51 protein-coding genes and 3 pseudogenes (1 of these 54 running past the window's edge) are annotated in these 57,155 nt (G+C 71.9%); 38 read left to right on the top strand and 16 right to left on the bottom strand.

Annotation, left to right across the window (positions count from 1 at the left end):
* Positions 1-122: 122 nt before the first annotated feature.
* Positions 123-1,925, bottom strand: coding sequence for a glycoside hydrolase family 15 protein (locus tag QQM72_RS31770; protein ID WP_020128156.1), 1,803 nt, complete (start codon positions 1,923-1,925; stop codon positions 123-125).
* A gap of 470 nt (positions 1,926-2,395) precedes the next feature.
* Between QQM72_RS31770 and QQM72_RS31765 the strand changes: the two genes are divergently transcribed.
* From QQM72_RS31765 to QQM72_RS31715, 11 genes are all read left to right on the top strand, one after another.
* Positions 2,396-4,060, top strand: coding sequence for a CTP synthase (locus tag QQM72_RS31765; protein WP_020128157.1), 1,665 nt, complete (start codon positions 2,396-2,398; stop codon positions 4,058-4,060).
* Positions 4,061-4,152: 92 nt separating this feature from the next.
* Positions 4,153-4,779 (top strand): NUDIX hydrolase, encoded by a 627-nt coding sequence (locus QQM72_RS31760; protein ID WP_314224284.1) that lies wholly within the window; start codon positions 4,153-4,155, stop codon positions 4,777-4,779.
* A 294-nt stretch (positions 4,780-5,073) separates the two neighbouring features.
* Positions 5,074-7,272 carry a tetratricopeptide repeat protein gene (locus QQM72_RS31755; protein WP_314224283.1) on the top strand — a complete coding sequence of 733 codons (2,199 nt, stop codon included), beginning with the start codon at positions 5,074-5,076 and terminating at the stop codon, positions 7,270-7,272.
* Positions 7,273-7,408: 136 nt separating this feature from the next.
* Positions 7,409-8,533, top strand: a complete 1,125-nt coding sequence (gene ald, locus QQM72_RS31750) for an alanine dehydrogenase (RefSeq protein ID WP_314224282.1) — start codon at positions 7,409-7,411, stop codon at positions 8,531-8,533.
* 415 nt (positions 8,534-8,948) lie between these two features.
* Positions 8,949-10,085, top strand: a complete 1,137-nt coding sequence (locus QQM72_RS31745) for a ParA family protein (RefSeq protein ID WP_189927634.1) — start codon at positions 8,949-8,951, stop codon at positions 10,083-10,085.
* Positions 10,070-10,651 carry a hypothetical protein gene (locus QQM72_RS31740; RefSeq protein ID WP_314224281.1) on the top strand — a complete coding sequence of 194 codons (582 nt, stop codon included), beginning with the start codon at positions 10,070-10,072 and terminating at the stop codon, positions 10,649-10,651. The genes QQM72_RS31745 and QQM72_RS31740 overlap by 16 nt, the downstream gene beginning before the upstream one ends.
* An 18-nt stretch (positions 10,652-10,669) precedes the next feature.
* On the top strand, positions 10,670-11,884 hold the full coding sequence (locus QQM72_RS31735; protein ID WP_314224280.1) for a segregation and condensation protein A: 1,215 nt from the start codon (positions 10,670-10,672) through the stop codon (positions 11,882-11,884).
* Positions 11,885-11,937: 53 nt separating this feature from the next.
* Entirely contained in the window at positions 11,938-12,510 is a 573-nt protein-coding gene (gene scpB, locus QQM72_RS31730) for an SMC-Scp complex subunit ScpB (RefSeq protein WP_230196340.1), read from the top strand.
* Positions 12,507-13,700, top strand: a complete 1,194-nt coding sequence (locus QQM72_RS31725; RefSeq protein ID WP_399079364.1) for a pseudouridine synthase — start codon at positions 12,507-12,509, stop codon at positions 13,698-13,700. Before scpB ends, QQM72_RS31725 begins: the two co-directional genes overlap by 4 nt.
* An 82-nt stretch (positions 13,701-13,782) precedes the next feature.
* Positions 13,783-14,502, top strand: a complete 720-nt coding sequence (locus QQM72_RS31720; protein WP_314224298.1) for an NUDIX hydrolase — start codon at positions 13,783-13,785, stop codon at positions 14,500-14,502.
* A complete protein-coding gene (locus QQM72_RS31715) occupies positions 14,499-15,521 on the top strand; it encodes an ADP-ribosylglycohydrolase family protein (RefSeq protein ID WP_314224278.1) in 1,023 nt (340 codons plus the stop codon). Before QQM72_RS31720 ends, QQM72_RS31715 begins: the two co-directional genes overlap by 4 nt.
* Before the next feature lie 12 nt (positions 15,522-15,533).
* Here the strand turns inward: QQM72_RS31715 and QQM72_RS31710 are convergent, their stop codons facing one another.
* From QQM72_RS31710 to QQM72_RS31700, 3 genes are read right to left on the bottom strand one after another with little or no spacing between them, the layout of a single operon-like run.
* Positions 15,534-15,953, bottom strand: coding sequence for a Rieske (2Fe-2S) protein (locus QQM72_RS31710; RefSeq protein WP_314224277.1), 420 nt, complete (start codon positions 15,951-15,953; stop codon positions 15,534-15,536).
* Positions 15,950-16,528, bottom strand: a complete 579-nt coding sequence (locus QQM72_RS31705; protein ID WP_314224276.1) for a DUF6529 family protein — start codon at positions 16,526-16,528, stop codon at positions 15,950-15,952. Before QQM72_RS31705 ends, QQM72_RS31710 begins: the two co-directional genes overlap by 4 nt.
* 22 nt (positions 16,529-16,550) lie before the next feature.
* Positions 16,551-17,210 carry a hypothetical protein gene (locus QQM72_RS31700; protein WP_314224275.1) on the bottom strand — a complete coding sequence of 220 codons (660 nt, stop codon included), beginning with the start codon at positions 17,208-17,210 and terminating at the stop codon, positions 16,551-16,553.
* A 194-nt stretch (positions 17,211-17,404) separates the two neighbouring features.
* Between QQM72_RS31700 and aroH the strand changes: the two genes are divergently transcribed.
* The 5 genes from aroH to der all read left to right on the top strand — a co-directional run bounded on the left by aroH (position 17,405) and on the right by der (position 21,886).
* Positions 17,405-17,767 carry a chorismate mutase gene (aroH, locus tag QQM72_RS31695; protein ID WP_020128171.1) on the top strand — a complete coding sequence of 121 codons (363 nt, stop codon included), beginning with the start codon at positions 17,405-17,407 and terminating at the stop codon, positions 17,765-17,767.
* Positions 17,764-18,849, top strand: coding sequence for a prephenate dehydrogenase (locus tag QQM72_RS31690; RefSeq protein ID WP_314224274.1), 1,086 nt, complete (start codon positions 17,764-17,766; stop codon positions 18,847-18,849). The genes aroH and QQM72_RS31690 overlap by 4 nt, the downstream gene beginning before the upstream one ends.
* A 131-nt stretch (positions 18,850-18,980) precedes the next feature.
* Complete coding sequence (cmk, locus tag QQM72_RS31685; protein WP_314224273.1) at positions 18,981-19,667, top strand: (d)CMP kinase; 687 nt, start codon at positions 18,981-18,983, stop codon at positions 19,665-19,667.
* Positions 19,664-20,317 carry a lysophospholipid acyltransferase family protein gene (locus QQM72_RS31680; protein ID WP_314224272.1) on the top strand — a complete coding sequence of 218 codons (654 nt, stop codon included), beginning with the start codon at positions 19,664-19,666 and terminating at the stop codon, positions 20,315-20,317. The genes cmk and QQM72_RS31680 overlap by 4 nt, the downstream gene beginning before the upstream one ends.
* Before the next feature lie 87 nt (positions 20,318-20,404).
* Entirely contained in the window at positions 20,405-21,886 is a 1,482-nt protein-coding gene (der, locus tag QQM72_RS31675) for a ribosome biogenesis GTPase Der (RefSeq protein ID WP_314224271.1), read from the top strand.
* 61 nt (positions 21,887-21,947) lie between these two features.
* Here der and QQM72_RS31670 read toward each other — a convergent pair whose 3' ends face one another.
* Positions 21,948-22,349 carry a hypothetical protein gene (locus QQM72_RS31670; RefSeq protein WP_314224270.1) on the bottom strand — a complete coding sequence of 134 codons (402 nt, stop codon included), beginning with the start codon at positions 22,347-22,349 and terminating at the stop codon, positions 21,948-21,950.
* A gap of 125 nt (positions 22,350-22,474) precedes the next feature.
* Positions 22,475-23,257 (bottom strand): hypothetical protein, encoded by a 783-nt coding sequence (locus tag QQM72_RS31665; RefSeq protein WP_314224269.1) that lies wholly within the window; start codon positions 23,255-23,257, stop codon positions 22,475-22,477.
* Between the two features lie 538 nt (positions 23,258-23,795).
* On the opposite strand from QQM72_RS31665, the gene QQM72_RS31660 reads away from it, so the two are divergent.
* Together QQM72_RS31660 and QQM72_RS31655 are read left to right on the top strand one after the other, a co-directional pair.
* Entirely contained in the window at positions 23,796-24,458 is a 663-nt protein-coding gene (locus QQM72_RS31660; protein WP_314224268.1) for a LysM peptidoglycan-binding domain-containing protein, read from the top strand.
* Between the two features lie 83 nt (positions 24,459-24,541).
* Positions 24,542-25,582, top strand: a complete 1,041-nt coding sequence (locus tag QQM72_RS31655; RefSeq protein WP_314224267.1) for a helix-turn-helix transcriptional regulator — start codon at positions 24,542-24,544, stop codon at positions 25,580-25,582.
* On the opposite strand, the pseudogene ctaD reads toward QQM72_RS31655, so the two are convergent.
* Positions 25,581-27,152, bottom strand: a pseudogene (gene ctaD / locus QQM72_RS31650) (aa3-type cytochrome oxidase subunit I); the annotation flags it as partial. The gene QQM72_RS31655 and the pseudogene ctaD sit on opposite strands and share 2 nt — an antisense overlap.
* Positions 27,153-27,515: 363 nt before the next feature.
* Between ctaD and QQM72_RS31645 the strand changes: the two are divergent.
* Positions 27,516-27,731 (top strand): I78 family peptidase inhibitor, encoded by a 216-nt coding sequence (locus QQM72_RS31645; protein WP_314224265.1) that lies wholly within the window; start codon positions 27,516-27,518, stop codon positions 27,729-27,731.
* A gap of 115 nt (positions 27,732-27,846) precedes the next feature.
* On the opposite strand, the gene QQM72_RS31640 is transcribed toward QQM72_RS31645, so the two are convergent.
* Together QQM72_RS31640 and QQM72_RS31635 are read right to left on the bottom strand one after the other, a co-directional pair.
* Positions 27,847-28,881 (bottom strand): phosphatase PAP2 family protein, encoded by a 1,035-nt coding sequence (locus QQM72_RS31640; protein ID WP_314224264.1) that lies wholly within the window; start codon positions 28,879-28,881, stop codon positions 27,847-27,849.
* A gap of 205 nt (positions 28,882-29,086) precedes the next feature.
* On the bottom strand, positions 29,087-30,286 hold the full coding sequence (locus QQM72_RS31635) for a mannosyltransferase family protein (protein WP_314224263.1): 1,200 nt from the start codon (positions 30,284-30,286) through the stop codon (positions 29,087-29,089).
* Between the two features lie 316 nt (positions 30,287-30,602).
* Here QQM72_RS31635 and QQM72_RS31630 point away from each other — a divergent pair, with 316 nt between their 5' ends.
* Both QQM72_RS31630 and QQM72_RS31625 read left to right on the top strand, forming a co-directional pair.
* Positions 30,603-32,204 (top strand): MFS transporter, encoded by a 1,602-nt coding sequence (locus QQM72_RS31630; protein ID WP_314224262.1) that lies wholly within the window; start codon positions 30,603-30,605, stop codon positions 32,202-32,204.
* A gap of 186 nt (positions 32,205-32,390) precedes the next feature.
* Complete coding sequence (locus QQM72_RS31625; protein ID WP_314224261.1) at positions 32,391-33,581, top strand: acyl-CoA dehydrogenase family protein; 1,191 nt, start codon at positions 32,391-32,393, stop codon at positions 33,579-33,581.
* A gap of 42 nt (positions 33,582-33,623) precedes the next feature.
* Here the strand turns inward: QQM72_RS31625 and QQM72_RS31620 are convergent, their stop codons facing one another.
* A complete protein-coding gene (locus tag QQM72_RS31620) occupies positions 33,624-34,061 on the bottom strand; it encodes a cell division protein SepF (protein ID WP_314224260.1) in 438 nt (145 codons plus the stop codon).
* 312 nt (positions 34,062-34,373) lie between these two features.
* Here QQM72_RS31620 and QQM72_RS31615 point away from each other — a divergent pair, with 312 nt between their 5' ends.
* The 12 genes and pseudogenes from QQM72_RS31615 (at position 34,374) to QQM72_RS31560 (ending at position 50,736) form a co-directional block, all read left to right on the top strand.
* The gene (locus QQM72_RS31615) at positions 34,374-35,579 is read left to right on the top strand and encodes a DUF5685 family protein (protein ID WP_314224259.1); all 1,206 of its coding nucleotides are present in this window, start codon (positions 34,374-34,376) and stop codon (positions 35,577-35,579) included.
* 183 nt (positions 35,580-35,762) lie between these two features.
* On the top strand, positions 35,763-36,365 hold the full coding sequence (locus QQM72_RS31610) for an ATP/GTP-binding protein (protein WP_399079349.1): 603 nt from the start codon (positions 35,763-35,765) through the stop codon (positions 36,363-36,365).
* A 427-nt stretch (positions 36,366-36,792) separates the two neighbouring features.
* Complete coding sequence (locus QQM72_RS31605; RefSeq protein ID WP_314224257.1) at positions 36,793-38,577, top strand: FAD/NAD(P)-binding protein; 1,785 nt, start codon at positions 36,793-36,795, stop codon at positions 38,575-38,577.
* 43 nt (positions 38,578-38,620) lie between these two features.
* On the top strand, positions 38,621-39,694 hold the full coding sequence (locus QQM72_RS31600; protein WP_314224256.1) for an LLM class flavin-dependent oxidoreductase: 1,074 nt from the start codon (positions 38,621-38,623) through the stop codon (positions 39,692-39,694).
* Positions 39,691-41,052 (top strand): NtaA/DmoA family FMN-dependent monooxygenase, encoded by a 1,362-nt coding sequence (locus QQM72_RS31595; RefSeq protein WP_314224255.1) that lies wholly within the window; start codon positions 39,691-39,693, stop codon positions 41,050-41,052. Before QQM72_RS31600 ends, QQM72_RS31595 begins: the two co-directional genes overlap by 4 nt.
* Positions 41,049-41,930 (top strand): annotated as a pseudogene (locus tag QQM72_RS31590) (DUF1684 domain-containing protein). Before QQM72_RS31595 ends, QQM72_RS31590 begins: the two are co-directional and overlap by 4 nt.
* Positions 41,931-42,156: 226 nt before the next feature.
* Complete coding sequence (locus tag QQM72_RS31585; RefSeq protein WP_020128192.1) at positions 42,157-43,068, top strand: S1 family peptidase; 912 nt, start codon at positions 42,157-42,159, stop codon at positions 43,066-43,068.
* Positions 43,069-43,296: 228 nt separating this feature from the next.
* Positions 43,297-44,145 (top strand): slipin family protein, encoded by an 849-nt coding sequence (locus QQM72_RS31580; protein WP_314224254.1) that lies wholly within the window; start codon positions 43,297-43,299, stop codon positions 44,143-44,145.
* Between the two features lie 246 nt (positions 44,146-44,391).
* On the top strand, positions 44,392-45,474 hold the full coding sequence (locus QQM72_RS31575; RefSeq protein WP_314224253.1) for a S1 family peptidase: 1,083 nt from the start codon (positions 44,392-44,394) through the stop codon (positions 45,472-45,474).
* A gap of 171 nt (positions 45,475-45,645) precedes the next feature.
* Entirely contained in the window at positions 45,646-45,978 is a 333-nt protein-coding gene (locus QQM72_RS31570) for a hypothetical protein (RefSeq protein WP_314224252.1), read from the top strand.
* Positions 45,979-46,153: 175 nt separating this feature from the next.
* Positions 46,154-49,735, top strand: a complete 3,582-nt coding sequence (locus QQM72_RS31565) for a DNA polymerase III subunit alpha (protein WP_314224251.1) — start codon at positions 46,154-46,156, stop codon at positions 49,733-49,735.
* Positions 49,732-50,736 carry a DNA polymerase Y family protein gene (locus QQM72_RS31560; protein ID WP_314224250.1) on the top strand — a complete coding sequence of 335 codons (1,005 nt, stop codon included), beginning with the start codon at positions 49,732-49,734 and terminating at the stop codon, positions 50,734-50,736. The genes QQM72_RS31565 and QQM72_RS31560 overlap by 4 nt, the downstream gene beginning before the upstream one ends.
* Positions 50,737-50,758: 22 nt before the next feature.
* Here the strand turns inward: QQM72_RS31560 and QQM72_RS31555 are convergent, their stop codons facing one another.
* Positions 50,759-51,133, bottom strand: coding sequence for a cupin domain-containing protein (locus tag QQM72_RS31555; protein ID WP_020128199.1), 375 nt, complete (start codon positions 51,131-51,133; stop codon positions 50,759-50,761).
* A 137-nt stretch (positions 51,134-51,270) separates the two neighbouring features.
* Between QQM72_RS31555 and QQM72_RS31550 the strand changes: the two genes are divergently transcribed.
* Together QQM72_RS31550 and QQM72_RS31545 are read left to right on the top strand one after the other, a co-directional pair.
* Positions 51,271-51,714, top strand: coding sequence for a MarR family winged helix-turn-helix transcriptional regulator (locus tag QQM72_RS31550; RefSeq protein ID WP_314224249.1), 444 nt, complete (start codon positions 51,271-51,273; stop codon positions 51,712-51,714).
* A gap of 174 nt (positions 51,715-51,888) precedes the next feature.
* Complete coding sequence (locus tag QQM72_RS31545; RefSeq protein WP_314224247.1) at positions 51,889-52,758, top strand: esterase/lipase family protein; 870 nt, start codon at positions 51,889-51,891, stop codon at positions 52,756-52,758.
* 76 nt (positions 52,759-52,834) lie between these two features.
* Here the strand turns inward: QQM72_RS31545 and QQM72_RS31540 are convergent, their stop codons facing one another.
* On the bottom strand, positions 52,835-53,887 hold the full coding sequence (locus QQM72_RS31540) for a lytic polysaccharide monooxygenase auxiliary activity family 9 protein (RefSeq protein ID WP_314224246.1): 1,053 nt from the start codon (positions 53,885-53,887) through the stop codon (positions 52,835-52,837).
* Between the two features lie 152 nt (positions 53,888-54,039).
* Between QQM72_RS31540 and QQM72_RS31535 the strand changes: the two genes are divergently transcribed.
* Positions 54,040-54,501, top strand: coding sequence for a GNAT family N-acetyltransferase (locus tag QQM72_RS31535; protein WP_314224245.1), 462 nt, complete (start codon positions 54,040-54,042; stop codon positions 54,499-54,501).
* A 12-nt stretch (positions 54,502-54,513) separates the two neighbouring features.
* Here the strand turns inward: QQM72_RS31535 and QQM72_RS31530 are convergent, their stop codons facing one another.
* On the bottom strand, positions 54,514-54,648 hold the full coding sequence (locus QQM72_RS31530; RefSeq protein WP_107085289.1) for a hypothetical protein: 135 nt from the start codon (positions 54,646-54,648) through the stop codon (positions 54,514-54,516).
* A gap of 140 nt (positions 54,649-54,788) precedes the next feature.
* Between QQM72_RS31530 and QQM72_RS31525 the strand changes: the two genes are divergently transcribed.
* A complete protein-coding gene (locus tag QQM72_RS31525; protein WP_314224243.1) occupies positions 54,789-55,403 on the top strand; it encodes a class I SAM-dependent methyltransferase in 615 nt (204 codons plus the stop codon).
* Positions 55,404-55,469: 66 nt separating this feature from the next.
* Here the strand turns inward: QQM72_RS31525 and QQM72_RS31520 are convergent, their stop codons facing one another.
* Positions 55,470-55,973, bottom strand: a complete 504-nt coding sequence (locus QQM72_RS31520; protein ID WP_314224242.1) for a DUF402 domain-containing protein — start codon at positions 55,971-55,973, stop codon at positions 55,470-55,472.
* A pseudogene (locus tag QQM72_RS31515) lies at positions 55,954-56,169 on the bottom strand (GNAT family N-acetyltransferase); the annotation flags it as partial. The gene QQM72_RS31520 and the pseudogene QQM72_RS31515, both read right to left, overlap by 20 nt.
* A 109-nt stretch (positions 56,170-56,278) precedes the next feature.
* Here QQM72_RS31515 and QQM72_RS31510 point away from each other — a divergent pair.
* Positions 56,279-56,647 (top strand): GntR family transcriptional regulator, encoded by a 369-nt coding sequence (locus QQM72_RS31510; protein WP_020128208.1) that lies wholly within the window; start codon positions 56,279-56,281, stop codon positions 56,645-56,647.
* Between the two features lie 100 nt (positions 56,648-56,747).
* Here the strand turns inward: QQM72_RS31510 and QQM72_RS31505 are convergent, their stop codons facing one another.
* Positions 56,748-57,155 carry the 3' portion of a DUF72 domain-containing protein gene (locus QQM72_RS31505; protein ID WP_314224241.1) on the bottom strand. The gene runs 372 nt beyond the window's last position, so only the last 408 of its 780 coding nucleotides appear in the window; the start codon falls outside the window, past its right edge — the gene reads right to left on this strand; the stop codon is at positions 56,748-56,750.

The following is a 57,155-nucleotide window of genomic DNA, read 5'->3' as shown; positions in this document are numbered from 1 at the left end:
CCACGCTCGCCGCCAGACGCAGCAGGGCGGGGGCGCTCCGCTTGAGCGCGGACTTCAGGTGACGTAAGAGAATCGGGGCCTCCCCGCGGTCGGCGACGACCGCGGGGAGGCGCCGATTCTGTTCAGCCGCCGTACGCCCCCGACGCCGTCAGGCGCAGGGCCGTGTCGATCAGCGGGACGTGGCTGAAGGCCTGCGGGAAGTTGCCGACCTGGCGCTGCAGGCGCGGATCCCACTCCTCGGCGAGCAGACCGAGGTCGTTGCGCAGCGAGAGCAGCTTCTCGAACAGCTTGCGGGCCTCGTCCACCCGGCCGATCATCGCGAGGTCGTCCGCCATCCAGAACGAGCAGGCCAGGAAGGCGCCCTCGTCCCCGGGGAGGCCGTCGACGCCCTCGTCGCCGCCCGAGGTGGGGTAGCGCAGGATGAAGCCGTCCGGGGTGGACAGCTCGCGCTGGATGGCCTCGATGGTGCCGATCACGCGCTTGTCGTCCGGGGGCAGGAAGCCCATCTGCGGGATGAGCAGCAGCGACGCGTCCAGCTCCTTGGAGCCGTAGGACTGCGTGAAGGTGTTGCGTTCCTTGTCGTAGCCCTTCTCGCACACGTCCCGGTGGATGTCGTCGCGCAGCTCGCGCCACTTCTCCAGCGGTCCGTCCGCGTCGCCGGACTCGATCAGCTTGATCGTGCGGTCGACGGCGACCCAGGCCATGACCTTGGAGTGCACGAAGTGGCGGCGCGGACCGCGCACCTCCCAGATGCCCTCGTCGGGCTCGTCCCAGTGCTGCTCCAGGTAGCGGATCAGCTTGAGCTGGAGCAGGGAGGCGTAGTCGTTGCGGGCCAGGCCGGTCATGTGGCCGAGGTGCAGGGCCTCGGTGACCTCGCCGTAGACGTCCAGCTGGAGCTGGTGCGCGGCGCCGTTGCCGACCCGGACCGGGCCGGAGTTCTCGTAGCCGGGCAGCCAGTCCAGCTCGGCCTCACCCAGCTCGCGCTCGCCCGCGATGCCGTACATGATCTGGAGGTTCTCGGGGTCGCCGGCGACGGCCCGCAGCAGCCACTCGCGCCAGGCGCGGGCCTCCTCGCGGTAGCCGGTGCGCAGCAGCGAGGACAGCGTGATGGCCGCGTCCCGCAGCCAGGTGTAGCGGTAGTCCCAGTTGCGGACGCCGCCGATGTCCTCGGGCAGGGAGGTGGTGGGCGCGGCGACGATGCCGCCGGTCGGGCCGTAGGTCAGCGCCTTGAGCGTGATCAGCGAGCGGATCACCGCCTCGCGGTAGGGGCCGTGGTACGTACAGTGCTCGACCCACTCGCGCCAGAAGTCCTCGGTCGCCTGGAGCGACTGCTCGGGCTCGGGCAGCGCGGGCGGCTCCTTGTGCGAGGGCTCCCAAGAGATCGTGAACGCGATCCGGTCACCCGGCGCGACCGTGAAGTCCGCGTACGTGGTCAGCGACTTCCCGTAGGTCTCGCACTCGGTGTCGAACCACACGGAGTCCGGGCCCGCGACGGCCACCGTGCGGCCCTCGTGCTTGTGCACCCACGGCACGACCCGTCCGTAGGAGAACCGCATCCGCAGCGCGGAGCGCATCGGGACGCGGCCCGAGACGCCCTCGACGATCCGGATCAGCTGGGGCGCGCCGTCGCGAGGAGGCATGAAATCGGTCACCCGGACCGTGCCGCGCGGGGTGTCCCACTCGGACTCCAGGATGAGCGAGTCGCCCCGGTAGGTGCGCCGGGCCGCGCGGGGCGGCGGCGCGTCGGAGGCGTGCGCGGGGCCGAGGCGCCAGAACCCGTGTTCCTCGGTGCCGAGCAGACCTGCGAAGATCGCGTGCGAGTCGAAGCGGGGCAGGCACAGCCAGTCGACTGTGCCGTCCCGGCAGACCAGTGCGGCGGTCTGCATGTCTCCGATGAGTGCGTAATCTTCGATGCGCCCGGCCACGTGCAACTCCAGTCGAACGGCCACGTCACCCCCAAGGTGAAATGGGGGCTGTCGCTAGTGCGGTCAAGGGGTCGTTTGTAATGCGTCGTTGAGCGCTGAAGCAAAGCAGCCGCTCAGCCATATAGGCAAAACGCCGATTCCTGCTCAACGAACTGACGAGCTCTCGTTGTTCCGGTGGGGATACGGACTGGGGTGTGCCGTCTTGCCGACCGGGCTCGGCAGCGAGTGTCCGAGCAGGATACGACGCACGTAGATGATCTGCGTGCCGCTCCGGACAACGCGGGTGGGCCGAACGGGTGAGCAACGGGTGAGAAACCGGTGCGCGGGGGCGGCCCGTGTCGACCTGTGTGCGGAGCGTGGCCGGAAGCCATCTCCTTGAGGCGCTGATACCCTGGTAGCCCGTGGACCGGTGGTCTCGAAGCCCCCGAACCGCACCTCCGAATCGCGACCACGGGAGCCCCCTCTTGGCCATGACGCCCAAATCCACGACGACCAAGCACATCTTCGTCACCGGGGGTGTCGCCTCCTCGCTCGGCAAGGGCCTGACGGCCTCCAGCCTCGGCATGCTGCTGAAGGCGCGGGGTCTGCGCGTCGTGATGCAGAAGCTCGACCCGTACCTGAACGTCGACCCGGGCACGATGAACCCCTTCCAGCACGGTGAGGTGTTCGTCACCAACGACGGCGCCGAGACCGACCTCGACATCGGACACTACGAGCGCTTCCTCGATCGCGACTTGGACGGCTCCGCCAATGTCACTACAGGCCAGGTCTACTCGACGGTGATCGCCAAGGAGCGGCGTGGCGAGTACCTGGGCGACACCGTGCAGGTCATCCCGCACATCACCAACGAGATCAAGCACCGCATCCGCCGGATGGCCACGGACGAGGTCGACGTCGTGATCACCGAGGTCGGCGGCACGGTCGGCGACATCGAGTCGCTGCCGTTCCTGGAGACGGTCCGCCAGGTCCGTCACGAGGTGGGCCGGGACAACGTCTTCGTGGTGCACATCTCGCTCCTGCCGTACATCGGTCCCTCGGGTGAGCTGAAGACCAAGCCGACCCAGCACTCGGTCGCGGCGCTGAGGAACATCGGTATCCAGCCGGACGCGATCGTGCTGCGCTCCGACCGCGAGGTGCCGGCCGCCATCAAGCGCAAGATCTCGCTGATGTGCGACGTCGACGAGGACGCGGTGGTGGCCTGCCCCGACGCGCGCTCGATCTACGACATCCCGAAGACCGTGCACGGCGAGGGCCTGGACGCCTACGTCGTCCGCAAGCTGGACCTGCCGTTCCGTGATGTGGACTGGACGACCTGGGACGACCTGCTCGACCGCGTCCACAACCCCGACCACGAGATCACCCTCGCCCTGGTCGGCAAGTACATCGACCTGCCCGACGCCTACCTCTCGGTCACCGAGGCGCTGCGTGCCGGCGGCTTCGCCAACAAGGCCCGCGTGAAGATCAAGTGGGTCACGTCGGACGACTGCAAGACCCCGGCGGGAGCCAAGGCGCAGCTCGAGGACGTCGACGGCATCTGCATCCCGGGCGGCTTCGGCGACCGCGGTGTGCTCGGCAAGGTCGGCGCGATCCGCTACGCCCGGGAGAACCGGATCCCGCTGCTCGGCCTGTGCCTCGGCCTGCAGTGCATCGTGATCGAGGCCGCGCGCAACCTGGCCGACATCGGCGACGCCAACTCCACCGAGTTCGACCCCGCCACCGGCCACCCGGTCATCTCCACCATGGCCGAGCAGCTCGACATCGTGGCCGGCGAGGGCGACATGGGCGGAACGATGCGCCTCGGCATGTACCCGGCCAAGCTGGCCGAGGGCTCCATCGTCCGTGAGGTGTACGACGGCAAGGAGTACGTCGAGGAGCGCCACCGGCACCGCTACGAGGTGAACAACGCCTACCGGGCGGAGCTCGAGAAGAAGGCGGGCATCCTGTTCTCCGGCACCTCGCCGGACGGCAAGCTCGTCGAGTACGTCGAGTACCCGCGTGACGTCCACCCGTATCTGGTCGCCACCCAGGCCCACCCCGAGCTGCGCTCGCGGCCCACGCGTCCGCACCCGCTGTTCGCCGGCCTGGTGAAGGCCGCGGTCCAGCGGACCGTCGAGGCGGAGAAGGCTTCGAAGTAACACACCAGTTGTACGGTGGCCGGGGTGCAAACCTTCAAGGGTGGGCACTCCGGTTTTCGTTTGCGCACGTGGCACGTGGAAGGACGCACCGCATGACGATCAAGGACACCCCCGAGGCGTGGGAGATCCGGTCGAGCGAGACCCCCTTCGTCGGCAACAAGACCTCCGTCCGCACGGACGAGGTGGTCATGCCCGACGGTTCGGTGGTCCGCCGGGACTTCCAGGTCCACCCGGGTTCCGTGGCCGTCCTCGCTCTCGACGGGGAGGGTCGTGTCCTGCTCATCAAGCAGTACCGTCACCCCGTCGGGCAGAAGCTGTGGGAGATCCCGGCCGGTCTGCTCGACGTGCCCGGCGAGAACCCGCTGCACGCCGCCCAGCGCGAGCTGTACGAGGAGGCGCACGTCAAGGCCGAGGACTGGCGGGTGCTGACCGACGTCTACCCCACCGCGGGCGGCTGTGACGAGTCGGTGCGCATCTTCCTGGCCCGCGACCTGTCCGAGGCCGACGGGGAGCGCTTCGCCGTGGAGGACGAGGAGGCCGACATGGAGCACGCGCGGGTGCCGGTCGAGGAGCTGGTCCGCGGTGTGCTCGCGGGCGACGTGCACAGCAACTGCCTCGTCGTGGGCGTCCTCTCCCTGGTCGCCGCGCGTACCGGCGACGGGCTCGACGCGCTGCGCCCGGCCGAGGCGCCTTGGCCTGCGCGCCCGTTCGAGGCGTGACACCCTCCGCCGCCGTCCCGAGGCGGTCCCGCATGCGGCCGACCCGCAGCCGGCCGCCGCTCATGCAGCGGCCCCTCATGGAGCGGCACCGCGCGAGGCCGTCCCGCGTGAAGCTGTCCTCTGAGGCCCTCCTGCCGCCGTCCGGTGTGACGATCGGCTGATCCGATCGAGGGACGTCTCGGCGGTGCCCGCCGTACTCCACCCGGAACGTCGCAGAGCGTGAACTAGGCTCTGGAATCGCCCGATCCGGAGTCCCGGCGGGCTTGCGCGTGCGGTGGGACGGGAGTGTGGCCCGTGACGGATCAGGCAGTGGACACAGGCGGCTTGCAGCTGTCGGGACACGCTGCGACAGAGGGCCATTTCCTGGGCAGAGCGCGGGAGTTGAAAGAACTGCGCGCCGACATCGAGCGCGCGGGGCTGGACACCATCTCCGGGAAGAAGGCGCCACGCGCGCGCGTGCTCCTCATCGCCGGGCGGCCCGGCTCCGGGCGTACGGCGCTCGCCGAGGAACTCGTCCGGCAGGTCGCCGGCGACTACCGGGACGGTGTCCTGCGCGCCCGCCTCGCCGAGCCCGACGGCACGCCCGTGCCGGTCGAGCGGGCCGCCCGTGAACTGCTCACCGCACTGGACGTGCCGACCCCGCCGGGCGCCCACGAGGACGATCTCGCGGCCCTCCTCCGTCAGACCCTCGCGGAGCGCCGCGTCCTGCTCCTGCTCGACGACGCGGCCGGCGCCGAACAGGTCGACGCGCTGCTCCCGGACACCCCGCAGTGCCTCCTCGTCGCCGTCTCCGGCGGGCCGCTCACCGGCATCGCGGACGTCCGCCCCTGCACCCTGGGCGGCCTGGACACCAAGTCGGCCCTCGAACTGCTGAGCCGGCACACCGGCTCGGTCCGCATCACCGTCGACCCGCGCTCCGCCGAGGGCCTCGTGGAGGCATGCCAGGGCCAGCCGACCGCGCTGACCCTGGCGGGCGGCTGGCTCGCCGCCCGCCCGAAGGCGGCCGTCGCCGACCTCGCCAAGCAGCTCCACGCGGAGGGCGACGAGGGCTCCCCGCTCAGCCGGGTCTTCCGGCTCGTGCACGCCACGCTGCCCGCCCCCGCCGCCCGGATACTGCGACTGCTCTGCCTGGCCCCGGCAGGCCTGGCGGACCCGCACACCGCCTCCGCGCTCGCCGGCTGCTCGGTGGGAGCCGCCCGCACCACCCTGGACGACCTCGCGGCCCTGGGTCTGCTGCGGTCCCTGGACTCCGCGCTGTCCCAGTACGAAGTGCCCGCCTGCCTGTATCCGCTGCTGCGCGCCGCCGCCGAGAGCCACGACCGCCCGGCCGAGCTCCAGCTGGCCCGCGCCCGCATGCTGGAGCGGACGGTGCGGCTGCTCCAGTCCTGCCGGGCCATCACCGAGACCGACAATCCCCAGGCCCGCGAGAAACTCCAGGGCATGCCCAGCGCCCTGCGCTTCCCCACCCCGCGCGCGGCCGCCGAGTGGCTGCGGGTGCGCCGGCCCGCCCTGCTCGCCTCGGCCCGGCTGGCGGTCGCCGACGGCGAGCTGGACACCCTGGCCCGCCGTCTGATGTCCCAGCTGGTCAGGGCGATGGTCGCGCACTTCGGCACCCAGGCGGCGGCGCCCGACCTGTACGGCGTCCACCAGCTCGTCCTGGACGTGGCCGAGCGGCGGAACCTGCCCCGCGAGAAGGCCGCCGCCCTGCTGAACCTCGCCGACGTCGACGCCAGGACCGGCCGCACGGCGGAGGCCCTGGTGCGTTACCGGGCCGCTCTCGACGCCGGACGCGAGGCGAACGACCCGTATGCGATCGGTCGCGCGATGGAATCCGTAGGCGGCGCGCATCTGGAGCTCGAGGACTACGACCGGGCCGCCGACTGGTTCGGACGGGCCCTCGCCCAGCGGCTGGCCCGCGACGAGCGCGCCGACGCCGCCCGGCTCTACGGCCGTATCGCGACCGCGCACACCTACGCGGGCCGCTACGGCGAGGCACAGCGGGCCTGGCGGGCCGCGGCCGCCGGGCACCGCAAGAACGGCGACGTCGGCGCGTACGCGCGGGCGTTGAGCGAGCTGGCCCGGGTCCAGGAGTACGCGGGGCGCCCCGAGGAGTCGCTGCGCACCTGCCAGGAGGCGGTGGAGTGGGCGGGGCGCGCCGAGGACACGCGTCTGCAGGCCGCGGTGCAGCTGAGGCTGGCCGACACCCTGGAGCGCCTCGGCGACCCGGTGGCGGCCGGCCTGCACCGCAGCGCGGCCGAGCGCATCCTGGGAGAGGAGTTCCCGAACCGCGATCCGGAGCCGGAACGTCGGTCGTCCGAAACGCAAGCGGAAGCGGAATCGGCACCGGTAGCGGAACCGGAGCCGGAGTCGCGGCCCGAGTCGGGGCCGGAGCCAGGGCCAGGACCGGGGCCGGTGACAGGGCCGGAACGGCCTGATCTACCGGAACACCGCGCTAACACCTACGAAATCCGTAGTACACCCGCTGAAGATTGATGCAATGAAAGGCTAGACAGCGGGAACACCTTCATTAGACTGGCTCTGCCGCTCGTTCTCCTGCGGTGCATCCCGGTGCGCCCTGTATCTCCGGGTATGTCTTTGCTGTGCCCCCACATCTACTGAGCCAAGGACCGTGATCGACGTGAAGGTCGGCATCCCCCGCGAGGTCAAGAACAACGAGTTCCGGGTGGCCATCACCCCCGCCGGTGTGCACGAGCTGGTGCGCCACGGCCACCAGGTCGTCGTCGAACGAGGCGCCGGTGTCGGCTCGTCCATCACGGACGAGGAGTACGTGGCCGCCGGCGCACGCATCCTCGAGACCGCTGACGAGGTGTGGGCCACCGCGGACCTGTTGCTGAAGGTCAAGGAGCCCATCGCCGAGGAGTACCACCGCCTCCGCAAGGACCAGACGCTCTTCACCTACCTGCACCTGGCCGCGTCCAAGGAGTGCACGGACGCCCTGGTCGAGTCCGGCACCACGGCGATCGCCTACGAGACCGTCGAGCTGCCGAACCGCGCGCTGCCGCTGCTCGCCCCGATGTCCGAGGTCGCGGGCCGGCTGGCCCCTCAGGTCGGCGCCTACCACCTGATGCGCGCCAACGGCGGCCGCGGTGTGCTGCCCGGCGGTGTGCCGGGCGTGCTGGCCGCGAAGGCGGTCGTCATCGGCGGCGGTGTGTCCGGCTGGAACGCGGCGCAGATCGCCATCGGCATGGGCTTCCACGTGACGCTGCTCGACCGCGACATCAACAAGCTCAAGGAGGCCGACAAGGTCTTCGGTACGAAGATCCAGACGGTCGTCTCCAACGCCTTCGAACTGGAGAAGGCCTGCCTCGAGGCCGACCTCGTCATCGGCGCCGTCCTCATCCCGGGCGCCAAGGCCCCCAAGCTGGTCACCAACGAGCTCGTGTCCCGGATGAAGCCGGGAAGTGTCCTTGTCGACATCGCGATCGATCAGGGCGGCTGCTTCGAGGACTCCCGTCCGACCACGCACGCCGAGCCGACCTTCCCGGTCCACGAGTCGGTCTTCTACTGCGTCGCCAACATGCCCGGCGCGGTCCCCAACACCTCCACCTACGCGCTCACCAACGCCACGCTGCCGTACATCGTCGAACTCGCCGACAAGGGCTGGGTGGAGGCGCTGCGCCGCGATGCCGCGCTGGCCAGGGGCCTCAACACCCATGACGGCAAGGTTGTTTACCGTGAGGTCGCGGAGGCGCACGGCCTGGAGCACATGGAGCTCGACCAGCTGCTCGGCTGAGCCGTCGCGCCGAGCCGATCGGCCAAGTAACCCCGAGGGAAAAGGCGATACGTCAACACGGGTCGTCAACCCCGCACACCCGGCCGGACCTTGCCCGACAAGGTCCGGCCGGATGTGTGTATGGTCACTTTGCGGCTCTCGGCCAACTCGCCTCGAACGTAACGCTTCGACCGATTCGTACACCGGCGAAACCTGCCGTGCGACGGTCGTACGCCCTTGACAGCGGGATGTTTCATTGCCGACACATCGGGCCGGGTCCGGCGGATTGTGTTGCTGCGAACACCCGACACGCCATAGAGTCGCCGACTGTCGGCATGGTGCCACGCTGACCTTGTCTAGAAGTTTCCTGGTCACCAAGGAGGTAAGACGACTTGTGAATGAGTCGACATTTGCTCCCGGGGGTGGTCAACCAGGAATGCCGACGCGGGCCCAGGTCTCCGCGGGGCCCGAGGCTGTCGGCTCCGTCGCTGTCCGAACCTTCGCAGCCCACCAGAGCCAGCGCAGCACCCATGTGGCTCTGTCAGCACACCAGAGCATGGATGGCCATCACGTGAACGCCATGGCCGGCGACGGAAGTGGCGCGCCCCGCAACCACTTCGCCGACTACGACGAACTGCCCGAAGGGCATTTCTACGATCCCGATGCCGAGTACGAGCCGGATCCGGAGTACGCGGCCACGCTCGCGCCCGACGCGGCCCGACAGCGCCGTGAGCGCGTCGGTCCGACCGGACGCCCGCTGCCGTACTTCCCGATCCCGGGCCCGCTGACCCAGCACGGCCCCGCGACGATCATCGCGATGTGCAACCAGAAGGGCGGCGTGGGCAAGACGACGTCGACCATCAACCTGGGTGCCGCACTCGCGGAGTACGGTCGGCGCGTGCTGCTCGTGGACTTCGACCCGCAGGGCGCGCTGTCGGTCGGTCTCGGCGTCAATCCGATGGAGCTCGACCTCACCGTCTACAACCTGCTCATGGAGCGGGGCATGGCGGCGGACGAGGTGCTCCTGAAGACAGCGGTCCCGAACATGGACCTGCTGCCCAGCAACATCGACCTGTCGGCCGCCGAGGTCCAGTTGGTCTCCGAGGTCGCGCGCGAGTCCACGCTCCAGCGTGCGCTCAAGCCGCTGATGGACGACTACGACTACATCGTCATCGACTGTCAGCCCTCGCTCGGCCTGCTCACCGTCAACGCCCTGACGGCCGCTCACAAGGTGATCGTGCCGCTGGAGTGCGAGTTCTTCGCCCTGCGGGGTGTGGCGCTGCTGACCGAGACCATCGAGAAGGTCCAGGAACGGCTCAACCCGGAACTGGAACTCGACGGGATCCTCGCCACGATGTACGACTCGCGCACCGTGCACAGCCGTGAGGTGCTCGCGCGGGTCGTCGAGGCCTTCGACGACCACGTCTACCACACGGTCATCGGGCGCACGGTCCGCTTCCCGGAGACCACGGTCGCCGGTGAGCCGATCACCACGTACGCCTCCAACTCCGTCGGCGCCGCCGCCTACCGCCAGCTCGCCAGGGAGGTGCTCGCCCGGTGTCACGCCGAGTGAGTCTGCCGGGGGCCGACGAACTCTTCCGTACGACAGGGGGAATGGCGCTTCAGCCGTCCGCGCCCCGGCGCCCCGCCAACGGCGAGGCCCGGGTGCCGGCTCCGGCCGGCGAGAGCGACGGGGTGGCGGCCGGCGGCGCGGAGGACGCGCCGCAGGCCGTGCCCGCGCAGGGCGGTGACGGCGAGGGCGCCGAGCACGTGGCGACCGACGCGGGCCAGGGCGACGCCGGGGAGTCCCGTACCCGGGGCGCCCCCGGGGAGCGCTCCGAACGGCGCCAGGGCCCGCAGCAGGAAGGTTCTGCCTCCGCCGACGGCCAGTCGCGCAAACGCGGACGGCAGGCGTCCCGCAGGCCCAGTGGCCGGGAGCGACACGACGAGAAGATCACCGTCTACGTCTCCGCCGAGGAGCTCATGGATCTGGAGCACGCCCGGCTGGTGCTCCGCGGCGAGCACGGGCTGGCCGTGGACCGGGGTCGCATCGTCCGCGAGGCGGTCGCCGTGGTCCTCGCCGACCTGGAGAGCCGCGGGGACGCCAGCATCCTCGTCCGACGACTTCGCGGGCGGTAGCGGTAGCCTGCGAGGGCCATGACCTCGAACGACGTTCCCGTCCCCGGCTCCGGCGCGGCAGCCGGCCGCCGGCGTGCGCTGGGGCGGGGGCCCGGGACGGCGCCGGCCCCAGCCGGGCCGGAGCCCGGGCCGGCGAGACCGGAACCCGCACTGGATCCCGTCGTACCGGACCTGGCCGAGCCGGATGCCGTCGAGCCGGACTCCGTTGAACCGGAACCCGCCGTACCGGAAGCCGTAGACCCGGAACCCGTAGGTCCGGAGCCCGCGGACCCGGAAGCCGTCGTACCCGCGGACCCGGAGCCCGCGGACCCGGAATCGGTCGCATCCGAGGCGGTGCCGGAATCCGGTGTAGCGGAGTCCGTGGGTCCGGAATCCGTTCCCGCGTCCCAGGAAGCTCCCGAGGAAGTCGCCGAGGAAGTTCCCGACGGTGTTTTCAAGGTCCGCCTCGCCAACTTCGAGGGGCCCTTCGATCTGCTGCTCCAGCTGATCTCCAAGCACAAGCTGGACGTCACCGAGGTCGCGCTGTCGAAGGTGACCGACGAGTTCATGGCGCACATCCGGGCGATGGGTCCCGACTGGGACCTGGACCAGACGACCGAGTTCCTTGTCGTGGCCGCCACGCTGCTCGATCTCAAGGCGGCCCGGCTGCTGCCCGCAGCGGAGGTCGAGGACGAGGCCGACCTGGCCCTGCTGGAGGCCCGGGACCTGCTGTTCGCCCGGCTGCTCCAGTACCGGGCCTACAAGCGGGTCGCCGACATCTTCACGCACCGGCTGGAGAGCGAGGCCCGGCGCTACCCCCGTACCGTCGGTCTCGAACCGCACCACGCGGAACTGCTGCCCGAGGTCGTCATCAGCATCGGCCCGGAGGGGTTCGCGAGGCTCGCGGTCAAGGCGATGCAGCCCCGGGCGAAACCGCAGGTCTACGTCGACCACATCCACGCACCGCTGGTGAGCGTGCAGGAGCAGGCCGGGATCGTCGTCGCGCGGCTCAGGGAACTCGGCGAGGCCAGCTTCCGCACGCTGGTGGCGGACACCGAGGACACCCTCACCGTCGTGGCCCGCTTCCTCGCGCTGCTCGAGCTCTACCGGGAGAAGGCGGTCGCGCTCGACCAGGAGACCGCCCTCGGTGAGCTGCTGGTGCGCTGGACCGGCGGGGACGGGGACGCGCGGCCGATGGTCACGGACGAGTTCGACCGGCCGCCCGAGGAGCCCGAGAAGGAGACGAAGACGTGACCGAGGAGACCGTCGCCGCACTCGACCTCAAGCCGGCCCTGGAGGCCGTCCTGATGGTCGTCGACGAGCCCGCGACCGAGGAACACCTCGCGAAGATCCTCCAGCGGCCCCGGCGCAGGATCGCGGACGCGCTGCGCGAGCTGGCCGACGAGTACACCGTGCAGGGGCGCGGCTTCGAGCTCAGGCTCATCGCCGGCGGCTGGCGGTTCTACAGCCGGCCCGAGTACGCCGCGGCCGTCGAGGGCTTCGTGCTGGACGGACAGCAGGCCCGGCTCACGCAGGCGGCGCTGGAGACCCTGGCGGTCGTCGCGTACCGCCAGCCGGTCAGCCGCAGCAGGGTCTCCGCGGTGCGCGGAGTGAACTGCGACGGCGTGATGCGCACCCTGCTCCAGCGCGGTCTGGTCGAGGAGGCGGGCGCGGAACCCGAAACAGGTGCGATCCTGTACGTGACGACGAACTACTTTCTGGAGCGGATGGGCCTGCGCGGTCTGGACGAGCTCCCGGAGCTCGCGCCCTTTCTCCCCGAGGCGGAGGCGATCGAGGCCGAGATGCTGGAAGGGGTCCCGTCGTTCGATCCGGACGCACCGGATGCAGATGCAGACGACACGACGACGACGGAACTTTGATGCGAAGCAGTGGCAGCGGCAGTGGCAGGAACAACGGGCGCGGCAAGCCCAGGGGGACCGGCGGGGGCGGTCCCCAGCCGAGGGGCGGCTCCGGAGGCCGCGACGACCGGTCGAGGGGCGCTTCCGGAGGCCGTGACGACCGGTCGAGGGGCGGCTCGGGCGGTCGCGACGACAGGCCGACGGGCGCGGGGGGCCGTGACGACAGGCCGAAGCGTCCGAGCAAGCCCCGTCCCGAGGAGCGTCGCTACGACGTGGGCCCCGGCGCCACCCACGAGGGCCCGAAGGCCGGGCGCGGCGGTGCGGCCCGGGGCGGCGCCAAGGGCGGCCCCAGGCAGGGCCAGCAGCGCGGCGGACGCACGGAGCCGGCGCGCTCCCGCGAGTACGAGACGCGCGCCGAGGAGCGCAACCGGGACCGGTACGCCGGCAAGAAGGAAGTGAAGCTGCCCAAGACCTTCCCGGGCGCCGAGCAGGAGGGCGAGCGGCTGCAGAAGGTCCTCGCGCGCGCGGGCTACGGCTCCCGGCGCGCCTGCGAGGAGCTGATCGAGCAGGCGCGGGTCGAGGTCAACGGCGAGATCGTCCTGGAGCAGGGCAAGCGGGTCGACCCGGAGAACGACGAGGTCAAGGTCGACGGCCTGACGGTCGCCACCCAGTCGTACCAGTTCTTCTCGCTGAACAAGCCGGCCGGCGTCGTCTCCACGATGGAGGACACCGAGGGCCGTCAGTGCCTCGGTGACTACGTGACCAACCGCGAGACGCGGCTGTTCCACGTCGGGCGGCTCGACACCGAGACCGAGGGCGTCATCCTGCTCACCAACCACGGCGAGCTGGCGCACCGGCTGACCCACCCCAAGTACGGCGTGAAGAAGGTCTACCTCGCGCACATCGTGGGTCCCATCCCGCGTGACCTGGGCAAGCGTCTGAAGGACGGCATCCAGCTGGAGGACGGGTACGCGAAGGCGGACCACTTCCGGGTCGTCGAACAGACCGGCAAGAACTACCTGGTCGAGGTGACCCTGCACGAGGGCCGCAAGCACATCGTGCGCCGGATGCTGGCGGAGGCCGGCTTCCCGGTCGACAAGCTGGTCCGCGTCGCCTTCGGCCCGATCACCCTGGGCGACCAGAAGTCGGGCTGGCTGCGCCGGCTGTCCAACACCGAGGTCGGCATGCTGATGAAGGAAGTCGAGCTTTAGGGACTCCTGAAGCTCCCAGGGCTTGTGTGTGACCGCACCCCCTTTTTATAGTCGTGGTGACTATTAAGAGGGGGTGTTCGTCGTGCCGGGTTACGACAAGTACGCCCACGAACCCTTCGCCGTCACCGTCGACCTCGCCGTCCTCACGCTCCGCGCGGGCACCCTGCACGTACTGCTCGTCGAACGCGGTCAGGAGCCGTACGCCGGCCGGTGGGCGCTGCCGGGGGGCTTCGTGCTGCCGGACGAGTCCGCGGAGACCGCCGCCCGTCGGGAACTCGCCGAGGAGACCGGCCTCAAGGACGTCTCCGGACTGCACCTCGAGCAGCTGCGCACCTACAGCGAACCCGGCCGCGACCCCCGGATGCGGGTCGTGTCCGTCGCCTTCGCCGCGCTGCTGCCCGACGCCCCCGAACCGACGGGCGGCGGCGACGCGGCCCAGGCGCGCTGGCTGCCGTACGACGACGTGAAGCCGCTCGCCTTCGACCACGACCGGATCCTGGCCGACGCCCACGACCGGGTCGGCGCCAAACTCGAGTACACCTGCCTCGCCACGGCCTTCTGCCCGCCCGAGTTCACCCTCGGCGAGCTCCAGCAGGTCTACGAGACGGTGTGGGGGACCGGCCTGGACCGGCCCAACTTCCGCCGCAAGGTGCTCGCCACCCCGGGCTTCGTCGAGCCCGTGCCCGGCGGCGCGCGCCTCACCGGCGGCCGCGGCAAGCCCGCCGCCCTCTACCGGGCGGGCGCCGCCACCGCGCTCCACCCGCCCCTGCTGCGACCGCCCCGGGAAGGACGATCCGCATGACCACCTCCACCACCGTCAGGAAGCGGGCCACCGGGTCCCTGCTGGGACTCGCGCTCGGGGACGCGCTCGGGTTTCCGACCGAGTTCAACGACGTTGCGTCGATCCTCGCCAAGTGCGGGCCCTGGCGGGAGATGGAACTGCCGAAGCGCGCCTTCGTCTCCGACGACACCCAGATGACCCTCGCCGTGGGCCGAGCCCTGCGGACCGCCATGGACCGGGGGCTGCTCGTGCCGACGTCGCTCGCGCACCCGCTGCGCGCGGAGTTCGTGGACTGGTATCAGTCGCCCGACAACAACCGGGCCCCCGGGCGGACCTGCCTGACGGCGTGCAGCCTGCTCAGGGACGAGAACCGCGGCTGGCAGGACGCCAGTCAGATCGGTTCCAAGGGCTGTGGCGCCAACATGCGCGTGGCACCCGTCGGACTCGTCCCCGGGCTCAGCGAGGAGCAGCGCGCCGGTGCCGCCCAGCTCCAGTCCGCCCTCACCCACGGGCACCCCACCGCGCTCGCCGCCTCCGACCTCACCGCCCACGCCGTACGGCTGCTCACCCAGGGTGCCGAACCGGCGGCCCTGGTCGGGCTCCTGAGGGCCTACGCCGTCGACAACCGTTCCCGATACCACCACCGCTGGCTCGGCGACCTGTGGACCCGCAGCCAGGACCCCACCCCGGAGCACTTCATCGCGCGTGGCTGGGACGAGTGCCTCGGCGTGCTGGAGCGACTCCAGGAGGCGCTGCGCGACCCCGCGCCCGAGACCGACCCGTGCCTGGCCACGGGGGCGGGGTGGATCGCCGAGGAGGCCATGGCGACCGGTCTGCTGTGCTTCCTGCTCTTCCCGGACGAGCCGGTGACCGTGCTGCGCCGGGCCGCCTGCTCCTCCGGGGACTCCGACTCCATCGCCTGTCTGGCGGGCGCCTTCGCGGGCGCGTACGCCGGGGCCGACGCCTGGCCGACGGCGTGGGCGGACCGGATCGAGTACCAGGGGGAGCTGGTGACGCTCGGGGCGCTCTGGGACCAGTGACCCGGCAAGGGTTCAGGTCAGCTTGATCGAGCTGCCCTCGACGGTGATCTGCTCCGCCGGCAGCGGACTCGGCGCCGGGCCGCCGGCCACCGAGCCGTCGGCGATACGGAACTCGCTCTTGTGGCACGGGCAGTGGATGATGCCGTCGGCGACGCTGCCGACGGTGCAGCCCTGATGGGTGCAGACCGCGGAGAACGCCTTGAAGTCGCCCTTCGTCGGCTGGGTGACGACGACCTTCTCCGCCGCGAAGATCTTGCCGCCGCCGACGGGGATGTCGGTGGTCTTCGCCAGCTCCTGGCCGGCCGAGGCCTTCGGGGACTGCTGGGACGAGGAGTCGTCCCCGTTGCCGTACTCGCCGCAGCCCGTGGCGAGTACGGCTGCCGCGCCGCCCGTCGCCAGGAGGACCGTGCGCCGTGTCGCGGGGAGGGTCATGTCGTCACTCCGAACGTGCGGAAGAACCAGAGGGCCGAGGTCAGCCAGATGATCGTGAGTACGGCGAAGACGAGCCCGCCGACGATCGGCAGCAGCCACCCGGGGAGTCGCTCCGAACGGAGCAGCAGCATCTTGGCACTGAATGCGCCGAAGAAGAAGCAACCCAGGAGGGAGTGCCACATGACGCGCGTTTCGTACGTCTGAAAGCCAAGCGCGTACAGGCAGTGCACCGCAACCGGGACCGCGATCAGAAAGGCCGCGCGACCCGACCAGCGGTGCAGCGTGCCGGACCAGGCGGGTCCCGGCAGCCTGCCGTACAGCATCGCGGCCGAGACGAGCTGGACCAGAGCGAAGAACATCGCGGCCGTCGCCAGCCAGGACTTGACCGCGCCCGTGCTGCTGAAGCCGGCCAGGTTGAAGGCCGTCCCGGCCGGGTCGTGGACCTTGCCGTACACGCCCAGGGCGAGTGCCACGGCGGCGGCGACCAGCGCCGGGACCAGATAGCGGGCGGGGTGCGGGCCGCGCCGCGCGGGGCCGGGGAATCCCTGGGTGGCGGCGTTCGGGTCGACGGTCATGGTGGCTCCCTGCTCGAAGGGGTCAGGGCGTGGCGGGGCGGGCCGTGAGCTGCTGTCCGTCGACCGTCACCGTGCCCGTGTCCGGGTCGATGGCCGGCGCGGGGGAGGGCTTGCCGTCGCGGGTGAGGACGCCGACCTGGGTGCCGTCCTTCAGCACGATCCAGCCGCCGTCGATCTTCGCGGAGCGCACGGTGGCCGTGGCCCGCCACAGCCCGGACGGCTTCGTCGCCCGGTCCGCCGAGAAGGCGTGCCGTCCGCCGCCCGCGGTGACCGTGCCCTCGACGCGCTTGCCGTCCTCGAGCGTGCCGTCCAGTCTCGCGCCGTGCTCGCCGGTGAGCCGCAGTGTGCCGTCGTCCTCCACGTCGCCCTTGAGCCACGACTCCTGGGTGCGGCCGTCGCAGTAGTACGCGATCGCCTTGCCGTCGCGGACGGTGACGGCGATCGCCGCCGCGTCGTCGTCCGTGCGGCCGGCGTAGTCGGCGTCGGCGGCCGGGACCCGTGAGGGGGAGGGAGCGGGGGTGGGCGCGGTCGAGGCGGCGCTCCGGGCGGGGGTCGGACTCGGTGACTTCTCCTCGTACGAGGACGAGGCGGTCTTCGTCCCCGTCGTCGCGTCGAGCGTCAGCAGGAACAGGCCGAGCACCAGTCCCGCGAGAAGGGTGAGCAGGGGTCCTGGACGCTTCATGCCGGGCCTTCCCCGATGCGGGTGTCCTGCCGTCAGACTGCCATGAGAGCGCAGGCGGCACCCGCCGTAAAGGGCGTACGGAGGCGTTCTCGTCTCGGCACGCGGGCGGCGCGCACCGGACTGGCGCGCGCTGACTAGGCTGGCTGCGTCAGGAGCCGTAGTCGGCAGTCGGTACGTCAGCAAGGAGCAGCGCCGTGGCGGTACGAGCGGTCCGGGGAGCCGTCCAACTCGAGCGGGACGAGGCCGGCCACATGGACGAGCAGGTCGGAGCCCTGCTCACCGCCGTCCTGGAGCGGAACTCGCTCGGCGCCGACGACCTGATCAGCATCTGGTTCACGGCCACCCCCGACCTGCACAGCGACTTCCCGGCGGCCGCGGCCCGCAAGCTCGGCATCGTCGACGTGCCGCTGATCTGCGCCCAGGAACTCGACATCGCGGGCGCCATGCCGCGGGTCGTGCGCATCCTGGCGCACGTCGAGTCCGACAAGGCGCGCGCCGACATCAACCACGTCTACCTCGGGGCCGCTGCCGCCCTGCGCAGGGACATCGCCCAGTGAGGACCGCGCTCGTCATCGGCACCGGGCTGATCGGCACGTCCGCCGCGCTGGCCCTGGTCCAGCGGGGCGTCGTCGTCCACCTCGCCGACCACGACCCCGGGCAGGCCCGTACGGCGGCGGCGCTCGGCGCCGGCACCGACGCGGAGCCCGAGGGGCCGGTCGACCTCGCGATCGTCGCCGCGCCGCCCGCGCACGTGGCCGCTGTGCTCGCCGACGCGATGCGTCGCGGGGTGGCCCGCGGCTACCTCGACGTGGCCAGCGTGAAGGGCGGGCCGCGCCGTGAGCTTCAGGCGCTCGGCCTCGACCTGTCGGCGTACATCGGCAGCCACCCCATGTCCGGCCGGGAGAAGTCGGGCCCGCTGGCCGCGACCGGTGACCTCTTCGAGGGCCGCCCCTGGGTGCTGACGCCGACCAGGGACACCGACACCGAGGTGCTCAACCTCGCTTTGGAGCTGGTCTCGCACTGCCGTGCGGTCCCGGTGGTCATGGACGCGGACGCCCACGACCGCGCGGTTGCGCTGGTCTCGCACATGCCGCACCTGGTCTCCAGCATGGTCGCGGCGCGTCTGGAGCACGCCGAGGAGGCCGCCGTACGGCTGTGCGGGCAGGGCATCCGGGACGTCACCCGGATCGCCGCCTCCGACCCCGGCATGTGGATCGACATCCTGTCCGCGAACCCCGGTCCGGTCGCCGACCTGCTCACCGACGTCGCCGCAGACCTGGAGGAGACGGTCCGCTCCCTGCGCGCCCTGCAGTCCTCCGACGACTCCGAGCGCCGCGAGGGCGCCGACGGCGTGCAGGACGTGCTGCGTCGCGGCAACGCGGGCCAGGTCCGCGTTCCCGGCAAGCACGGGGCCGCTCCGCGGGCGTACGAGGTGGTGGCGGTGCTCATCGACGACCAGCCCGGTCAGCTGGCCCGCATCTTCGCCGACGCCGGACAGGCGGGCGTCAACATCGAGGACGTGCGCATCGAGCACGCGACCGGGCAGCAGGCGGGTCTGGTGCAGCTGATGGTCGAGCCGAAGTCCGCGGTGGTGCTGTCCTCGGCGCTCGGCGAGAGGGGCTGGGCGATCCGGCAGTAGGGCGCCGCGCGGCCCGGGTACCCGGCGCGGACCAGGTACCGGCCGGACGAGTGACGCGCGGCCGGTAACCTTGTGCGGGGCGCGGTCGCGTCCCGCACACCCACCGCCTCGCACCAGGAAGGTGTCCCCCCGTGGAAAACGGCGCCGCCCAGCCCGTGATTGTCGCCATCGACGGCCCCTCCGGCACGGGCAAGTCGAGCACGTCCAAGGCCGTGGCCGCCCAGCTGGGGCTGAGCTACCTGGACACCGGCGCCCAGTACCGGGCGATCACGTGGTGGATGGTGACCAACGGGATCGACATCGAGGACCCCACGGCGATCGCCGACGTCGCCGGCAAGCCGGAGATCCTCTCCGGCACCGACCCGGCCGCCCCGACGATCACGGTGGACGGCGTCGACGTGGCCGGCCCGATCCGCACCCAGGAGGTCACCGCCAAGGTCAGCGCGGTGAGCGCGGTACCCGAGGTGCGGGCCCGGATCACCGAGCTCCAGCGCTCGCTGGCGGCCTCCACCGAGCGGGGGATCGTCGTCGAGGGCCGGGACATCGGCACGACCGTGCTGCCCGACGCCGACCTGAAGATCTTCCTCACCGCCTCTCCGGAGGCCCGCGCCGCCCGGCGCAGCGGCGAGCTGAAGGGCGCGGACGTCCACAGCACCCGGGAGGCGCTGATCAAGCGGGACGCCGCCGACTCCTCCCGCAAGACCTCCCCGCTCGCCAAGGCGGACGACGCCGTCGAGGTGGACACCACCGAGCTGACGCTGGCCCAGGTCGTCGAGTGCGTCGTCACCCTCGTCGAGGAGAAGCGGGCCGCGAAGTGACCACCGCGTCCGTGCCCTCGGAGAAGGGCGCCGAGGTCGGGCGGCGCATCGGCGTCGGCCTGATGTACGGGCTGTTCAAGCCGCGCGTGCTCGGCGCCTGGAAGGTGCCGGCGAGCGGCCCGCTGATCTTCGCGATCAACCACTCGCACAACGTCGACGGTCCGATGGTGATGGGCGTGGCACCGCGGCCGACGCACTTCCTGATCAAGAAGGAAGCGTTCATCGGCCCCCTGGACCCGTTCCTGACCGCCATCGGTCAGCTCAAGGTCGACCGCGACACCACCGACCGGACGGCGATCACCCGTGCGCTGGGCGTGCTGGAGAACGGCGGGGTCCTCGGGATCTTCCCGGAGGGCACCCGTGGCGAGGGGGACTTCGCCGCCCTGCGCGCCGGGCTCGCGTACTTCGCGGTGCGCGGCGGGGCCCCGATCGTGCCCGTCGCCGTGCTGGGAAGTTCCGAACGGCGCGGACGGTTGATAAAGGCACTGCCCCCGCTGCGCTCCCGCGTCGACGTCGTCTTCGGCGAACCGTTCGACGCGGGCGACGGCAGCGGGCTGCGGACCCGCAAGGCACTGGACGCGGCCACCGAGCGCATCCAGAAGCAGTTGGCCGCACACCTGGAAAACGCCAGGCGCCTGACCGGGCGCTGAGCGACACTGAATACCGAGTAGTGGATCAACCCGAACAAAACGGCTGTTCCACCGATCACCACGAATGAACGACGAGGTACGGACTTCATGAACGACCACATCCAGCCCGACGGCTCGGAAGCCTTCGAGCACGATCACGGGGCGCTCGGCGACGCCGAGTACGCGGAGTTCATGGAGCTCGCCGCCGTCGAGGGCTTCGACGTCGAGGACGTCGAGGGGGCGATCGAGGCCGCGGGCCACGGGCCGCTGCCCGTGCTCGCCGTCATCGGCCGCCCGAACGTCGGCAAGTCGACCCTGGTGAACCGGATCATCGGCCGCCGCGAGGCCGTCGTCGAGGACAAGCCGGGCGTCACCCGCGACCGCGTCACCTACGAGGCCGAGTGGGCGGGCCGCCGCTTCAAGCTCGTCGACACCGGCGGCTGGGAGCAGGACGTCCTCGGCATCGACGCCTCCGTGGCCGCGCAGGCCGAGTACGCGATCGAGGCCGCCGACGCCGTCGTCTTCGTCGTCGACGCCAAGGTCGGCGCCACCGACACCGACGAGGCGGTCGTACGGCTGCTGCGCAAGGCCGGCAAGCCCGTCGTGCTGGCCGCCAACAAGGTCGACGGCATGAGCGGCGAGGCCGACGCGGCCGCCCTGTGGTCCCTGGGCCTCGGCGAGCCGCACCCGATCTCCGCTCTGCACGGCCGCGGCACCGGCGACATGCTGGACGCCGTCCTGGAGGCGCTGCCGGAGGCCCCCGCGCAGACCTTCGGCACCGCGGTCGGCGGCCCGCGCCGCATCGCGCTCATCGGCCGCCCGAACGTCGGCAAGTCCTCGCTGCTGAACAAGGTGGCGGGCGAGGACCGCGTAGTCGTCAACGAGATCGCGGGCACCACCCGCGACCCGGTCGACGAGCTGATCGAACTCGGCGGTGTGACCTGGAAGTTCGTCGACACGGCGGGCATCCGCAAGCGCGTCCACCTCCAGCAGGGCGCCGACTACTACGCCTCGCTGCGCACCGCGGCCGCCGTCGAGAAGGCCGAGGTGGCGGTCATCCTGGTCGACGCCTCCGAGTCCATCTCGGTCCAGGACCAGCGCATCGTCACCATGGCGGTCGACGCGGGCCGCGCCCTCGTCATCGCGTACAACAAGTGGGACACCCTCGACGAGGAGCGCCGCTACTACCTGGAGCGGGAGATCGAGACCGAGTTCGCCCAGGTCGCCTGGGCGCCCCGGGTGAACGTCTCGGCGCGCACCGGCCGCCACATGGAGAAGCTGGTCCCGGCGATCGAGGCCGCCCTGGCCGGCTGGGAGACCCGCGTCCCGACGGGCCGTCTCAACGCCTTCCTGGGCGAGCTGGTCGCCGCCCACCCGCACCCGGTCCGCGGCGGCAAGCAGCCGCGCATCCTCTTCGGCACCCAGGCCGGGACCAAGCCCCCGCGCTTCGTCCTCTTCGCCTCCGGCTTCATCGAGGCGGGCTACCGGCGCTTCGTCGAGCGCCGTCTGCGCGAGGAGTTCGGCTTCGAGGGCACCCCGATCCACATCTCGGTGCGGGTGCGCGAGAAGCGCGGCTCCAAGAAGAAGTAACGGCACCACGACCGGAGGGCGGCACCCGTGACGGGTGCCGCCCTCCGGTCGTGATCAGTGATCAGAAGGACCTGCGGGGGGCCGGCGGGAGCGCCGCCGGGACGTGGTGCATCGCGGTCGGCGCGGCCTGCTGGCCGAGCTGCCCGACCCGCTGCCACTGGGACTGCTGCCCGACCCGCGCGCTCTGCGCCCCCGCGCTGTAGGCGCTGTAGGAGCTGCTGAACGACCCCGGGCGGGGCGCCGGGTAGGAACCCGTGTGGTGCGGGATGTTCCCGAAGGCGGTGAACCCCAGTTCGTCCTCGCCGATGCGGTCGCCGGGCAGCGAACGGAACGCCTTGACGTACTCGGCGTAGAGCGCGTCGTAGATCGGCGTGGCCGATGGGCCGCCGGACGCGTCCTGAGCCGGTCGCGCGGACGGGATCGACTGGAAGGACGGGCGGCGGGGAACGTCGTAGGTGTGCACGTATGTCCAAACGACGCGGCACGGGAAGAGATGCGGCTCGGCAGGCGGCCTCGGTCGGCGCGGGGCCGCGTCCGTGGACGGCCTTTCGGTCGCCGTACGGCCGCGGTCCCGCCCGGTGGGTGAACTCAGGTGCCGGCGAGCGGAAGTGCCGCTCCGACCAGCTGTCCATTGGCCGCTGCCTTGTCCAGCGCGTCCCGCAGCAGGTCCTCCCGGGGCTGACGCCCGATGGAACCCACCGGCGCCGCGAACATCAGCACCTGCTGGTGCTTGTTGGCGGCGGCCCGCCAGCCCTCCGTCACCTGCAACGGCTGGTGTGCCTGCCACCAGGCGACCGGCTGCCCGCCGTTCACCGAGGGCTGGAGCACCGCGTGCAGCTGGCCCATCGCGAGCAGCACGGACCAGCCGTGCTGCACCGGCGGCACCTCGGTCAGCTCGGACAGCGGCATGAAGCCCTGCTCGATGAGGAGCGGCAGGAAGTCGTCGCCCGCGCCGGTCGTGCCGGGCCGCACGATGGGCGCGGTCGGCTCGACGACCAGGGCCGGGTGCAACTCCCCGGCGATCAGGACGAGTCCGCTGGTGACGCCGAGCACCGCCTGCTCGGGTGCGACCTTGCCGGGGTCCAGGTCGACGGTGTCGCCGTTGATGGAGCGGACCGCGCCCTGGAGCTGCTCCTCGGTGACCTGGACGACCTGCGAGGGCAGGCAGGTGGAGTGGGCGAAGGCGAGAACGGCGGTCTCGTCCCCGATGAACAGGACGGTGCTGGTGCGCTCGTTCGCGGAGTCGCCCGGGGTGCGGCAGGACGTGCAGTCGTAACTGCCCGGGGCGTTGTCTCCGGCGAGCAGCCGGTCGGCTTCTTCGTTGCCGATCTCGGCGCGTACCTCGTCGCTGACGTCGAGCATGCGCGGCACGGGTGACTCCCTCGGATGCGGTGCGTGGGCGAGGCGGGTGGCCCCCGGCTCGTGGTCCGGGTGGGTCCCCGGCTCATGAAGAAGACAACGGGCGATCTGTGGCCAGGGTCACGCTGGAAGGCGAACGGAATCGAACCGACCTGCGCGCACGGTCACGATGCGTGCGGAATCCGCCACTCCATGCCAAGTAACGGAGAGGTCACGGAAGTTGATCCGGTGAGCTGACTCACAGTCCGCGTGGGGCCCTGGTCGACAAATCAGGAAATGAGGGAGCGAAGTAGGTGGCCTGATTTCACCGCTACCTACGGTAACCACCAACTGGCCTGGGACAACAGGAAGTTGGTTGATAACGGACCGTCAGCTGCCTAGATTGCTCCGCCGTGTGCAACGAGCACCGCCCGGGTACGTCCGCCGGCCGCGCAGAGCCAGATATCGCGCAGCATCACCGCCGGCGGACGGGCCGGGCGTGACGACCGCGTCCCTGCGCGGCCGACACGCCCCGGTCAGGGGGAGCCCGAGTCCGTAGAGAGGGATCCACATGTCCGAATGTGCCGATATCCACACCCGCACCTCGTCGCGCAAGACGGCGGTCCTCGCCGGGGCGATCCTGCTCGCCCCCCTCGGACTGCTCTGTGCGACCGGCAACGCCACGGCGGCCGACAGCGGGGTGTGGGACCGCATCGCCCAGTGCGAGAGCGGCGGCAACTGGTCGATCAACACCGGCAACGGCTACTACGGCGGGCTCCAGTTCTCCGCCGGTACCTGGCGCGCGTACGGCGGCACCGCCTATGCGTCGACCGCCGACAAGGCCAGCAAGGCACAGCAGATCTCCGTCGCCACCAAGGTGCAGAACGCCCAGGGGTGGGGCGCGTGGCCGACCTGCTCGGCGCGCGCCGGAGCGTCCGGCAGCGCACCGGGGGCGGGATCGTCCTCGGCCGAGTCGAGCTCCGCCAAGTCCGGCTCCTCGAAGTCCGGCTCCTCGAACTCCTCGCAGCCGGGTTCCTCGAACGCGCCGGAGCGCTCGACGGCCCAGACCTCGCGCGGTACCGGCCGTGGTGACTACACCGTCCGCGAGGGCGACACCCTCAGCACCATCGCGACCAGCCACGGGCTGACCTGGCAGCGGGTCTACGCCGCCAACAAGGCCGTCGTCGGCGGCGACCCCGACCTGATCGTGCCCGGACAGCGCCTCACGCTCTGAGCCGTCCCCCTCCGGGACGCGGTGACCCCATCCGGCGGGACGGCCGGGTGGGGCCCACCCACCTCGTGGGACACACTGGGCGCATGCTGGAGACCTCCGCCCGACTGCTGCGCCTGCTCTCCCTGCTCCAGGCCCACCGCGAGTGGTCCGGCGCCCAACTCGCCGACCGGCTGGGAGTCACCTCGCGCACGGTGCGCCGGGACGTGGACCGGCTGCGCGAACTGGGCTACCCCGTCAACGCCAGCCCCGGCACCGGCGGCGGCTACCAGTTGGGCGCGGGCGCCGAGTTGCCGCCGCTGCTGCTGGACGACGACGAGGCCGTCGCCGTCGCGGTGGGGCTGCGGACGGCCGCCGGGCAGGGCATCGAGGGCATCGGCGAGACCTCCGTACGGGCCCTGGCGAAGCTGGAGCAGGTGCTGCCGCACCGGCTACGGCGCCGGGTGGGCGCCCTGAACGCCTTCACCGTGCCGATGCTGCGCGGCCCGCGGTCCTCCGCCGTGGACCCGGCCGTCCTCACCGAGCTCGCCCATCTCTGCCGGGACGCCGAACGCCTGCGCTTCCACTACCGGGGGCACGACGGCACGGCGAGCCGCCGCACCGTCGAACCGCACCGCCTGGTGTGCACCGAGCGCCGCTGGTACCTGGTCGCCTGGGACCTCGACCGCGCCGACTGGCGCACGTTCCGGGTGGACCGCCTCACGCCGAGGCCGCCGCACGGGCCGCGCTTCGCACCGCGCGAGCCGCCCGCCGAGGACCTCGCCGCGTACGTCTCGCGAGGCGTCTCGACGCGCGCGTACGCCACCCGGGCCACCGTCCGGCTGTTCGTGCCGCTGGCCGAGGCCGCCGAACGGATCTCGCCCTCGGCCGGCACACTGGAGCCCGACGGCGACCGGGCCTGTGTGCTGCGCACCGGGGCCGCGAGCCTCGACGTGATGGTGATCCACGTGATGATGGCGGGCTTCGAGTTCGAGGTGCTGGAGCCCGTGGAGCTGATCGAGGCGATCAGGACGGCCCGTGACCGGCTTGATGGCGCTTTGGCTCGGGCTGCGGGATCTCGGCCGCGTGACTCGGATGGTGCAGGTCGAACGCCGGGGCCTCCGAGCGGACCCTCGGCAGCGTCGTGAAGTTGTGCCGGGGCGGCGGGCAGGACGTCGCCCACTCCAGGGAACGGCCGAAGCCCCAGGGGTCGTCGACCTCCACCTTCGTGCCGTACCTGGCGGTCTTCCAGACGTTGTAGAGGAACGGCAGGGTGGAGAGGCCGAGCAGGAACGAGCCGATCGTCGAGACGGTGTTGAGCGCGGTGAACCCGTCGGCGGCGAGATAGTCGGCGTACCGGCGCGGCATGCCCTCGGCGCCCAGCCAGTGCTGCACCAGGAACGTGGTGTGGAAGCCGACGAACAGCGTCCAGAACTGGATCTTCCCCAGCCGCTCGTCGAGCAGCTTCCCGGTGAACTTCGGCCACCAGAAGAAGAAGCCGCCGAAGACCGCGAAGACCACCGTGCCGAAGACGACGTAGTGGAAGTGGGCGACCACGAAGTACGAGTCGGAGACGTGGAAGTCCATCGGCGGCGACGCCAGGATCACTCCGGTCAGGCCTCCGAACAGGAAGGTCACCAGGAAGCCCGTCGCCCACAGCATCGGGGTCTCGAAGGAGATCGAGCCCTTGATCATGGTCCCGGTCCAGTTGAAGAACTTCACGCCCGTGGGGACGGCGATCAGGAAGCTCATGAGGGAGAAGAACGGCAGCAGCACCGCGCCCGTGACGAACATGTGGTGCGCCCACACCACGACGGACAGGCCGGTGATCGCCATCGTCGCGCCGACCAGCGTGAGGTAGCCGAAGATCGGCTTGCGGCTGAAGACCGGGATGATCTCCGTGATGATCCCGAAGAACGGCAGCGCGATGATGTACACCTCGGGATGTCCGAAGAACCAGAACAGGTGCTGCCACAGCAGCGCCCCGCCGTTGGCCGCCTCGAACACCTGCGAACCGAACCGCCGGTCCGCCTCCAGCACCAGCAGCGCGGCCGCCAGCACCGGGAACGCCATCAGGATCAGGATCGACGTGAAGAGCGTGTTCCAGGTGAAGATCGGCATCCGGAACATCGTCATGCCGGGCGCGCGCATCCCGATGATCGTGGTGATGAAGTTGACCGCGCCGAGGATCGTGCCGAAGCCGGCCAGGGCCAGGCCCATGATCCACAGGTCGGGGCCGATCCCCGGCGAGTACTGCCGGCTGTTCAGCGGCGCGTAGGCGAACCAGCCGAACGCGGCCGGGCCGTCCGGGGTCAGCAGCGAGCCCAGCACGGTCAGCCCGCCGAACAGGAACAGCCAGTACGAGAGCATGTTCAACCGGGGGAAGGCCACGTCCGGGGCGCCGATCTGGAGCGGCATCAGCTCGTTGGCGAAGCCCGCGAAGGACGGGGTCGCGAACAGCAGCAGCATGATCGTGCCGTGCATCGTGAAGAGCTGGTTGAACTGGGTGTTGTCCACGATCTGCAGCCCGGGCCGGGCCAGTTCGGCCCGCATCAGCAGCGCCATGATCCCGCCGACGAGGAAGAAGGCGAAGGACGTGATCAGATAGAGGTGGCCGATCTTCTTGTGGTCGGTGGTGGTCAGCCAGTCGACGACCACACGGCCACGGCCTCGGTGACCGATGTCCCCGGTTCGTGCCGCCACGGTCTGCGTCCCCATCGCTCGCTCGCCCCTTCGTCCGCCCTGTCCCGGGCCCGCCGACGTCCCGGGTGCGTACGGAGGATGTGTGGGGGAGCCGTGTATTTCCTATGAGCGGTCAGCTCCCGCGATTCCGCACGGAATCGTAATGCGGCGGGGTCCTGGGACGGTACCTTGCGAACTTTCCGACGGGTTATCGGAGGCGGTCGGGCGACACGCAGGAATTGCGTTCGAATTCGCGCGGAAGGCGCACGGAACCGCTCGTCCGTGTGAGTGATTTCGACCGAAACGCATGTCGTGGTCCTGTGACAGAAGTGTGACCGGAGTGATCCGTATCGCCGGCCCGGGGTTCCCGGGGCGGGGCTCGCCGCCTAGCGTGGCGGTATGGCACCGAATCCCACTCCGCCAGCGGAGCCCCAGGACAATCCGGACGGATACGTCGGCCTCGAGGCCGCACGGGCCGAGCGGCTCGCGCGCGAACGGGGGTGGTCGACGGTGCGTGAGCTGGCCCCCGGGACGATCATCACCATGGAGTACCGCTTCGGCCGGCTGAACTTCGAGGTGAGCGACGGGCTGGTGGCGCGCGCCTGGAAGGGCTGAGGCGCCCGGAGAGGCCGGGCGCGCACGGCGAAGGCCCCGGTTCCCGTCTTCGGGAACCGGGGCCTTCGGGTGCGGAACCGGGTTGTGCGTACCGGGGTCCCGCTGTTCGGGGAGGTCAGCCGCCTGTCAGCGGTCGGGCCGCGGAGGTCGCGGCACCGCGCGGGAGGCGGTCTGCGTGCGGTGGCCTGCGGCTGCCGACCGGGGTGACCGGGGTGCGCTCCGAGCGGGTCGTGTGCGGGCCCGGCGCCAGATGGACCGGCGCGCGCGGCGGACGTGCCGGTTGCGCCGGCTCGCGGGCCGTGGAGGCCTCCTCCTGGGCCGGCGCGCCCGAGGCGAACGGCACGGGCACGGCGACGGGCGAGGCCGGAGCGGGGGCCGGTGCCGTACCGGCGCGGCGGTCGCGCCAGCGGTCGCGCAGGTCGAAGATCGCGACCTCGGCGCGGGCGATCAGCGGCTCGCACCAGGGCAGCGCCAGCAGGATCAGCAGACCCGCGGCCCAGCCGAGCACCACGTCGCTGAGCCAGTGTGTGCCGAGGTAGACCGTGGCGAGGCCGACGCCGAGCGAGGTCACCGCGGAGAGCGCGGACAGCCAGCGGCGGGCCCTCGGGGTGGAGGCCAGATACGCCAGGATTCCCCAGGTCACGACCGCGTTGGCGGTGTGGCCGCTGGGAAATATATCGCCGCCCAGGCCCATCTCGTTCGAGCCGATGGTGGTCGCGTAGTGCGGTCCGAGCCGGCCCATGCCGAGCTTGGCGGCCCCGACGGTGAGGTTCAGCAGCAGCAGCGAGGCGCCGAGAGTGAGCAGCGGGCGCAGGGTGTGCTGCCGCCACGATCTCCAGCCGAGCCAGGCGGCGACCATCACGGCGGTCGGACCGCGCTGGCCGAGCACCACGTAGTAGTCGACGAACCAGTGGATGCCGGACCACTGCTGGTACGGCCGGAAGAACATGACCAGCCAGTCGAGGCGGACCAGCCACGAGGTGATCACCACGAGCCACACGATCGCCAGATAGAAGGCCAGGGTCGCCAGGAACAGCGCGACCCGGTGCCTGCTCATCTTCGGCACATCGATGTGGGCCGGTCGTTCCGGCTCCCGGTCGAGCCTGGCGAACACCCGGTCCAGACGGGTGAGGTTTTGTTCGGTACGCACCTAAACGACGTTACAGCGAGTGAGCTCGAGACCCGGCCGATTCCGCTGGTTTGTGATGACGATGTGATGTGGGATTGCTCTCAGGAGGGCATTTATTCCTGTGGAATCGCTAATGGTCGAACAGTGTTCCCTTCAATTCCTTTGATCATTCCAGGAGATAGTTTTAGGGAACGTATGAAAGGGTTCACCGAAAAGCCTGATTCTCTTACGGCGGACCGCTCCCGTTCAGCCACCACGCGCCGTACACGGCCGATGCCGCCGTGAGGCACCCCACCAGCAGCGCCGACCTGGACGTCCGCAGCCGGGCCAGGGCCAGGGCGAGCGGCAGCAGCAGCGGGAACGCGGGCAGCAGCAGGCGCGGCTTGGAGCCGAAGTAGCTCGACGCGCACAGGGCGAGCGCGAGGACCACACCCGCGTACACCAGCAGCGGAAGGGGCTGGCGCTGCCGCACGCAGACGACGTACAGCCACAGCAGCAGGGCGACGCCGACGATCAGCCCGAGGCCGGCGAGGGCGGACGGGAACGACGTGAACTTGTCGGCGACGAAGCGCGCGAAGGCGTAACCGCCGTCGAAGCCGTTGCGCCAGCCCGCCTGGACGTCGAAGTAGCCGAGCGGGCCCTTGCCGGTGTGGTGGCCGACCCACAGGACGTAGCCGGCGGCGCCGAGGGGCGCGAGGAGCATGCCGAGGGCGCGTGGCGCGACGCGGGCTGCGGCCGCCCGAGCCGCGCGCCGGGGAGCGGTCCCGGCGGTCGGGGCCTCCTTCCGGTCACGGACGAAGGACGCCACGCCCGCCGCCCACACCGCCGCGACCACCGCGAGTCCCACCGGGCGGGTCAGACCGGCCAGCGACGCGAGCACTCCCGCGGTCACCCACCGGCCGGTGAGCACCGCGTACAGCGACCAGGCGGCCAGTGCGGTGAACAGCGACTCGCTGTACGCCATCGACTGCACGATCCCGACCGGCAGGACGGCCCACACCAGCACCGCGCACACTCCGGCCCGGCGCCCGTACACCTGGTCGGCGACCGCGAACACGCCCCAGGCCGCGGCGAGCGAGGCGAGCAGGGACACGACGAGACCGGCGTCGGCGTACGACAGCGGGGTCACCGCGTGCAGAAGCCTTTCCAGCCAGGGCAGCAGCGGGAAGAACGCGAGGTTGGAGTGGACGTCGCCGTTCGGCAGACGGACCTCGTAGCCGTATCCCAGCTCGGCGACCCTGGTGTACCAGAGGGCGTCCCAGCGGGCGGTCAGCAGGGTGTACGCGCTCTTGTCGCGGGCGGCGCTCCACACGACCAGCGCGAGCAGACCGAGGGCACGCACGGCCGCGTACCCCAGGAGGGCGGGGGCCGCCCGGCGCGGGGTCGCGGAGCCGGGGGGCGTCACGCGCGTCTCGAGATCGGTCACGGGCTCGATTATCGACGGCCGCCCCGGCGACCGGGTCCGCCGGGGCGGCCGGGGCCCCGGGGAGGAGGTGGTCGCAGGCGGCACGGGGAGGGATACGGGAGGTGGCCCGGACATGGCGCGGGAGTGGCGTACGCCACATGGGTTGCCCGTGGGTGGTGAGAGGTCCGCCACGTGGCCCTGGCGCGAACTCGCGTACGCTGCGTTCCACTCGTGTTCGTTTGCGCGGGCCGGAGACACCGCTCCTCTCCGGCCGAGCCGCGGGGAGTCCCCACCCCGTGAGCCCGCCGAACCGGGGGATCACCTGGGAGGTACGTACATGTCCGGGACGACCACGGCCGCCGCTGGGCTGCGCCGTCGGGCGGCCGGGGCCGGTGCCAACCGCTGGGTCGTCCTGGTGGTGCTGTGCGTCAGCCTGCTGCTGGTCGCCGTCGACGCGACCGTGCTGCATGTGGCGGTGCCGGCGGTCACCGAGGACCTGCGGCCCGGCGCCATCGAGCTGCTCTGGATCGTCGACACCTATCCACTGGTCTGCGCCTCGCTGCTGATCCTGTTCGGCACGCTCGGCGACAAGGTGGGCCGCAGACGCGTCCTGCTCCTCGGCTACGCCCTGTTCGGCGTCGCCTCCGCGCTGGCGGCGTTCGCCGGGACCGCGCAGACCCTGATCCTGGCGCGGGCGCTGCTGGGCGTCGGCGGCGCGATGATCATGCCCGCGACGCTGTCGATCCTGCGCCAGGTGTTCCCCGACCGGCGTGAGCGGGCGCTCGCGATCGGCATCTGGAGCGCGGTGGCCGCGGTCGGCGCCGCGGTCGGCCCGCTCCTGGGCGGCTTTCTGCTCGAGCACTTCTGGTGGGGCTCGGTCTTCCTCGTCAACATCCCGCTGATGCTGGTCAGCCTGCCGGTGGGACGGCTGCTGCTGCCCGAGTCGCGGGGCGCGGCGGACGGCCCCTGGGACGTGGTCGGCGCGCTGCTGGCGGCGGCCGGTCTCTTCGGTGTCGTGCTGGGCGTGAAGCGGCTGGGCGGCGGGGAGCTCGGGCTGTTCACCGTCGGCCCGCTGCTGGTGGGCGCGGTGCTGATCGTCCTGTTCGTCCGCCGTCAGCGGCGGCGCCTGCATCCGCTGGTGGATCTGGGGATGTTCCGGCGGCCGGCGTTCAGTACGTCGGTCGGGTGCATCGTGCTGGCGATGCTGGCGCTGGTGGGTCTCGAACTGATCGCGGCACAGTACCTGCAGCTGGTGCTCGGACTGTCTCCGCTGGAGACGGGCCTGCGGCTGCTGCCCCTGACGTTCGCCGCGATGGCGGCCGGGCTGGCCGGGGCACGGCTGCTCCGGCAGTTCGGGCCGCGCCGGATGGTGTGCGGGGGGTTCGTCCTCACGGCGCTGGCCGTGCTGACGCTGACCGCGATGGGCGGGTCGGACAACACGGGGCTGCTGCTGTTCGGGTTCCTGCTGCTGGGCTTCGGTCTGGAGACGACCTTGTTCGCGGCGTACGAGTCGATGCTGAGCGAGGCGCCGCCGGAGCAGGCGGGCGGGGCGGCGGCGATCGGGGAGACGTCGTACCAGCTGGGGGCGGGGATCGGGATCGCCCTGCTGGGAAGCGTGATGAACGCCGCGTACGCGCCCGGACTGAAGTCCGTGCCCGGGGTGCCGGCGTCGGCGTCGGACGCGGCGGGGCATTCGCTGGGCGAGGCGTACGAGGTCGCCGGGCAGTTGGGCGGGCCGGTCGGGGTCGCGCTGCGGCGGGTCGCGCGGGACAGCTTCGTGCACGGGTTGCATGTCACGCTGTCGGTGAGTGCGGGGTTGTTGCTGCTGGGGGCGCTGATGGCGTTGCGGTTGCCGCGGGTCATGCAGTGCGAGGCGCCCGTGGCGGAGGTGGAGCTTCCCGCGCCCCGGGGGGTAGCGGAGTCCCGCGTCTCCGCGTGAGTCTCCCTGCCCACGCACCGCCGGTTTGCCGTCGGTCGAAGGGTGGGCGTCTCCTGTGGGGGCGCATCGCCGTCGGCGGCTTGCGGACTGTGCTGCGCGCGGCGCGTACTGGACGTGCGGGACGGCGCGTCGTAACGTCTCGGGCGATGGTGTAACTAGCGGTGCTAGTTTTTCGGAGGCTCTCTCATGTCCGCGTCCTCGAAGTTGCCCCCCTTCGACCCCGCCGACCCCCTGGGGATCGACGATCTGCTGGAGCCGGAGGATCTCGCGATCCGTGACACCGTGCGGAACTGGGCCGCGGACCGGGTGCTGCCGCGGGTCGCCGAGTGGTACGAGCGCGGGGAGCTGCCGGAGATCCGGGAACTGGCGCGCGAGCTCGGCGCCATCGGGGCGCTCGGGATGTCGCTCAGCGGATACGGGTGCGCCGGGGCCAGCGCCGTGCAGTACGGCCTCGCCTGTCTCGAACTCGAGGCCGCCGACTCCGGCATCCGGTCCCTCGTCTCCGTGCAGGGTTCCCTCGCCATGTACGCCCTGCACCGCTTCGGCAGCGAGGAGCAGAAGCAGACCTGGCTGCCGGGGATGGCCGCGGGCGAGATCATCGGCTGCTTCGGGCTCACCGAACCCGATCACGGCTCCGACCCGGCGGGCATGCGGACGTACGCCAAGCGGGACGGCTCCGACTGGGTGCTCAACGGCCGCAAGATGTGGATCACCAACGGGTCCGTCGCCGGGGTGGCCGTCGTCTGGGCGCAGAGCGACGACGGGATCCGCGGCTTCGTGGTGCCCGCCGGCACTCCGGGGTTCTCGGCGCCCGAGATCAAGCACAAGTGGTCCCTGCGGGCCAGCGTGACCAGCGAGCTCGTGCTCGACGACGTGCGGTTGCCCGCGGACGCCGTCCTGCCGGAGGTCACCGGGCTGCGCGGACCGCTCAGCTGTCTGTCCCACGCGCGCTACGGGATCGTGTGGGGCGCGATGGGGGCGGCGCGCTCCTGCTTCGAGACCGCTGTCGGGTACGCGAAGACCCGCGAGCAGTTCGGGCGGCCCATCGGGGGGTTCCAGCTCACCCAGGCCAAGCTCGCCGACATGGCGGTCGAGCTGCACAAGGGGATTCTGCTCGCCCATCATCTGGGGCGGCGCATGGACGCCGGCCGCCTGCGTCCCGAGCAGGTCAGCTTCGGCAAGCTCAACAACGTACGGGAGGCGATCGAGATCTGCCGGACCGCCCGTACCGTCCTCGGTGCCAACGGGATCTCGCTCGAATACCCCGTCATGCGGCACGCGACCAACCTCGAGTCGGTGCTCACCTACGAGGGCACCGTCGAGATGCACCAGCTCGTGCTGGGCAAGGCGCTCACCGGACTCGACGCCTTCCGCTGACCCGGCCCAGGGGCCGAGGCAGGGCCGGTGAGCGGCCCTGCCTCAGCTCTGGTTGAAGAAACCGTCCGTCCGGTGCGCGGACGGGTCTCCGTTCACGATCTCCGTGTTGGCGGGGCTCAGCAGGAACACCCGGGTGGACACCCGCTCGATCGAACCCCGCAGGCCGAAGATCAGCCCGGCCGCGAAGTCGACGACGCGCTTGGCGTCCCCGGCCTCCATGGCCGTGAGGTTCATGATGACCGGCACGCCCTCGCGGAACAGCTCACCGATCGCCCGGGCGTCCCGGAAGCTGTCCGGGGTGACGGTGCCGATCCGACGGCCCTTCTCCTCGGCCGTGTCCGTCGCCACCTTCACGCGGGGGTCGGTGACCCAGGCGTCCCCGGCGTCGGTCCCCTCGGAATAGTCGTCGTCGTAGTAACGCTCGTCATCGTTGTCGTCGACGAGGCCAAGCCAGGCACTCGCCTTGCGCACCGATCCCATGGACGCCTCCTCTCACAGCGGTCTTTCTGCTTTCCGCATTCCCCATGGTCGTCCATGATGCGGATGTCGCGCCAAGTGGATAGACGCCGCGCGGGGGGTTTGTGACGGTACTGGTGCACAGCGAATACGTCGAGAGCCCGCGTCTCCCAAGGGTCGTACCGCATACGGCTGCTGACTGTGAGTGAAATATGATTCTTCGTGGCGAACGAGTGACGCACGGTGCGTCCGGGTGAACCGGGTGCCCCCGATCCGGCATGACAATCGGTCGATAGCATGCCGCAGCTCAATGTCCCAAGGACGACGGGGGTTGCCGTGTTCGGAATCGTCAGGCCATGCAGTCACCGGCTCGGAGAGGGTCTCAAGACCCAGTGGATGGCGCATCTGTGCGGGCTGTGCCTCGCGCTGCGCGGTGACCACGGGCAGTTCTCGCGGGTCGTCACCAACTACGACGGCCTGCTCATATCGGTTCTGACGGAGGCTCAGGCCGACCGGGTGCCGGCCGACGGATGGCGGCGGACGGCGGGACCGTGCCCGTTGCGCGGGATGCGCACCGCGTCCGTCGCGCAGGGCGAGGGCGCCCGGCTCGCGGCCGCCGTCTCGCTGGTGCTCGCCTCGGCCAAGGTGCGCGACCACGTAGCCGACGGGGACGGGCTGCTGGCGCGCAAGCCCGTCGCCGTCGCCGCGCGCAGGGTCGCCGCGAGCTGGGGCCGGGCCGGGGAACGCGGCGGGGCCGCCGTCGGGTTCGACACCGCCGTCCTGGTCGACGCGGTGGAACGGCAGGGGGGCATCGAGGCGCTCGCCGGGCCGGGCACCCCGCTGTGCGCCGTCACCGAGCCGACCGAGACCGCCACCGCCGCCGCCTTCGCGCACACCGCGGTCCTGGCCGGCCGGCCGGGCAACGCCGCTCCGCTCGCCGAGGCCGGCCGTCTCTTCGGCCGGCTGGCGCATCTGCTGGACGCTGTCGAGGACCGGGAGTCCGACGCGGCGGCCGGCGCCTGGAACCCGCTGACGGCCACCGGGACCCCGCTCACCGAGGCCCGCCGGCTCGCCGACGACGCCCTGCACGGCATCCGGCTCGCGCTGCGCGACATGGAGTTCGTCGACGGCAGGCTCGCGCACCTGCTGCTGGCGCACGAGCTGGAGCGGTCGGTCGACCGGGCGTTCGGGACGCAGTCGTGCGGGCACGCGCACGCGCCGGAGGGCGCCTTCGGCCCGCCGACCGGCCCGTACGCCCCCCGGGGGCCGGTGGACCCCCACGCGCCCGGCAACCCCTACGGCGGCAACCCCTACGGCGGTGAGCCGCCGCGGCCCGGGAGGCGGGGTTTCTGGGCCGGGTGCGCGGTCGCGCTCGGGCTGTGCTGCACCTGCAAGGTCTGCTGTGCCGACGAGTTCGAGGGGCCCTGGTCGCGCAGGAGGCGCGAGGGCTGGTGCAGCGACGGCTGTGACGGCTGCAATTGCTGCGACGGGTGTCAGTGCTGCGAGTGCTGTGAGTGCTGCTCCTGCGACTGCTCCTGCTGACGCGGCGTCACCGATGCCGCCCGTGGCGCCCCGGACGGGGCGCCACGGTGAGCGGCGGGCATCCCTGGAACGTATCTCCGGTCGAGGACGCGGACTTCGTGGGGCCGTCGATCGGGACCGGCGGCCGGCCGTTCGCGTGCCGGCAACCCGCGGAGCCACCGCTCCGGATGCTCGAAAGGATCGATGATCATGCCCGGGCGCTCTGACAGAACCGTTCCGCTCGCCGTGAAGATCGTGGTGAGCGGCGGGCTCGGGGTCGGTAAGACGACCTTCATCGGGGCCGTCTCGGAGATCGACCCGCTCGACACCGAGGCGCCGATCACCCAGGTGTCGGTCGGGGTCGACTCGCTCGAGGGCGTGGAGTCCAAGACCACCACCACCGTCGCGCTCGACTTCGGACGGATCACGCTCGGCCCGGCCATCGCGCTGTACCTGTTCGGCACGCCCGGGCAGGACCGGTTCGCCTTCCTGTGGGACGACCTGGTGGAGGGAGCGCTCGGCACGGTGGTCCTCGCCGACACCCGGCGGATCGAGGAGTGCTTCCCGGCCGTCGACTACTTCGAGGCCCAGGACGCGCCGTTCGTCCTCGCGGTGAATCGCTTCGACGGGGCCGAGCGCTTCGAACTGGACGAGGTGCGCGCGGCGTTGGGGTTGAGTGCCGAGGTGCCCGTGCTGGAGTGCGACGCGCGCGAGCGCGGCTCCGTACGGGACGTGCTGGGGGCGCTGATGGATCGGGTGGTCGGGTTTCGCGCCGCTCCGGGGCGCAGCGCGGTCGGGGCGCGCTGATCGCCGTAGGACAGGCGTGAGATGTGGCGAAAGCGATGCAAAAGGCGCATATCGAGGGGAGAGCGCGGAGGTGAAGGCGGAGCTGGGTGAGGGGAGAACGCGAAGAGGGCGCCCCGGGAACGGGGGCCGCAGTGGGTCAGCTCAACAGGAACAGGACCACACGCGACCGAAGTCGATGTGGGAGCGGGTGACCAGACACTGCTGCGGATGCATGGGCCAAGTGGAACAGGTCTCCGGTTAGGCGTCAACCGACTTGAGACGTACCGCTCACAGTGTGGACGGCCTTGACAGTGAGGGGAAACGCCCACGTACTCTCGCTGCACGGCCCTGCTGAGGGGCTCGGCCGTATCTGCGCCGCGCGGCGCGCCCCATCCGGTGTGTGAAGGCACCTACCCGTGTTCGATCCCAGCTGTCACGGAGCCTTCGCATGTCTTCCGAAACCCTCGACCCCGAAGCGCCCGCCACCCTCGTGATCGTCGGGGCCGGGCCGCGGGGGACCGGCCTCATCGAGCGGATCGCCGCCAACGCCCCCGAGCTGTACGCCGGTTCACGCCTCGACATCCATCTCGTCGACCCGCATCCGCCCGGCGCCGGACGCATCTGGCGGGCCGCCCAGTCGCCGCTGCTGTGGATGAACTCGCACGCCGAGGACGTCACCATGTTCACCGACGAGTCGGTGGAGATGGCCGGGCCGGTGCGGCCCGGCCCGACGCTGCACGAGTGGGCCGGCATCGACGGGCGCACCTTCGCCGACCGGCAGCTCCAGGGCTCCTATCTGCGCTGGGTGCACGAGCAGGCGGTCGCCGCCCTGCCTCCCGGGATCACCGTCCACCACCATCCGGGGCGCGCTCTGCGGGTGAGCGGCCCCCGTTCGGGACGCCAGCAGGTGTGGCTGGAAGGCCGGGACCAGCCCCTGTCCGCCGATCTCGTCGTCCTCGCTCTCGGCCATCTGGACGCCGAACTCGACCAGGAACAAAGTGAGTTGGCGGCCTACGCGGCGGAGCACGGGCTCGTCCATCTGCCGCCGGACTTCACGGCCGACAGCGACCTCTGCGCGCTGCCGGCCGGCGAACCCGTGCTGGTGCGTGGATTCGGGCTCGCCTTCGCCGACCTGATGGTGCTGCTCACCGAGGGACGCGGCGGGCGGTACGAGGGGGACACCTATGTGCCCTCGGGGCGGGAACCGGTGCTGTACGTCGGCTCGCGGCGCGGTGTGCCGTACCACTCGAAGATCGGCTACGACTGGACCGGTGAACGGCCCCCGTTGCCCCGGTTCCTGGGGCCCGCCGAGATCGACGGGCTGCTCGCGCGGCCCGGGGGCTTCGACTTCCGGCGGGACGTCTGGCCGCTGGTGGAGAAGGAGCTGGGCTTCGCCCACTACCACCGGCTGTTCACGGTCCACGCCGAGCGGACCGCCATCGCCTGGACCGACTTCGAGGAGAAGTACGAGGCCGCGTCCGAGGGCGCCGAGCGGGAGGCCCTGGTGGCGTCCGCCGTGCCCGACCCCCGGGACCGGCTCGACCTGGCCGCCCTCGACCGGCCGTTGGACGGGGTGACGTACGGGTCCTTCGCGGAGTTCCAGGAAGGGCTGCGCGGCTATGTGGAGGACGACCTGAGCCGCCGTCACGACGCCGCGCACAGCACCGACCTGGCCGTGTTCCTGGGACTGCTGTCCGTCTACGGACAGCTGGTCCGGCTCGGCGGCATCGGCTCCGGGTGGCACGGGTTCTTCAGCCACCTCGCCTCCGGGCCGCCGGGCCCCCGGCTGAGACAGCTGCTCGCGCTGTCCCGGGCCGGGGTGCTGAAGTTCGTCGGCGCCGACATGGCCGTCCACGCGCGGGACGGGGTGTTCCGGGCGTCGAGCGCCACGGTGCCGGGCTTCTCGGTCGAGGCGCGGGCGCTGGTGGAGGCCCGGCTGCCGGAGCCGACGCTCCGGCGTGCCCTCGACCCGCTGCTGCGGGAGCTGCACGCCGACGGCGCGGGCGAGACCCCGGACGGGCTGCTGCGGGTGGACCGTGCCGACGGGCGGGTCCTGGACCGGGCCGGCCTGCCGCACCCACGGCGCTTCGCGCTCGGACCGCACACCGACGGCCGTACGCCGGGCGCGTTCACCCGGCCGCGCACCGGCGGCCCAGCGTTCCGGCAGAACGACGCCACCGCCCGGGCCGCCCTGGTGTTCCTGCGGGATCTGGGCGCCGATGCCGTCGGGTGAACCGCTCCACTTCGAAGCGTCACGGAAGAAAGGGTTCTCTCCCATGACCTCATCGCACGGCAGGGGCCTGCTGCACCTGGCGGCCGCCGTCGACCAGCCGGGGGTGTACGACGCCGGCCCCTACGTCGAACTGGCGCGGCTCGCCGAGCGGGGCGGACTCGACTTCGTGACGCTGGACGACTCCTTCGCCCGGCCCGGACCCGACGCGTCGGCCGTGCTGTCCCGGGTGGCGCCCGCCACGCACCGCGTCGGACTGGTGCCCACCCTCACCACCACCCACACCGAGCCCTTCCGCATCCAGGCCACCATCGCCACGCTCGACCGGGTCAGCCGGGGCCGGGCCGGCTGGCGGATCGACGTCTCCACCACGGAGGGGGAGGCCCGGCTCTTCGGCCGCCGGCACACCGCGCCGCTGGACGCGCTGTGGCACGAGGCCGGTGAAGTGGCCGACGTGGCGGCGAAGTTGTGGGACAGCTGGGAGGACGGCGCCGCGGTACGCGATGCGCCGACCGGCCGTTTCGTCGACCGCGACAAGCTGCACCACGTCGACTTCACCGGCGAGGCCTTCTCGGTGCGCGGCCCCGCCCTGGCGCCCAGACCTCCGCAGGGACACCCGGTGCGCGTGGTCGACGCCACCGAGGGACCCGCCCGGTCCACCGCGGCGCGCCACGCCGACGTGGCCCTCGTGCGCGCGGCGAGCCCCGCGCAGGCCCGCACCGTCCGCGACCGGCTGCGGGCCGACGCGGCCGCAGCGGGGCGCGACCCGAACACGCTGCTCGTCCTGGTGAGTCTGCTGATCGACCTCGGGGACGGCGAGCACGCCGCCGAACCCGGCCACGGCGGAGGCGGCCCCCGGCAGACCGCGCAGGGCCCGCTCTACCGGGGCGGCCCCGTCGACCTCGCCGACCTGATCGCCTCCTGGCACGAGGAGGGCACCGCAGACGGCTTCCACCTCACCCCCGTCGAACCGCGCCGCGATCTGGAACGGCTGGTCAACGGCACGGTGGCGCTGCTCCAGCACCGTGGTCTGTTCCGCACCTTCTACCCGGGCAGCACGCTCCGCGAGCACCTGGGGCTGGCCCGGCCCGCCAACCAGTACGCGGGGGGAGCGGCATGAGCGGACACCACCCCCGGGGCCCGAGGCCGCTCGGCAGGCACTGCCACCTGGCCGCGTACTTCCCCGGCGCCGACACCACCACCGTCTGGACCGGCCCCGACGCGAGGTCGCCGATCGACTTCTCCTCCTTCGAGCACCTCGCCCGGACCGCCGAACGCGGTCTGTTCGACTTCTTCCTCCTCGCCGAGGGGCCGCGACCGCGCGAACACATGGGCCGTATCCCTGACCTGGACGCGGCCGGCCGCCCCGAGCCGCTCACCGTCCTCAACGCGCTCGCCGCCGTGACCGGGCGCCTGGGGCTGGCCGCCACGGCCGACGCCACGTTCAACGAGCCGTTCGAACTCGCCCGCAGACTGGCCACCCTGGACCATCTCAGCGGCGGCCGGGCGGCCTGGCACGTGGTGATCTCCTCGGACGCCCGCACCGGCGAGGACTTCCGCCGAGGGCACTACCTGGAGCGCGCCGACCGGTATCCGCGGGCCGCCGAGTTCGTCGCCACCGCGAGAAGGCTGTGGGACTCCTGGACACCGGACGAGGCGCCCCGGCCGTTCGCGCACCGGGGCCGGCACTTCGACATCGCCGGGGAGTTCACCGTGCCGCGCTCACCGCAGGGACACCCGGTGGTGATCCGGACGGGGGGCTCGGCGCAGGGCCGGGAGTTCGCGGCCGCCACCGCGGACGTCGTCCTCGCGCCGCCCGGCACGCTGGAGGCCGGGCGCGCCTTCTACACCGACGTCAAGGAACGGCTGGCCAAGTACGGCCGTACCGCCGACGATCTGAAGATCATGCCCGGCGTCACCGTCGTCCTCGGGGACACCGCCGCCGAGGCACAGGAGCGGGCCGCCACGATCAGACGCCGGCTGGTCTCCCCGCAGGGCGCCCTCCTCACCCTGGAGCGGCTCTGGGGCGTCGACCTGTCGGCCTACGACCCCGACGGACCGCTGCCCGAGTTCGACCCGGTGGCCGACCCACGGCTCACGGGGGGCCGCGCCCGGCACGGCGACGCCGTCGCGACGGCCGGGAGGCTGCGCGCGCTGTCGAGGGAGAAGGGGCTGTCCATCCGGCAGACCGTGATCGAGACGAGCGCCCGGCAGTCCTTCGTCGGCACGCCCGAGGCGGTCGCCGCCGAACTGGCGGAGTTCGTGCGCGAGGACGCCGCCGACGGCTTCGTCCTCGTACCGCAGCTCACGCCCGGCGGGCTCGACGAGTTCGTCGACCGGGTGGTGCCGCTGCTGCAGGAGCGCGGCGCCTTCCGGACGGAATACGAGGGAGACACCCTGCGCTCGCACCTCGGACTGCCCGGCCCGTCGGGGACGGGCGAACGGGCGAACCGCATGACGACAGGACAGATCGCATGACGACAAGGCCGACCCCCGTGACGGCGAACGCGGCAGACGCCGCGGCAGACACCGCAGGCGCCGCGACGGACGCGGCGGACGCCTGGCGGCAGCGACACGAGCGCCGCCTGGAGACGGTCTGGGCGCCCTACGGCCCGCTCGCGCTCACCGGCACCCTCCCCAGTGCCTGAGAAAACGGCCTGGGGACCCCCAGCTCGCGGACTTTCCGGACGGTCGACTTCCGGACACCCCGGGGACCTGGGTGGCCGATGAGGATGCCGTGGTGCTCACCGCGACCGGCTCCGACGGGCTGACCACGGACGGGAAGCCGTTCGGCGGGGAGGCACGGCTCGGCGCCGGCACCGGACCGACGGACCCGGCCGGCCCGGGTCGCGCTCGGGGACCGGCGGCTGGTCGTGCTGGTCCGTGAAGGGGTCTGGGGAGCACGCGACTTCGCCCCGGACTCCGCGGCCCGGCACCGGTTCCCGGGCATCGACGCGACGTCCCGCGACACGCGCCGGGCGGTGCCCGCACGCTTCACCCCGTGCGACGAGGACCGTACCGTCCGGGTGCCGAACGCCGACGGGCGTGAGCGCGGTCTCGGGCTCGGCGGGGAACCGGCGTTCGTCCTGGCCGGGCAGCGGCCCGCCCTCCGGGTGAGCGTGCGGGGCGACGGTTCGCTGTGGGCCGTGTCCGCCGACGCCGCCAGCGGGGTGACCAGCTACCGGTTCCGGTTCCCGCACTCCGGCGCACCCGACGCGGACGGACGCACGACGGTCGACTTCCACCGGGCCGTACTGCCTCCGTGCGCCTGTGCGGATGCTTTCCTCCGCCCCTCCCCGCCGCCGGGGAACACATATGACGTGGCGGTCGAGGCAGGAGAGCGCAACCTGGTCTGAGCTGGGACAAGAGGCTGCAAGAGGGCTCAACTCACGCAGTTCGTTGAAGGTCTGACGGCCGAAAGGCGCCCTTGCGCCGACCGGCCGTTCGGCCGAATACTCCCCCTCAGCGCTTGTCAGGGTCACGGCGTGTCCGAAATCCGGACGAACGTCGGTCCCTGGCTGCGCCTCACGGGCCCCGACCCCACACCACGGGCCCCCGACTTCCCCTGGGAGGGAACGAAACGTGAGGATCAAGCGCACCACCCCCACCACCCCCACGAGCGGCATCTCGAGACGGACCCGGCTGACCGCCGTGGCCACCGGACTCGTGGCCGCCGCCGCCATCGCCATCCCCCACGCGAGCGCGGCCGACACCGCCACCTTCAGTACCGCCGAACTGAAGAGCGCCGGCGACTCGGTGCTCCAGGCGGACATCCCGGGCACCGCCTGGGCGGTCGACAGCAAGACCAACCGTCTCCTGGTCACCGTCGACAGCACGGTCTCGGACGCCGAGATCGCGCAGATCAAGGAGCAGGCGGGCGACAACGCCGGCGCGCTCACGATCAAGCACACCCCGGGCAAGTTCAACAAGCTGATCGGCGGCGGCGACGCCATCTACGGCGGCGGCTACCGCTGCTCGCTCGGCTTCAACGTCGTCAGCGGGAGCACCTACTACTTCCTGACCGCCGGGCACTGCGGCGAGGTCGCCTCGACCTGGTACTCCAACTCCGGTCAGACCACCGTGCTGGGCACGAACTCCGGCTACAGCTTCCCGACCAACGACTACGCGCTGGTCCGCTACACCAACACCTCGGTCGCCAAGGCGGGCACCGCGGGCAACACCGACATCACCAGCGCCGGCAACGCCACCGTGGGCCAGTCGGTCATCCGGGACGGCTCCACGACCGGTATCCACACCGGCCGGGTGACCGCCCTCAACGCCACGGTCAACTACGGCAGCGGCGACGTGGTCTACCAGATGATCCAGACCAACGTCTGCGCCGAGGGCGGTGACTCCGGCGGAGCCCTCTACACCTCCGGCGGTGTCGCGCTCGGTCTGACCTCCGGTGGCAGCGGCAACTGCACCTCGGGCGGTACGACCTTCTTCCAGCCCGTGACCGAGGCACTGAGCCGCTACGGCGTCAGCGTCTTCTAGTCCTCACGCGAGAGTCCTGACGCGGGAGTCCTGACGCGGGAGCCCTGACGAGGGAGTCCTCACCCGGGAGTCCTCGCGCGGGACCGCTTCACCCGGCCTGTGGCCGATCGCAGGCGAGCCCCCGTACGCAACCGGCGTACGGGGGCTCGCCCTTGCCGGGGGGCGGGGCTACCGTCGTGGTACAGGCAGTGATGCGCGGGCAGTGCTGTGGACCCCTGGGGGCCGGCAATGGTCGAGGAGCTGATGGTGGCGGGCGTCGCGCTGGTGTCCGCCGGAGCGGTGTACGTGGCGGCGGCCGCGCGGGTCGTCAAGCAGTACGAGCGGGGCGTGGTCCTCCGGCTCGGGAAACTCCGGCCCGAGGTGCGCGGCCCCGGACTCACCCTGATCCTTCCGGGCGTCGACCGGCTCCGGAAGGTCAACATGCAGATCGTCACGATGCCGGTGCCCGGGCAGGAGGGCATCACCAGGGACAACGTCACCGTGCGCGTGGACGCCGTCGTCTACTTCAAGGTGACCTCGCCGGCCGAGGCGGTCATACGGGTGGAGGACTACCGGTTCGCCGTCTCGCAGATGGCGCAGACCTCCCTGCGGTCCATCATCGGCAAGAGCGACCTGGACGACCTGCTGTCCGACCGCGAAAAGCTCAACCAGGGGCTGGAGTTGATGATCGACAGCCCGGCCGTGGAGTGGGGCGTCACCATCGACCGGGTGGAGATCAAGGACGTGTCCCTGCCCGAGACGATGAAGCGCTCGATGGCCCGGCAGGCCGAGGCCGACCGTGAGCGGCGGGCGCGGATCATCAACGCCGACGCCGAGCTCCAGGCGTCGAAGAAGCTCGCCGAGGCGGCGAAGGAGATGTCCGAGCAGCCCGCCGCGCTCCAGCTGCGGCTGCTCCAGACGGTGGTGGCGGTCGCCGCCGAGAAGAACTCCACGCTGGTGCTGCCGTTCCCGGTGGAGTTGCTGAGGTTCCTGGAGCGGGCCCAGCAGCAGCAACCGCTTCCCCCGACGTCCTCCACACCCCCGACGACATCCACACCTTCGCCGCCAGTGGCGGAGTCGGGTTCCGGCCAGGACTAGACCTCACCGCCGGGTAAGTGGTTACTCACGCGTAGCGTTTGCAGTGCGAATTCTCCTGTGGTGGCCAGGGGATCTTCCGGGGCGGTGAAGGCGTGGAGGGCGCGCGGTGTTCACCCTGTGCGCGTCCTGAAGTCGACCTTGTGTGCTCCCTGTGCGGTTCGGAAGAGTGGGCGCCCGTCAACCAGCCTTCCGGCTCGGAGCTGCCCCCATAGCCGCCCGGGTCGACCCCCCACAGGAGGACGCGAGTTGAAGCACCGACGCATACCCGGGCGGCGGATGGTCATGACGGGCGCGGGCATCGCCGCGCTCGTCGCAGCCGGAGTCACCTTCCAGACTGCGAACGCCAGCGAGCCTGCGAAGACCTCGCAGCCCGCCCCCCTCTCGGCCCTCGCGGCCGGAAAGCTCGCCTCGACGCTCGGCCAGGACCTCGGCGCCGACGCGGCGGGCACGTACTACGACGCGAAGAGCAAGAGCCTCGTGGTGAACGTCCTCGACGCGGCCGCCGCGAAGACCGTCGAGGCGGCCGGCGCCAAGGCCAGAATCGTCGAGAACTCCCTCGCCGAACTGACCGGCGCCCGTACGACGCTCAAGGCGGACGCGTCCGTCCCGGGCACCGCCTGGGTGACCGACCCGACCACCAACAAGGTCGTCGTCACCGCCGACGGCACGGTCTCCGACGCCGAGTGGGCCAAGCTCACCAAGGTCGTCGACGGGCTCGGACAGGTGGCCGAACTCCAGCGCAACAAGGGGGAGTTCAAGCCCTTCATCGCCGGCGGCGACGCCATCACCGGCGGCACCGGGCGCTGCTCCCTCGGCTTCAACGTGGTCAAGGGCGGCGAGCCGTACTTCCTGACCGCAGGGCACTGCACCGACGCCATCTCCACCTGGTCGGACTCCTCCGGCACCGAGATCGGCGCCAACGAGGTGTCCAGCTTCCCGGACAACGACTACGGCCTGGTCAAGTACACCGCCGAGGTCGACCATCCGAGCGAGGTCGACCTCTACAACGGATCGGCCCAGCAGATCACCGGCGCCGCCGAGGCCACCGTCGGCATGAAGGTCACCCGCAGCGGCTCGACCACCCAGGTGCACTCCGGCACGGTCACCGGCCTGGACGCCACGGTGAACTACGGCAACGGTGACATCGTCAACGGCCTCATCCAGACCGACGTCTGCGCCGAGCCCGGCGACAGCGGCGGCTCCCTCTTCTCGGGCAGCAGCGCCGTCGGCCTGACCTCGGGCGGCAGCGGTGACTGCGCCTCCGGCGGGGAGACGTTCTTCCAGCCGGTGACGGAGGCGCTGTCGGCGACGGGGGCCCAGATCGGCTGACGGTCCCGTAACGGCCCTTGGAGCCTTCGAGCAGCTGAAGTCCCGCCCCGCGCGCGCGAGGGGCGGGACTTCGCACGTGTCCGGCGCGGCGCGCCACGGTCCGGCGCGGGTCGCCGCGGGCCTCGCGGCCCGCTCGGCGCGCGGCGCGTCCGCAGGGCCGCCGCCGGCAGGGTGACGACGACCCCCGCGACGCCCCCCGCGACCGCCCACGCCGACAGTGCCGACGGCGACGAGGGCGTGCCGGTGCCCTCGGAACAGGCGATCGAGCGAGTCGCCCAGGTCCCCGCGCCCGGCGGCAGCGCCGGACCGATCGCCTTCCGGGACGTCGGGAGCGGCGGGGGCGCGAGCGCGCCGCCCGCGCCGGGGTTGCCCAGGGTCACCACGAGCGGGACGGCCGGGCCGATGCCGGCGAGCCCGAAGACGCCCCGGAAGGCGGGCGTGGCCGCGCCGACGGCGAAGACGACCAGCGTGCGGAGCCCCCGGCAGGTCGCGAGGGGGCACTGACGGAGCCGCGGGGCGGGTCGGCGCCGGTGGCCGGTGTCATGTCCCCACGGTCCGGGGCGGGGGGTGTTTTCGCAGGTGGGAGGCGTCCGAACGGCTGTCGTACAGACGTTCGGAAATTGGTCTATGGTGGGGGTGGGGCAGTTGGGAACTGATGTTCGATTAACGGGAGGTGCGGATGTCAGGGTTCACGCACCTGCACACCGTCTCCGGGTTCTCCCTGCGCTACGGCGCCTCGCACCCGGAGCGGCTGGCCGAGCGCGCCTCGGAGCGGGGGATGGACGCCCTCGCCCTCACCGACCGCGACACCCTCGCCGGCTCGGTCCGCTTCGCCAAGGCCTGCGCGAAGGCGGGTGTGCGCCCGCTGTTCGGAGTGGACCTGGCGGTGGCGCCCCCCGAGCGGCCGCAGAGCGACGCGTCCGTGCGACGGGACAGGCGCCGCACCCCTGTGCGCGGGGGCGCCTTCATCGACGAGTCGACACCCCGTGTCACCTTCCTCGCCCGCGACGGCGCCCGGGGCTGGGGCGACCTGTGCCGGATCGTCACGGCCGCGCACGAGGGCGAGGGCACCCCGCTACTGCCCTGGGCCGAGAACCACGGTGCGGGCCTGACCGTCCTGCTCGGCCCCGCCTCCGACGTCGGCCGCGCGCTCGCCGCGGGCCGGCCGGACCGCGCGGCGAAGCTCCTCGTCCCCTGGCGGGAGGTGTACGGCGACGCCCTGCGGCTGGAGGCCGTCTGGCACGGGCGCACCGGCACCGGACCCGGCTCCCTGCGGCTGGCCGCCCGTACCGTCGGCTTCGCCGCCGAACAGCGGATCCGGCCCGTCCTCAGCAACGCCGTCCGGTACGCCGACCCCGGCCAGGGCCCGGTCGCGGACGTGCTGGACGCCGCCCGGCGGCTGGTCCCGGTCGACCCGACGAAGGAACTGGACTCCGGGGAGGCCTGGCTCAAGGACGCGGGCGCGATGCTGCGCACGGCCGAGCGGATCGTCGAGGCCGCGGGCTACCGGCGCGACACCGCGCACCGCCTGCTGGAACAGACGCGGGCGACGGCCGCCGAGTGCCTGGTCGACCCCGAGGACGACCTCGGCATGGGCGCCGTCCACTTCCCCGAGCCGCACCTCGTCGGCGCGGGCCGCCGCACCGCCCAGCGGACGCTGGCCTCCCGGGCGGCGGCCGGTATGGTGCTGCGCGGCCACTCCGGCAAGCGCGCCTACTGGGAGCGGATGCACCGGGAGCTGGACATCATCGCCCACCACGGCTTCGCCTCGTACTTCCTGACGGTCGCCCAGGTCGTGGACGACGTGCGGGGGATGGGCATCCGGGTCGCGGCCCGCGGCTCCGGCGCGGGATCGCTGGTGAACCACCTGCTCGGCATCGCGAACGCCGATCCGGTCGAGCACGGGCTGCTGATGGAGCGCTTCCTGTCCAAGGAGCGGGTCGTGCTGCCCGACATCGACATCGACGTGGAGTCCGCGCGCCGGCTGGAGGTCTACCGGGCGATCATCGGCCGGTTCGGCACCGAGCGGGTCGCGACGGTCGCGATGCCGGAGACGTACCGGGTCCGCCACGCCATCCGGGACGTCGGCGCGGCCCTGTCCATGGACCCGGCCGACATCGACCGCATCGCCAAGTCCTTCCCGCACATCCGGGCGCGCGATGCCCGGACGGCGCTGGAGGAACTGCCCGAACTCAGGTCGCTGGCGGGGGAGAAGGAGCGGTACGGACGGCTCTGGGAGCTGGTCGAGTCCCTCGACGCCCTTCCGCGCGGAGTCGCCATGCATCCGTGCGGGGTGCTCCTCTCCGACGCCTCCCTGCTCTCCCGTACGCCGGTCATGCCGACCAGCGGCGAGGGGTTCCCGATGGCCCAGTTCGACAAGGACGACGTCGAGGACCTCGGGCTGCTCAAGCTGGACGTGCTGGGCGTGCGGATGCAGTCGGCGATGGCGCACGCGGTGGGCGAGGTGAAGCGGGCTACGGGGGAGCGGATCGACCTGGACACGCTGAAGGCCGGCGACCCGGCGACGTATCGGCTCATCCGGTCCGCCGAGACGCTGGGGTGCTTCCAGATCGAGTCGCCGGGCCAGCGGGACCTGGTGGGGCGGTTGCAGCCGGCCACCTTCCACGATCTCGTCGTCGACATCTCCCTCTTCCGGCCCGGGCCGGTCGCCGCCGACATGGTGCGGCCGTTCATCGAGGCGCGGCACGGGCGGGCGCCGGTCCGGTATCCGCACCCGGATCTGGCGGAGCCGCTGCGGGACACCTACGGGGTCGTCGTCTTCCACGAGCAGATCATCGACATCGTCGCCGTCATGACCGGCTGCGGGCGCGGTGAGGCGGACCGGGTCAGGCGCGGGCTGTCGGACCCGGAGTCGCAGGGGCGGATCAAGGTGTGGTTCGCCCAGCACGCGGCGGCCGGCGGATATGACGCAGAAACGATTCAGCGGACCTGGGAGATCATCGAGGCGTTCGGCTCGTACGGCTTCTGCAAGGCGCACGCGGTCGCCTTCGCCGTGCCGACGTACCAGTCGGCGTGGCTGAAGGCGCACCACCCGGCCGCCTTCTATGCCGGGCTGCTCACCCATGACCCCGGGATGTACCCGAAGCGGCTGCTGCTGGCGGACGCGCGGCGGCGGGGGGTGCCGGTGCTGCCGTTGGACGTGAACAGGTCGGCGGTCGCCCACCGTATCGAACTGGTGTCTGATTCGGAGTCTGATTCCTCCGGTGCGGGCTCTGATCCATCCGGTTCCGGGGTCTGGGGGCTGCGGCTCGCCCTTTCCGACGTGTACGGCATCACCGAGGCCGAGGCGGCACGGATCGCGGACGGGCAGCCGTACGCCTCGCTGCTGGACTTCTGGGAACGGGCGCGGCCGAGCCGTCCGCTCGCCGCGCGGCTCGCACAGGTCGGCGCGCTGGACGCGTTCGGCGCCAACCGGCGCGATCTGCAACTGCACCTGACCGAACTGCACCGGGGGGCCCGGGGCGCGGGCGGCGGTCAACTCCCGCTGGCCGGCGGCCGGCAGACCACCCCGGCCGGGCTGCCCGACCTGTCCTCCGCCGAGAAGCTCAGCGCCGAACTGGGCGTGCTGTCGATGGACGCCTCGCGCCACCTGATGGACGACCACCGGAGCTTCCTCGACGAACTGGGCGTGCTGTCGGCGCGCCGGCTGCGCGACACCCGGCACGGCGAGACGGTCCTCGTGGCGGGTGCCAAGGCGGCCACCCAGACCCCGCCGATCCGGTCCGGCAAGCGGGTCATCTTCACCACCCTGGACGACGGCACCGGCCTGGTGGATCTGGCCTTCTTCGACGACTCCCACGACGCCTGCGCGCACACCGTCTTCCACTCCTGGCTGCTGCTGGTGCGCGGGGTGGTGCAGCGGCGCGGCCCGCGCAGCCTCAGCGTGGTGGGCGCCGCCGCCTGGAACCTCGCCGAACTGCTGGAGGTGCGCCGGGACGAGGGCCTGGAAGGGGTCGCGGCCCGGCTGGCCGGCCCTGGCGGCGCGCCGGGCGTGGATGCCCCGGACGCGGACGTCCCTGACGCGGGCGTCGACGGCGACGGCCCGGCGCGCGCCCGGCTCGCCGGTTCGGACGGGCTGCCCGCGCCGGCGGGCTCGGCCGCCCGGGACGCGGGGGAACAGCGGCGCATCCGCATGTCCACGGGGTACGAGATGCACCCCTGGGCCGATCTGCGCCCCGCGGGCGAAGGGCCCGCGGTGGGAAGGAAGTTGTGGCACCAGAGTCCGGGGAGTGCGGGATGACCATCCTCTGCGTACGTTTCCAGCTGCCTTCGGCGGACGAGGCCGCCCTGCCGGCGCTGCTCGGGCTGCTGGAGGAGTTCACGCCGGTCGTCGAGGCGTTGCCGCCGGACGGGGCGCTGGCCGATCTGCGCGGCGCCGAACGGTACTTCGGGCGCAGCGCGGTCGAACTGGCGTCGGTGATCAGAGTGCGCGCGCTCGCGCTGCACGGGGTCGACTGCGTGATCGGCGCGGGCCCCGGCCCGGTGTCGGCCCGCGTGGCGCTGCGGGGCGCCCGGCCCGGGGTGACGTGCGCGGTCCCCGAGGGCGGGGTAAGGGAGTTCCTCGCCGAGAAGCCCGTCGTGGCGCTGCCCGGTGTCGGTACGGCGACCGCCCGCACCCTGTGCGAGTACGGCCTCGACACCCTCGGCCGGGTCGCCGCCGCACCCCTGTCCACGCTCCAGCGCCTGGTCGGCGCGAAGGCGGGCCGGGAACTGCACGACAAAGCCAACGGCGTCGACCGCGGCCGGGTCGTACCGAACGCCGTCTCCCGCTCATTGGCCACCGAACGCCCCTTCACCCGCGACGAGTTGGATCCCGACCGGCATCGCCGCGCGCTTCTCTCGGCCGCCGGGGAACTGGGCGCCCGGCTGCGTGCCGCGGAGAAGGTCTGCCGCACCCTGACCCTCACCGTGCGCTACGCCGACCTCCCCCGCTCTCGAACAGGCTCGAGCGCAGGGACCCCCACCGCCACCACGCGCAGCCGCACCCTCAGGGAGCCGACAGCGCACTCGGCGGCCCTGACGAGAACGGCGTACGGCCTGTACGAGGCGCTCGGTCTGCAGCGCGCCCGGGTCCGCGCGATCGCCCTGCGCGCCGAGGCCCTCGTCCCCGCCGACCAGGCCTCCCACCAGCTCACCTTCGACCCCGTGGACGAGAAGGTCCGCCGGATCGAGGAGGTGGCCGACCGGGTGCGGGCGAAGTTCGGGCCGCAAGCGGTGAAGCCCGGGACGCTGGCGGCGTGAGGCGACGGCGGCCGGAACGGGGTCAGTTGGCCCACAGGGGAGCGATCCGGGTCCCGTCGGCCAGCTCCGCCTCCAGGCCGATGGACGTGGTGACCCAGGAGAGCGCGGTGTGATCGGTCGGGTTCTCGACGGCCAGGGTCGCCCCCGGATTGACGATCACCGTGTCGCCGGCCCTGATCCGCTCGGCGCGGCCGTCGAGCGTGAGGATCAGCTCGCCGACGAGCAGGTGGAAGATCTCCTCCCGGCTGACGGTGTGCGCGGGCGCCTTCGTCCCGGCGGGGATCTCGCCCCGCCAGGCGCACAACTCCTTGCTGCCGGTGCGGGGAGTGGCGTACGAGACGAAGCGGGCGCCGTGGATCTCGTGGGTGACGGCGTCGGACGAACGGATGACGGGCATGGGTGTCTCCTGTCGGTTTCGGCTTCCGAGGGCGTCGTCGCTGCTGGACACGCGCCCGAAGATGGTCAAGTAGCTTGACTGTCCGCCCTCATGGTCAAGCTGCTTGACCAATCTGTCAAGGATGTTTCAATGCGGACGTGCAGAACTCCGAAGCCCTCGCCCTCAGCGCCGTCCTGCTCGCCGCCGCGGGCGAACTCACCCAGCGCGTCAACGACGGTGTCCTCGCCCGCGGATTCGAGGCGCGGCCCGCCTACGGCTTCGCCTTCACCCGGCTCGCCCCGGACGGTGCCACGGTCACCGAACTGGGCGCGCACCTCGGGGTCACCAAGCAGGCGGCGAGTCAGCTCGTCGAGGAGCTCGTGCGGAAGGGGTACGCCGAGCGCCGGCCGCACCCCGAGGACGCGCGGGCCCGGCTGATCGTGCTCACCGAGCGCGGCTGGGAGTGCACCAGGGCGGCGGAGGAGGCGGCCGCCGAGGCGGTGCGGGCATGGGCCGCCGTGCTCGGCGAGGGGCAGGTGCGCCTTCTGCTCGACCAGCTGTCACGAATCGCGCCCCATGGCCCCATTCGGCCCGTTTGGTGACGGCATATCAGTGATCCCGGGTCCACGGTGACTACCACTGGAAGTTTTTACTGACGCGTAACTTCACAGTTCAGCTACTCGCCCGTAACTTGACGAGTGAACAGCATCCTCGTGATCCGGGTCACAGGGCGTAAGGCCATCGCATCCTCCCTTGAGCCGCAAGGAGATCACTCGATGCTGCCCTGGAAACGCGCGCTCAGACCACTCGCCGCACTGCTGCTGGCCGCCGCGGCCGCCACCGTCCCCGCCACCGCCGCCCACGCCGACGCCGCCGCCACCGCCTCGGCGAGTGGCTGGAACGACTACCGCTGCAAGCCCTCCGCCGCACACCCCCGCCCCGTCGTCCTGGTGCACGGGACCTTCGGCAACTCGGTCGACAACTGGCTGGCCCTCGCCCCCTACCTCACGGTCCGCGGATACTGCGTCTTCTCCGTCGACTACGGCCAACTGCCGGGCGTGCCGCTCTTCAACGGCCTCGGACCCATCGACAAGTCGGCCGCGCAGCTCTCCGCCTTCGTCGACAAGGTGCTCGCCGCGACCGGCGCCGCCGAGGCCGACCTCGTCGGCCACTCGCAGGGCGGCATGATGCCGCGCTACTACCTGAAGTTCCTCGGCGGCGCCGCCAAGGTCAACGCGCTCGTCGGCGTCGCCCCCGACAACCACGGCACCACACTGGGCGGACTCGCCAACCTGCTGCCCTACTTCCCGGGCGCCGAGGACCTCCTCTCGGCCGCCACCCCCGGCCTCGCCGACCAGGTCGCCGGATCGGCCTTCCTCACCAAGCTCAACGCGGGCGGCGACACCGTCGCCGGTGTCCGCTACACCGTCATCGCCACCAAGTACGACGAAGTGGTCACGCCGTGGCGCACCCAGTACCTCAGCGGATCCGACGTGCACAACGTCCTGCTCCAGGACCTGTGCCCGGTGGACCTCTCCGAGCACGTGGCGATCGGTCTGCTCGACCGGATCGCCTTCCATGAGGTGGCCAACGCGCTCGACCCGGCCCACGCCACCGCCACCACCTGCGCGTCCGTCTTCAGCTGACGCGCAGGTGGTCCGCCGGGGCCTGTCCGGCCTGAGCCGCCGGTCAGGCCCCGGAGTACCGAGGAGGAACGGCGACTCAGCGGCCGTGCCGTCCGCCGCTCACCGCGCGCCTGCGCACCGACCCGAACAGCAGCGCCGCGCCCAGCGCCAGGACGGCCGCGCCGCCCACCGCGAGATACGGGGCGCTGCCGTCGCCGCCGGTCTCCGCGAGGCTCTCGCCCGAAGCCGGACCGGCACCTGCCGCGCTCGGCTCGTTGGCCGTGGCGGGCGACTCGGCCGCGGTGGAGGGCCCGGTCGTGGCGGACGGCCCGGTCGTCGGGTCGGTCGTCGGGTCCGTCGTGGTGGTGGCGTCGTCGTCCCCCTGACCGTGGTGCTCGACCGTCGACTTGTCGGCACCGTCCTCGATCTGCTCCTCGGAGGGCGCGGAGGCGGACGGCGCGGTACCGGTACCGGTCCCCGCTCCTGTGCCCGTGTTCGTGTTCGTGCCCCCGAACGTCACGTCCGAGCAGGAGTAGAACGCCTCCGGGCTGTCCGAGCGCTGCCAGACCGCATACAGCAGCTGCCTGCCCGAACGCTCGGGGAGGGTCCCGGAGAAGGTGTAGAAGCCGCCCGACGCGACCGGGTCGGTGGCCGTCGCCACCGGGTGCTCCAGGTCGAGGTCGGACCAGGCCAGCGGCCCGGCGGGGTCGTAACCTGCCTTGGTGAGATAGACCTTGAAGGTGCCTTTGTGCGGGGCGGTCACGCGGTACTCGAAGGTGTACGAGCCGCTGTCGACGCTCGTCGCCGGCCAGTCGGCGCGGGGCAGGTCCAGGCCCTTGAACTCGTCGTTGTTCGCGCTGCACAGTCTGCCGTCCGGGATCAGCTCCTGGTGGCGGCCGTTCGCGTCGCCGATGCGGATGCCGTTCCAGTCGTACAGCGCCTGCGTCCCGCCCGCCGCGACCGCGGCCCGGCACGCGTCCGACTTCGGGCTCTCCGGACCTTCCGCGTAGCACTGGGCGACCCGGCTGACCGGATCGCCCATCGACCCGTGCGCGGCCGCGGGCGCGGCGGACAGCAGGGTCAGGGCCGCCGGGATCAGTCCGACGGAGGCGACGGAGGCGACGGCGGCGGCCTTGCGGCGTGCGGGCATGGGGGAACTCCTCGGAACCGGAACAGGTGGTGGCCTGATGTGTGCCGGAACCAAGAAACCGCGGATTCACCTGCTCGGGAGGGTCCGTGGCGATCTTTAGGGTCGCCTTAAGGAAGCGCTGAGACGGGGATCAGGTAGGTAGCGTGCACGGCATGACGAGCGAGGAGATCCGGCCCGCCACGGCGGCCGACGTGCCGGCCGTGCAGGCCGTGACGGACGCGGCGTACACGCCCTACATCGAGCGCATCGGGCAGGTGCCGCAGCCCATGGAGGCGGACCACGCGGCCGACGTGGCCGCGGGGAAGGTGTTCGTGACCGGCGACCCGCTCGGTGGCGGGGTGGTCGGCCTCGTGGTGGTCGAGGCGTTCGCCGACCACCTGTTCCTCGACAGCATCGCCGTCCGTCCCGACGCCCACGGCGAGGGCGTCGGGCGGCGGCTGCTGCGTTTCGTGGACGCACACGCGCGTGCGCTGGGGCTGCCCGAGGTCAGGCTCTGCACCAACGCGATGATGTGGGAGAACCAGGAGATCTACCCGAAGTACGGCTACGTGCTCGTGGAGCGGCGCGTGGACGGGCCGTACGACCGCGTCCACTACCGCAAGCGGCTGGACTGAAGGCGGCGTCGCTCAGCCGTCCGGCCACCAGGTGCGTGCGATGTCCTTGCGCACCTCGGGGCGGCCGGCGGGCCGTTCCTCGACCTCGTCACGGATCCGGCGGGAGTCCGTCTTCTTCAGGGGCTTCTGCACGGTCGTACGGCGCATGGCTGCCTCCTTCAGGAGCTACCGGGTTCCGCGTTCGCACGGAGGTAGACCCTTTGGGGGAGAGTTCCTCATCGGCCCCCCTTCTGTCAGTGGCGGCTGTCACGATTCGATTGTCAGTGGTGGGTGTCACTCTTGGGCACATGAGGGAAAAGAGTGACGAAGCGACCACGCTCGGTGTCGACTGGGACGCGGCGGCGGCCGCCTTCGACGAGGAGCCGGACCACGGCCTGCGCGACCCGGGGGTGCGCGCCGCCTGGGCCCGGCGGCTGCGTGGCTGGCTGCCGGAGCGCGGCTGTGACCTCCTCGATCTCGGCTGCGGCACCGGCAGTCTGTCGCTCCTCGCGGCCGAGCAGGGACACCGGGTGACGGGGGTCGATCTCTCTTCGGCCATGATCGACCTGGCCCGCGCCAAACTCGCCGGGCGTGACGCGGTGTTCCTCGTCGGTGACGCGGCGGCGCCGCCGGTCGGTGAGCGGCTCTTCGACACCGTGCTGGTACGGCACGTGCTGTGGACCCTGCCCGACCCCGCCCGGGTCCTGCGGCACTGGCGCGGCCTGGTGCGGCCCGGCGGGCGGCTCGTGCTGGTCGAGGGCGTATGGGGGACCGTCACCCCGGTCGGCATACCGGCGGACCGGCTCACCGCCCTGCTGGCCCCGCTGACCGGGCACGCGCGCGTCGAACGGCTGTCGGAGGACGCGGGGCTGTGGGGCGCAGCCGTGACGGACGAGCGGTACGCGGTGGTGGCGACGGTGTGAGGCGCCGGCGTGCGGCGGTGCCGTGAAACGCGCTGCTGTGAAACACGGCGGCGGGCGGACGGCCCCTCACTCCAGCAGCGACTCCAGGCCGCCCTCGGCGCCGGCCAGCGCCTCCAGCTCGTCGAGGGCAGTCACCGCGGCCGCCGCGGCCGCCGGGTCCCGCTCCGCCAGCCCGCTCTCCTCGAACTCGTCCTCGTCCAGTCGCCGTACGTCCGTCCCGTCGGCGGAGCGCCACAGGTCCAGGTCGAGGTCCTCGACGACCAGTTCGCCGCCGGACAGCGTGGCCGGGCGGGTGATGTCGCAGTACCAGCCCTTCAGGGCGCCCGTCCGGTCGCGGACCTCCTTCACCGCGTACCAGCGGTCCCGCCAGTAGTACTCGGTGAAGACGTCACCCGCCTCGAAGCGGACGAAGCCGAAGTCCCGTACGGCGTCCCCGGCCCAGGGGGCGCGCACGGCGATCCGGGTGCCGTCGTCGGACAGCAGCTCGGCCGCGTACCGGATCTTCGTCCGGCCGCCCTTGACGAGGACGACGTCCACCGAACCCCCCGACTCAGCCGAGTTCCCGGACATGCCGCACCTCCGTCGCGCAGATCCCGTAGCCGAACCACTTGTTGACCGCGAGCATCGGCCCGTTGCCCGCGTCGTCGCCCGTGTACGCCCGCGGGTACCCCGCGGCGCGGGCCCGGTGCGGCGAGTCGTTCTTGACGAGCCTGGCCGGGCCCCGGCCGCGGTGGTCGCGGGCGGGGCCGGTCATGCCCGTGGCGTACACGATGACCGTCATGTGAGCGCACGCTACGGTCGGGCGACCCGGTCCGCCTCCCATTTTCGGCTTCGTCCGCACTCCCGTTCCCCGGCGGGTGCGGGACAATCGGCCCGTGACCTTGAAGATCCACATCGATGAGAGCGCCGCGCCCTACGAACAGGTGCGGGCGCAGATCGCCGAGCAGGCGCGGTCGGGAGCGCTGCCGGTCGGCTACCGGCTGCCGACGGTGCGGGGGCTGGCCGAGTCGCTCGGCCTCGCCGCGAACACCGTCGCCAAGGCGTACCGGGCGCTGGAGGGGGACGGGGTGATCGAGACCCGGGGACGCAACGGCACGTTCGTCGCCGCCTCCGGGCCGGCGGCGGAGCGGGAGGCCGCGGGTGCCGCGCAGGCCTACGCCGAGCGGGTGCTGCGGCTGGGGCTCACCGAGGAACAGGCGTCGGCCGCCGTGCGGGACGCCCTGCGGGCTGCCTACGAACGGTGATCGGCGGCGGAGTGCTCAGGGTCGGACGGTGCTCCGCGGCAAGCGGCAAGCGGCAAGCGGCAAGCGGCAAGCGGCAAGCGGTGATCGGCTGATCAACTGATCAGCGGTGTGCGGCGAGCGTGCCCGGCGTGCGGGTCACGCTCAGCCCCGCCCGCCGCGCCGTCCGCCCGAACAGTGCCGCGTTCTCCACCGCCGCGCCGCCGGGGTCGTTGTTGAAGTAGGCGTGGACGTCGTGCCCGCCCCCGACCGCCCAGGTCGTCGCGATGCGGTCCAGCCAGGTCTCCAGGGCCCGGCGGCCGTAGTGCGGCCAGGGGTGGGCACGGCCCTGGTGGAAGCGGACGTATCCCCAGTCGGCGGTGCGCCACAGCGGGGTGACCGGACGGGAGCCGACGTCCGCCCAGCACAGGGCCGCGCCCCGGGCCCGCAGGACGTCGCGTACGCCGGGCGTCCACCATGACTCGTGCCGCGGCTCCACCGCGACGCGCGTGTCCGACGGGAAGCAGGACAG

This window comes from Streptomyces zaehneri, from assembly GCF_032248645.1.
Classification (GTDB): domain Bacteria; phylum Actinomycetota; class Actinomycetes; order Streptomycetales; family Streptomycetaceae; genus Streptomyces; species Streptomyces coriariae.
Note: the sequence above shows the minus strand (reverse complement) of the source record. Positions and strands in the feature narration are given on the sequence as shown.

Bases quoted from the DNA above. Each gene is read 5' to 3' on its own strand.
- QQM72_RS31705 (WP_314224276.1), bottom strand. From the start codon at position 16,528: ATGACCGTCGACCCGAACGCCGCCACCCAGGGATTCCCCGGCCCCGCG.
- QQM72_RS31520 (WP_314224242.1), bottom strand. From the start codon at position 55,973: ATGTCCGGGAACTCGGCTGAGTCGGGGGGTTCGGTGGACGTCGTCCTC.
- QQM72_RS31700 (WP_314224275.1), bottom strand. From the start codon at position 17,210: ATGAAGCGTCCAGGACCCCTGCTCACCCTTCTCGCGGGACTGGTGCTC.
- QQM72_RS31715 (WP_314224278.1), top strand. From the start codon at position 14,499: ATGACCACCTCCACCACCGTCAGGAAGCGGGCCACCGGGTCCCTGCTG.
- QQM72_RS31735 (WP_314224280.1), top strand. From the start codon at position 10,670: ATGACCTCGAACGACGTTCCCGTCCCCGGCTCCGGCGCGGCAGCCGGC.
- QQM72_RS31525 (WP_314224243.1), top strand. From the start codon at position 54,789: ATGAGGGAAAAGAGTGACGAAGCGACCACGCTCGGTGTCGACTGGGAC.
- QQM72_RS31530 (WP_107085289.1), bottom strand. From the start codon at position 54,648: ATGCGCCGTACGACCGTGCAGAAGCCCCTGAAGAAGACGGACTCCCGC.
- der (WP_314224271.1), top strand. From the start codon at position 20,405: ATGAACGACCACATCCAGCCCGACGGCTCGGAAGCCTTCGAGCACGAT.
- QQM72_RS31655 (WP_314224267.1), top strand. From the start codon at position 24,542: ATGCTGGAGACCTCCGCCCGACTGCTGCGCCTGCTCTCCCTGCTCCAG.
- QQM72_RS31620 (WP_314224260.1), bottom strand. From the start codon at position 34,061: ATGGGATCGGTGCGCAAGGCGAGTGCCTGGCTTGGCCTCGTCGACGAC.
- QQM72_RS31555 (WP_020128199.1), bottom strand. From the start codon at position 51,133: ATGCCCGTCATCCGTTCGTCCGACGCCGTCACCCACGAGATCCACGGC.
- QQM72_RS31560 (WP_314224250.1), top strand. From the start codon at position 49,732: ATGACCATCCTCTGCGTACGTTTCCAGCTGCCTTCGGCGGACGAGGCC.
- QQM72_RS31545 (WP_314224247.1), top strand. From the start codon at position 51,889: ATGCTGCCCTGGAAACGCGCGCTCAGACCACTCGCCGCACTGCTGCTG.
- QQM72_RS31535 (WP_314224245.1), top strand. From the start codon at position 54,040: ATGACGAGCGAGGAGATCCGGCCCGCCACGGCGGCCGACGTGCCGGCC.
- QQM72_RS31610 (WP_399079349.1), top strand. From the start codon at position 35,763: ATGATCATGCCCGGGCGCTCTGACAGAACCGTTCCGCTCGCCGTGAAG.
- QQM72_RS31540 (WP_314224246.1), bottom strand. From the start codon at position 53,887: ATGCCCGCACGCCGCAAGGCCGCCGCCGTCGCCTCCGTCGCCTCCGTC.
- QQM72_RS31595 (WP_314224255.1), top strand. From the start codon at position 39,691: ATGAGCGGACACCACCCCCGGGGCCCGAGGCCGCTCGGCAGGCACTGC.
- QQM72_RS31605 (WP_314224257.1), top strand. From the start codon at position 36,793: ATGTCTTCCGAAACCCTCGACCCCGAAGCGCCCGCCACCCTCGTGATC.
- QQM72_RS31745 (WP_189927634.1), top strand. From the start codon at position 8,949: ATGCCGACGCGGGCCCAGGTCTCCGCGGGGCCCGAGGCTGTCGGCTCC.
- QQM72_RS31760 (WP_314224284.1), top strand. From the start codon at position 4,153: ATGACGATCAAGGACACCCCCGAGGCGTGGGAGATCCGGTCGAGCGAG.
- QQM72_RS31765 (WP_020128157.1), top strand. From the start codon at position 2,396: ATGACGCCCAAATCCACGACGACCAAGCACATCTTCGTCACCGGGGGT.
- QQM72_RS31630 (WP_314224262.1), top strand. From the start codon at position 30,603: ATGTCCGGGACGACCACGGCCGCCGCTGGGCTGCGCCGTCGGGCGGCC.
- QQM72_RS31660 (WP_314224268.1), top strand. From the start codon at position 23,796: ATGTCCGAATGTGCCGATATCCACACCCGCACCTCGTCGCGCAAGACG.
- scpB (WP_230196340.1), top strand. From the start codon at position 11,938: ATGGTCGTCGACGAGCCCGCGACCGAGGAACACCTCGCGAAGATCCTC.
- QQM72_RS31625 (WP_314224261.1), top strand. From the start codon at position 32,391: ATGTCCGCGTCCTCGAAGTTGCCCCCCTTCGACCCCGCCGACCCCCTG.
- QQM72_RS31600 (WP_314224256.1), top strand. From the start codon at position 38,621: ATGACCTCATCGCACGGCAGGGGCCTGCTGCACCTGGCGGCCGCCGTC.
- QQM72_RS31580 (WP_314224254.1), top strand. From the start codon at position 43,297: ATGGTCGAGGAGCTGATGGTGGCGGGCGTCGCGCTGGTGTCCGCCGGA.
- QQM72_RS31645 (WP_314224265.1), top strand. From the start codon at position 27,516: ATGGCACCGAATCCCACTCCGCCAGCGGAGCCCCAGGACAATCCGGAC.
- QQM72_RS31710 (WP_314224277.1), bottom strand. From the start codon at position 15,953: ATGACCCTCCCCGCGACACGGCGCACGGTCCTCCTGGCGACGGGCGGC.
- QQM72_RS31565 (WP_314224251.1), top strand. From the start codon at position 46,154: ATGTCAGGGTTCACGCACCTGCACACCGTCTCCGGGTTCTCCCTGCGC.